This window comes from Pseudomonas sp. AFG_SD02_1510_Pfu_092 (assembly GCF_003331055.1).
In the GTDB taxonomy this organism is placed as follows: Bacteria; Pseudomonadota; Gammaproteobacteria; order Pseudomonadales; family Pseudomonadaceae; genus Aquipseudomonas.
The window spans coordinates 1-46504 of sequence record NZ_PUQD01000042.1 but is presented as its reverse complement, the minus strand read 5'-3'; the positions used below and the strand labels follow the sequence as shown (position 1 = coordinate 46504).

The following is a 46504-nucleotide window of genomic DNA, read 5'->3' as shown; positions in this document are numbered from 1 at the left end:
TGGGGGGCCAACCTGGGCGGGTTCCCGGGCTGGCCCGCGGGGGGGGGGGCGGTTGTCCGCTTATTTCTACTTGGGCTTCTTCGCGGCCCCCCCCCCCCCCCCGGGGTGCCCCCCCGGGGGGGCGGGGGGGTGCCCGCGAAAAATGCATCATTTATCTCAAGGGCGACGCTCGAAGTTCTTCGCCGCTGCCGCAGCCAGGTCCGGCGGCAGGAAGTCCTTGTCCGGGTTGTAATCCGGCTTCAGGTACTGCTTGAGGTCTTGCAGGTCCTGCGGGCTCAAGGTGCCGGCTGCCTGCTTCAGGCTCAGGTTGTCGAGGATGTAGTCATAGCGGCTGTTGTTGTAGTCGCGCACCGAGGTGTACAGCTGGCGCTGGGCATCGAGCACATCGACGATGTTGCGGGTACCCACCTGGTAACCGATTTCGGTGGCTTCCAGCGCACTCTGGTTGGAAATGATCGACTGCTTGCGCGCCTGCACCTGTTCCACGTCGGTGTTCACCGCGCGGTGCAGGTTGCGGGTGTTTTCCACCACCTGGCGGCGCAGGCTCTCGCGCTGCTGCTCGCTCTGGCTCAGGCGCTGGTAGGCCTCGCGCACCTGTGAGCTGGTCAGGCCGCCGCTGTAGATCGGGATGTTCAGTTGCAGGCCAATACTGGTCTGCTCGACGTCGCCGCCGTAACGCACGTTTGGCAGTGCCGCCGAGTTGGTGAAACCGAGGTTGTCGTTGTCGCCTTTCTCGTACTTGGCCACTGCATCGAGCGTCGGCGCATGCCCGGCCTTGCGCTGGCGCAGGGTTTCTTCGGCAGCGGTGACGGCGTGGTTGGTGGCCAGCAGGTTGAGGTTCTGGCGCCCGGCGGTCTCGACCCAGGCCTTGGCGTCGTTCGGCGTCGGCACCTGCACCGGCAGGGTGTGGACCACACCCTGAATCGACGAATATTCGCGGTTGGTCAGGGTCACCAGCGCCTCGAAGGCATCCTGTACCTGGCGTTCGGCAATGATCCGGTTGGCTCGGGCGGTGTCGTAGCTGGCTTGGGATTGCAGCACATCGGTCTTGTCCGACAGGCCGACATCGAAGCGTTCGTTGGACTGGTCCAGCTGGCGCTTGAAGGCCGCTTCCTCGGCCTTGGTCGCGGCCAGGTTGTCCTGGGCGCGGAGCACGGCGAAGTAGTTCTGCGCAGTTTGCAGGATCAGGTTCTGCTCGGTCGCCGACAGCTCCAGGGCCGCCTGTTCGTTGACCGCTTCGGCCGCCTGCAGCTGGAACCAACGGTCCGCACGGAAAATTGGCTGCGCCAGGGTCGCGCTCCAGGTATTGCCGCTGCGGTTGCTGGTGGCTGAAGGTTGGTCCAGCTTGGTGCGGGTGTTCAGCATCTCGGCACCGGCCGACAGGTTTGGCAACAGGCCGGCGCGGGCCTGCGGCACCACTTCACGGCGGGCGCCGTAATCGGCACGGGCCGCCGCCAGGTCGGCGTTGTTGTCGACCGCTTCCTGATAGACGCTGACCAGGTCGGTCTTCACCGTCGTGGGCACGTCCGCTGCCCAGACCACTCCGTTGGACGCACAAGACACGGCTATCGCCAGTGAGAGTTTGCGCAGCATAGAGGCAATCCTTGTACGAAATTGAATTACTGAACTGTTGAGTATCGAGCGACGGGCCAGTGTAGTGTCATGCGCACCCGGCAACAATCGTTCGGGGTGCCTTTCATCATCCGCGCATTTACCCGCTTGGCTTCACCGACCACTCCAGTCTAGACTGCGCATGTTCTTGTCGGGGTGCCTTGAAGCAAAGGCTGAGATCGCAAAGTTGCGGATCCCGTTGAACCTGATCAGGTTAGCGCCTGCGTAGGGAACAAGATTGCTCGCCTTCCCGGGGAGCCTCTTGTGCCAGGTCCGGGAATGTCGCAGCTGCATGCAGCTTCAGGCACCCCCATATCCGGCACTGCACTCGTTGAAGCGGGTGCATCCGCGCCTTTCAGGTTCACCCCGACATTCCACTGCGTAGGAAGCCGTCTGGAGAGCCTGTGATGACCAAACAAGAAAAAACGATCAACCTCAGCGAATCGGCACAAGTCGATCAGCAGTCCGTGCAACCGTTCCCGCGTTCGCGCAAGGTGTATGTCGAAGGCTCGCGCCCGGACATCCGCGTGCCCATGCGGGAAATCAGCCTGGACGACACCCCGACCGATTTCGGTGGCGAGACCAATGCCCCGGTGCTGGTCTACGACACTTCCGGCCCGTACACCGACCCCAACGTGGTCATCGACGTGCGCAAGGGCCTGGCCGATGTGCGTTCGGCGTGGATCGATGCTCGCGGTGATACCGAACGCCTCGAGGGCCTGAGCTCCAACTTTGGCCAGCAGCGCCTGAACGATGCCGAACTGGCCAAGCTGCGTTTCGCCCACGTGCGTAACCCGCGCCGTGCCAAGGCGGGCGCCAACGTCTCGCAGATGCACTATGCCCGCCAGGGCATCATCACTGCCGAGATGGAATACGTGGCCATCCGCGAAAACATGAAGCTGCAAGAAGCGCGCGCCGCTGGCCTGCTGAACGAGCAGCACGCCGGTCACAGCTTCGGCGCCAACATCCCGAAAGAAATCACCCCCGAGTTCGTGCGCCAGGAAATCGCCCGTGGTCGCGCGATCATCCCGGCCAACATCAACCACCCGGAACTGGAGCCGATGATCATCGGCCGCAACTTCCTGGTGAAAATCAACGGCAACATCGGCAACAGCGCCCTGGGTTCCTCGATCGAGGAAGAAGTGGCCAAGCTGACCTGGGGCATCCGCTGGGGTTCGGACACGGTCATGGACCTGTCCACCGGCAAGCACATCCACGAAACCCGCGAGTGGATCATCCGCAACTCGCCGGTGCCGATCGGTACCGTGCCGATCTACCAGGCCCTGGAAAAGGTCAACGGCGTGGCCGAGGACCTGACCTGGGAGCTGTTCCGCGACACCCTGATCGAACAGGCCGAGCAGGGTGTGGACTACTTCACCATCCACGCCGGGGTACTGCTGCGCTATGTACCGCTGACCGCCAAGCGCGTGACCGGCATCGTCAGCCGTGGTGGTTCGATCATGGCCAAGTGGTGCCTGGCGCATCACAAAGAGAACTTCCTCTACACCCACTTCGACGAAATCTGCGAAATCATGAAGGCCTACGACGTCAGCTTCTCGCTGGGCGACGGCCTGCGCCCCGGCTCGATTGCCGACGCCAACGATGCCGCGCAGTTCGGTGAGCTGGAAACCCTTGGCGAGCTGACCAAAATTGCCTGGAAGCACGATGTGCAGTGCATGATCGAAGGCCCCGGCCACGTGCCGATGCAGTTGATCAAGGAGAACATGGACAAGCAGCTGGAGTGCTGCGACGAGGCGCCGTTCTACACCCTCGGCCCGCTCACCACCGACATCGCTCCGGGCTACGACCACATCACTTCGGGCATTGGCGCGGCGATGATCGGCTGGTTCGGTTGCGCCATGCTCTGCTACGTCACGCCCAAGGAACACCTGGGCCTGCCGAACAAGGATGACGTCAAGACCGGCATCATCACCTACAAGATCGCCGCCCATGCGGCTGACCTTGCCAAGGGTCATCCAGGCGCGCAGATTCGCGATAACGCGCTGTCCAAGGCGCGCTTCGAGTTCCGTTGGGAAGACCAGTTCAACCTGGGCCTGGACCCGGACACGGCCCGCGCCTACCACGACGAAACCCTGCCGAAGGAGTCGGCCAAGGTCGCGCATTTCTGCTCGATGTGCGGGCCGAAGTTCTGCTCGATGAAGATTACCCAGGAAGTGCGTGAGTACGCCGCCAAGATCGAAACCGTGGATGTGACGGTCGAGCAAGGCATGCGCGAACAGGCCGAGCGGTTCCGCCAGGAAGGCAGCCAGCTGTACCACAAGGTCTAAGACCGCTGGGGCCGCTTTGCGGCCCTTTCGCGACGCAAGGCCGCTCCCACAGGGACCGCGCAAGGCTCGAGGCCAACGCGGTTTTTGTGGGAGCGGCCTTGTGTCGCGATACGAGGACGCAGTCCTCGCCAGGAACACCCACAACATTGCCGGCGAGCGCCAACCATGACATCACCCAGCCAATTCTCCCCCGACCACCCGGTCCCCATCGCCCAGCGCATCTTCGGCGCCCGCGACCTGTTCTCGCTGTGGTTCTCCCTCGGCATCGGCCTGATGGTGCTGCAGGTCGGCGCCATGCTCGCCCCTGGCCTGGGCCTGGCCGGTGCATTGCTGGCCATCGCCCTGGGCTCCGGTGTCGGTGTGTTGCTGCTCGGCGCGGCCGGGGTGATTGGCAGTGACACCGGCCTGTCTGCCATGGGCACCCTGAAACTCAGCCTGGGCCGCCATGGCGCGCGCTTGCCGGCGCTGCTCAACCTGTTGCAACTGGTGGGCTGGGGCGCGTTCGAGATCATCGTCATGCGCGATGCCGCCAGCCTGCTGGGTGCGCGGGCCTTCGGCGAAGCCAGCGCCTGGAACAGCCCGCTGCTCTGGACCCTGTGCTTCGGTGTCCTGGCCACCTTGCTCGCGGTCAGCGGGCCGCTGGCTTTCGTACGCAAGGTGCTGCGCACCTGGGGCATCTGGCTGCTGCTGGGCGCTTGCCTGTGGCTGACCTGGAACCTGTTCGCCAAGGTTGACCTGGCCGGGCTGTGGAACCGCGCCGGGGACGGGTCGATGTCGCTGGCGGTGGGCTTCGACATCGCCATCGCCATGCCGCTGTCCTGGTTGCCGCTGATCGCCGACTACTCGCGTTTCGCCCGCAATGGCAAGCATGTGTTCGGCGGTACGGTAGTGGGCTACTTCATCGGCAACACCTGGCTGATGGGCCTGGGCGTGGCCTATACCCTGGCTTTCGCCGCCAGTGGTGAGGCCAATGCCCTGCTGCTGGCGCTGGCCGGCGCCGGCATGGGCATCCCGTTACTGCTGATTCTGCTGGACGAGTCGGAAAAGGCCTTCGCCGACATCCATTCGGCGGCGGTTTCCACCGGGGTGCTGGTACGCCTGAAGGTCGAGCACCTGGCGCTGGCCATCGGCGTGCTGTGCACGCTGATCGCCCTGCTGGCGCCATTGGCACAGTACGAGAACTTCCTGCTGCTGATCGGTTCGGTGTTCGCCCCACTGTTCGGCGTGGTGCTGATGGACCACTACGTGATCCGTCGCCGCCGCCTGCCGGCACGGGTGAATGGCTTGCATTGGCAGGCACTGTTGGCCTGGGTGGTGGGCGTGACGGCGTACCATCTGATCGCCGCGCAGGCGCCGGAGCTGGGCGCGACCCTGCCGGCATTGCTGCTGGCAGGGCTGGTGCACGGGCTGTTCAGCTTCAGCCGCGGCCGGGAAACAGCTCAGGCTTGAGTACGCCATTCAGGCGTGGGTAGGGGATTTTCAATTCCACGTGGCCCATGGAATAGGGCGCGATGGAATAGACCTCGTACTTGACCACCACCGCGCCGTACGTCAGGGCGATGTGCGGCGAGCGCTTGAACGGCCAGGTCTTGACGAACTCGGCGTCCTTGTCCATGCCGACGCTGATCAGCCAGGCGCGGTGCGATTCCTCGACGGTTTTCCAGAAGGTGTCTTCCTGGCCGGGCACCAGCATGTCCTGCAGGGTCAGTACCTTGTCCAGCTTGCGCGAATAGTTGATGAAGCCGCGCCCCGGCATGCCATGGGCGCCGCCGCTGTCCAGGTAGCTGGACAGTTCGATGATCACCAGTCCGTCATGCTGCTCGCGTACCTTGGCCTGCAGGTAGCTGCTGTTGCGCTTGTCGGCGCTGGCCAGGTATTGCTGTTCGTAGGCCTGCAGGGTGGTCGGCGCGTTGCCGCGCTGGTTGTCTTCGGTCAGCTGCAGCAGGCGTTTTTCGACGATGCCGTCGAGCTTGGGCAGGGCCGGGAAGTGGATCATGTCGATGTTCACCAGCGGGCAGTCGCTTTCGCTGCAGCCGGGTTTGACATGCTCCCAGGCATCGCGCTTGACCTCGAGCGGCGCCCGGTAGTTGGGCGTGAACAGGCTTTGGCAGGCACCGAGGATCAGCGCCAGCAAAGCCACGGAAGTCAGTTTGACAAGTGTCATGATGATCCTTGCAGAACAGGGAAAAGTCGGCCTTTGACCGTCTGCGCGGCCTTCAGTTCGCCACTAAGCTAACAGAGAGCTGGCGCGCTGTCCCGAGTGCGCGAACGGTTACCGGAAAGGGGTGAAACCCGCTGGCGTGCAGAGTAGGATGGCGCGATGCTGTAAGCGAGGTAATGAGGATTTCCATGTCAGACACGTTGAACTCAGTGCCCAGGGCGGTCGAGATCGTCAAGCGGGCCAACTGCTTCCAGGGCTTCTACAAGCTCGACAAGGTGCAGCTGCGCCATGAGCTGTTCGCCGGCGGCATGGGCCGTGAAATCAGCCGCGAGCTGTTCGTGCGCCATGACGCGGTGTGCGTGCTGCCGTACGACCCGCAACGCGATGAAGTGGTGCTGATCGAGCAGTTTCGCGTGGGGGCGCTGGACAAGGTCGAAAACCCCTGGCTGATCGAGATGGTCGCCGGGCTGATCGACAAGGACGAGCAACCCGAAGAAGTCGCTCACCGCGAAGCCGAAGAAGAGGCTGGCCTTGCGTTCAGCGCTTTGTGGCCGATGACCCGCTATTTCCCCTCGCCCGGTGGCAGTGATGAATACGTTCACCTGTTCCTCGGCCGCTGCAGCAGCGAGGGCGCGGGCGGCCTGCATGGCCTGGAAGAAGAGGGCGAAGACATTCGCGTGCGCGTATGGTCGTTCGAGGATGCCTTGCAGGCGGTGCGCGACGGGCGTATCTGCAATGCGGCGACCATCATCGGCCTGCAATGGCTGGCGCTGAACCGTGACGAAGTACGAGGTATGTGGAAGTGAACCTGCTGCGCGAGCGTTATCGGGTCGACCTGGTGGGGCTGCAGGCAGCCTGCGAGGCGAACTACGCCCGGCTGATGCGCCTGTTGCCCGACATGCGCACCACCCAGAGCTCGCGCCGTATCGGTATGACCCAAGGCGACCAGATGCTCGGCGTGCTGGTACTCGATGTGGTGCTGGCCTGCCCGTACACCACCACCTTGCACGTACGCCAGGAGCACAGCCTGCCGTGGTTGCCGGTGCCGCACCTGGAAGTGCAGGTTTACCACGATGCACGCATGGCCGAAGTGGTCAGCGCCGAACATGCCCGGCGCCTGCGCAGCATCTACCCCTATCCCAACGCCGCCATGCACCAGCCGGACGAAAAGGCCCAGCTCAACCTGTTCCTGGGGGAATGGCTGAGCCACTGCCTGGCCTGCGGCCACGAACTGGCAAGCGTTCGCTGAAGTGTGACGCAGGTCGTTCGTGGGTGTTTGCTCGCAACCGTTGCCCAGCCATAATTCCTGCTGAATCCGTTCGAGGAGACGGCCGTTGCCGCAGCCAGACCAATCGCGCCCCGTGCATGTGGTGCAACTGACCGATGCCCACCTGTTCGCCGACCCGGCCGGCAGCATGCTGGGCCTCAATACCCGTGACAGCCTGCGCCATGTGCTGGCCCAGGTGCAGCGCGAGCAGCCGCATGTCGACCTGCTGCTGTGCACTGGCGACCTGTCGCAGGACGCCAGCGTGGCGTCCTATGAAGCCTTCCGTGACCTGACCGCGCCGTTCGCCGTGCCCACGCGCTGGTTGCCGGGCAACCATGACGAGGCGCAACGGATGGCGCAGGTTGCACCCGAGCTGGTACAGGCGGTGACCGATATTGGTGCGTGGCGCATCGTCATGCTCAACACTGCGGTACCCGGGGCGACCCACGGGTTGCTCGAAGACGACCAACTGGGCGTGTTGGTGACAGCCTTGCAAGAGGCCGGCGACCGGCACTGCCTGGTGTGTTTCCATCATCAGCCGGTGGATATCGGCTGCGCCTGGATTGCGCCGATCGGCTTGCGCAATGCGCAGGCGCTGTTCGATATCGTAGAAGGTTATCCACTGGTGCGGGCGTTGCTGTGGGGGCATGTGCACCAGGAATGGGATGAAGTGCGCGGTGGTCGGCGCCTGCTGGCCACGCCGTCCACCTGCATCCAGTTTGCGGCGGGTAGCGAGGATTTCAAGGTAAGCGAGGAACAGCCTGGGTACCGCTGGCTGCGCCTGCATGCCGACGGGCGGTTGGAGACTGGAGTGGAGCGGGCGCTGGACTTCGAAGTGAAGCTCGATTTCGATAGCCCGGGGTATTGAAGACCTTGGGGCTGCTGCGCAGCCCATCGCCGGCAAGCCAGCTCCCACAGGTTTCAGCGCAAGCCCGAGGCATACGCAGCCCATGTGGGAGCGGGCAAGCCCGCGAAGCAGACGATGTGGTGGATGGCACCGGCTGCGCCGGTGTTCGCGGCTAAAGCCGCTCCCACAGGTTTCAGCGCAAGCCCGAGGCATACGCAGCCCCATGTGGGAGCGGGTTCACCCGCGAAGCAGGCGACGCGAGGGATGGCAACGGCTGCGCCGGTGTTCGCGGCTAAAGCCGCTCCCACAGGTTTCAGCGCAAGCCCGAGGCATACGCAGCCCCATGTGGGAGCGGGTTCACCCGCGAAGCAGGCGACGCGAGGGATGGCAACGGCTGCGCCGGTGTTCGCGGCTAAAGCCGCTCCCACAGGTTTCAGCGTAAGCCCGAGGCATACGCAGCCCCATGTGGGAGCGGGTTCACCCGCGAAGCAGGCGACGCGAGGGATGGCACCGGCTGCGCCGGTGTTCGCGGCCACGGCCGCTCCCACAGGGATCGCGCCAGTTTTTGGAAATTGATCAAGACAGTTGCTCCCACACCGACCGCATTGATCTGAAGCCATGTGCACAGGCTTGAAGACGATGCGGTCGGTGTGGGAGCTGGCTTGTCGTGGCGACGAACCGCGTCGATGGGGCGCGTAGCGGCCCCGGCTCTCTTGAAGAAATTGTTGCGAAACCCGTGGCGCTGCGTCAAAACCCGGCGAACGCGCTACACTGCGCGTCCCTGCGCCCGCATCATCAGGCGCGAAGCCACAGATTACCGGGGGTAGCATGTCGGGTTCCATCCTCTATATCCATGGCTTCAACAGCTCGCCGCTTTCCACCAAGGCGCGCCAACTCGAAGCCGTGATGCAGCAACTGGGCTTGTCGGCCCGGCTGCGGGTGCCAGCCTTGCACCACCACCCACGCCAGGCCATCGCCCAGCTCGAAGCCGCCATCGCCGAACTTGGCGCGCCATTACTGGTGGGCAGTTCGCTCGGCGGCTACTATGCCACCCATCTGGCCGAGCGCCACGGCCTCAAGGCCCTGCTGGTGAACCCGGCGGTAACCCCGCACAAGCATTTCGACGGCTACCTGGGCATCCAGCACAATCACTACAGCGGTGAAGCCTGGGAGTTGACCCACGATCACGTGCAGGCCCTGGCCGAGCTGGAAGTGCCGGCGCCGGTGGACGCCAGCCGCTATCAAGTGTGGCTGCAGACCGCCGATGAAACCCTGGACTATCGCCACGCCGAGCGCTACTACCGGGCCTGTGCCCTGCGTATCCAGGCCGGTGGCGACCACAGTTTCCAGGGCTTCGCCGAGCGCCTGCCGGCACTGCTGGCATTCGCCGGTATTGCGCGCGGGCAGTATGCTGCGCTCGACTTTTCTGTATTTTGACTTTTTTGCACTCACCAGACTGACGACGAGACCCCATGGCCAATCCCAGCGCTAGCGCCTATAACGCAGACGCCATCGAAGTCCTCTCGGGCCTTGACCCGGTCCGCAAGCGGCCGGGCATGTACACCGATACCAGCCGCCCCAACCACCTGGCCCAGGAAGTCATCGACAACAGTGTCGACGAAGCCCTGGCCGGTCACGCCCGCTCTGTGCAAGTCATCCTGCATGCCGACCACTCGCTGGAAGTCAGCGACGATGGCCGCGGCATGCCGGTGGACATCCACCCGGAAGAGGGCGTGTCCGGGGTCGAGCTGATCCTCACCAAGCTGCACGCCGGCGGCAAGTTCTCCAACAAGAACTACCAGTTCTCCGGTGGCCTGCACGGTGTCGGCATCTCGGTGGTCAACGCCCTTTCGACCCAGGTGCGCGTGCGCGTCAAGCGTGACGGCAACGAATACCAGATGACCTTCGCCGATGGCTTCAAGGCCAGCGAGCTGGAAGTGGTCGGTTCGGTCGGCAAGCGCAATACCGGCACCAGCGTGTACTTCAGCCCCGACCCCAAGTATTTCGACTCGCCGAAGTTCTCCGTCAGCCGCCTCAAGCATGTGCTCAAGGCCAAGGCGGTACTGTGCCCGGGCTTGCTGGTCAGCTTCGAGGACAAGGCCAGCGGCGAGAAAGTCGAATGGCACTACGAAGATGGCCTGCGTTCCTACCTGGTCGATTCGGTCAACGAGTTCCAGCGCCTGCCCGACGAGCCGTTCTGCGGCAGCCTGGCCGGTAACAAAGAGGCCGTTGACTGGGCCTTGCTGTGGCTACCTGAAGGCGGCGACAGCATTCAGGAAAGCTACGTCAACCTGATCCCGACCGCCCAGGGCGGCACCCATGTCAACGGCCTGCGCCAGGGCCTGCTGGATGCCATGCGTGAGTTCTGCGAGTTTCGCAACCTGCTGCCGCGTGGGGTGAAGCTGGCGCCGGAAGACGTCTGGGAACGCATCACCTTCGTCCTGTCGATGAAGATGCAGGACCCGCAGTTCTCCGGGCAGACCAAAGAACGCCTGTCGTCGCGCGAGGCAGCGGCCTTCGTTTCTGGTGTGGTCAAGGACGCCTTCAGCCTGTGGCTCAACGCCCACCCCGAGCTGGGCATGCAGCTTGCCGAACTGGCCATCAGCAACGCCGGCCGCCGCCTCAAGGCCAGCAAGAAGGTCGAGCGCAAACGCATTACCCAAGGCCCGGCACTGCCCGGCAAGCTGGCCGATTGCGCCGGCCAGGACCCGATGCGTGCCGAGCTGTTCCTGGTCGAGGGTGACTCCGCCGGCGGTTCGGCCAAGCAGGCCCGCGACAAGGAATTCCAGGCCATCCTGCCGCTGCGCGGCAAGATCCTCAACACCTGGGAAGTGGACGGTGGCGAAGTCCTGGCCAGCCAGGAAGTGCACAACATTGCCGTGGCCATCGGTGTCGACCCCGGTGCCAGCGACCTTGCGCAGCTGCGCTACGGCAAGATCTGCATCCTCGCCGACGCCGACTCCGACGGCCTGCACATCGCCACGCTCCTGTGCGCGCTGTTCGTCCAGCACTTCCGCGCGCTGGTCGAGGCCGGGCATGTGTACGTGGCCATGCCGCCGCTGTACCGCATCGACCTGGGCAAGGAAATCTACTACGCCCTCGACGAGGCCGAGCGCGACGGTATTCTCGACCGCCTGGTAGCCGAGAAGAAACGCGGCAAGCCGCAGGTCACCCGCTTCAAGGGCCTGGGCGAGATGAACCCGCCACAGCTGCGCGAAACCACCATGGACCCGAACACCCGGCGCCTGGTGCAGCTGACCCTGGATGATGTGCAGGCCACCTGCGAGCTGATGGACAAGCTGCTGGCCAAGAAGCGCGCAGGCGACCGCAAGAGCTGGCTGGAAACCAAGGGCAACCTGGCCGAGGTCATGGTTTGATTCGGCGGCTTCTGGCTAGCTGCCTGCTGCTGGTTGCCCTGCCGAGCCAGGCGGGCAACTGGCCGGAACTGAAGCTGAGCGGCGAATACCCGATCGAGGGTATGCGTGGTGGCAACCTGTCTGGCCTGGTGGAATGTCGGGGCGGGCTGTGGGGTGTGTCCGACCGCGACGATGACCGCATCTACCGCCTCGACCAGCAGAACCCGGCCTGGCGCGCCCAGCCGCTTACCTTCACCCCGCCGCCGGTGCCGGAAAGCGGCTTGCCGTGGGGCCTGAAGTCGCGCAACTGGGCGGCGTCGTACGTTCGCGGTGGCGAGCTGGATTTCGAAGGCATCACCTGCGACCAGGCGGGCAACCTGTACCTGGTCAGCGAGGCCCACGCCGCCGTGCTGCAGCTGCCGCTGGAAGGCGAGCCGGACTGGTTGAAGATCGACCCGGCGCTGGTCCGCCAGGCCCGGGCCAGCGGCATGCTGCTGAACTTCAATGCCTTGTTCGAAGGGTTGGCGATCAACCCGGCGGGCGACCGCCTGTGGCTGGCGGCCGAACGCGAGCGCCGTGGCCTGGTCGCCATCGAACGCCAGCAGTCGGTGTGGACCTGCGGGCGCAGCTGCGTGCTGTTGAGCGAGGCCGGGGTCGAGATGCAGCCGCCGCAGATGCCCAACGCCCAGGCATTGTCGCGCGACTTCGCCGACCTGGCCTGGTTCGAGGGCAAGCTGTTCACCCTTGAACGCAACGCCTACCGGGTCTGCCGGCGTGACGCCGATAGCGGCAAGGTCGAGCGCTGCTGGTCGTTCGCTGCCGATGCGTTGCTCGAGTCGCGGCGTTACCCACAGCCGTACGGTCTGGCCGAGGCCCTGGTCATCGATGCCAAGGGTGCCTGGATCGGGGTGGACAACAACAACGGCGCGCGCGCCGATGGCGAGGTTCGCCCGATCGTCTGGCGCTTCGACGCGCCGCCAGGCGGCTGGAGCGCCAACCCATGAGCCAGGCACCGGGCAAGCGGGCCGGCAAGGTACTGATGATCGTCGCCTGGGCGGCGGCGTTGTTCCTTGCCACGCGCTTCTTCGGCCAATGGGAAGACCGCCAGCGCAACCCCAATGCCCAGGTGCAGTCGTCGCACGGCGAAGGCTTCATCGAGGTGCGCCTGCTGGGCAACGGCCAGGGCCATTTCGTGATGGATGGCGCGATCAACGGCCAGGTGGTGCATTTCATGCTCGACACCGGCGCCACCGATGTGGCCATCCCCGAGACGTTGGGCCGCGAACTGGGCCTGCAGCGCGGCAGCCCGGTGCAGCTGAGTACCGCCAACGGCCGTACCGAGGGCTACCGCACGCGGCTGGCCAGCCTGCAGCTGGGTGATATCCGCCTGCAGGACGTTCGCGCCATCGTGGTGCCGGGCCTGGACGGGCAAACCGTATTGCTGGGCATGAGTGCCCTGAAACAACTTGAATTTACCCAGCGCGGCGGCACCATGCTGCTGCGCCAGAACCTGAAATGACGAGGCCCGCATGAGCGACTCACTGGAACTCAGCCTGGACGGCGTCGAACGCCGCTCGCTGGCTGACTTCACCGAACAGGCCTACCTCAACTATTCCATGTACGTGATCATGGACCGCGCCCTGCCGCACATCGGCGATGGCCTGAAGCCGGTGCAACGACGCATCGTCTATGCCATGAGCGAGTTGGGGCTCGATGCCGATGCCAAGCACAAGAAATCGGCGCGTACCGTCGGTGACGTGCTCGGCAAGTTCCACCCCCACGGCGACTCGGCCTGCTACGAGGCCATGGTGCTGATGGCGCAGCCGTTCAGCTACCGCTACACCCTGGTCGACGGCCAGGGTAACTGGGGTGCGCCGGACGATCCGAAGTCGTTCGCCGCCATGCGTTATACCGAGGCGCGGCTGTCGCGCTATGCCGAAGTGCTGCTCAGCGAAGTCGGCCAGGGTACCGTGGACTGGGTGCCGAACTTCGACGGCACCTTGCAGGAACCGGCCGTGCTGCCGGCGCGCCTGCCCAACATCCTGCTCAACGGCACCACTGGTATCGCGGTCGGCATGGCCACCGACGTACCGCCGCACAACCTGCGTGAAGTGGCCAGCGCCTGCGTGCGCCTGCTCGACGAGCCCAAGGCCAGCATCGAGCAACTGTGCGAGCACATCCAGGGGCCGGACTACCCGACCGAGGCCGAGATCGTCACGCCGCGTGCCGAAATCCTCAAGATGTACGAAAGCGGCCGTGGCTCGATCCGCATGCGCGCCGTGTACCGCGTCGAGGATGGCGACATCGTCGTCACCGCACTACCGCACCAGGTCTCCGGGGCCAAGGTGCTGGAGCAGATCGCCGCGCAGATGCAGGCCAAGAAGCTGCCGATGGTCGCCGACCTGCGTGACGAATCGGACCACGAGAACCCGTGCCGCATCGTCATCATCCCGCGTTCCAACCGGGTGGACGCCGACGAACTGATGCAGCACCTGTTCGCCACCACCGACCTGGAAAGCAGCTACCGGGTCAACATCAACATCATCGGCCTGGATGGCCGCCCGCAGTTGAAGAACCTGCGGACGATCCTGGTGGAGTGGCTGGAATTCCGCACCAATACCGTTCGTCGCCGCCTGCAGCACCGCCTGGACAAGGTGGAGAAACGCCTGCACCTGTTGGAAGGTTTGCTGACCGCGTTCCTCAACCTGGATGAAGTAATCCACATCATCCGTACCGAGGAGCACCCCAAACAGGCGCTGATTGACCGCTTCGGCCTGAGCGAAATCCAGGCCGACTACATCCTCGAGACCCGCCTGCGTCAGTTGGCGCGCCTGGAAGAGATGAAGATCCGCGGCGAGCAGGACGAATTGCTCAAGGAGCAGGCCAAACTGCAGGCCCTGCTGGGCAGCGAAGCCAAGCTGCGCAAGCTGGTACGCAGCGAGCTGATCAAGGATGCCGAAACCTATGGCGACGACCGCCGCTCGCCGATCGTCGAGCGCGCCGAGGCCAAGGCCCTGTCGGAAAACGAGCTGATGCCGACCGAGCCGGTTACCGTGGTGCTCTCGGAAAAGGGCTGGGTGCGCTGCGCCAAGGGCCACGACATCGATGCCACCGGCCTGTCGTACAAAGCCGGCGACGGCTTCAAGGCGGCTGCCGCCGGGCGCTCCAACCAGTTTGCCGTGCTCATCGACTCGACCGGCCGCAGCTACTCGCTGGCCGCCCACAGCCTGCCGTCGGCCCGCGGCCAGGGCGAACCGCTGACCGGTCGCCTGACGCCGCCACCGGGGGCCACCTTCGAGTGCGTGCTGTTGCCGGACGATGACGCGCTGTACGTGGTGGCCTCCGACGCCGGCTACGGCTTCGTGGTCAAGGGCGAAGACCTGCAAGCCAAGAACAAGGCCGGCAAGGGCTTGCTCAGCCTGCCCAACGGCGCCAAGGTCATGACCCCGCGGCCCGTCGCCAACCGCGAGCAGGACTGGCTGGCGGCGGTGACCACCGAAGGCCGCCTGCTGGTGTTCAAGGTCAGTGACCTGCCCCAACTGGGCAAAGGCAAGGGCAACAAGATCATCGGTGTGCCGGGTGACCGCGTGGCCAGCCGTGAAGAATTTGTTACCGATCTTGCGGTGATTGCCGAGGGCGCGACACTTGTATTGCAAGCCGGCAAGCGTACCCTATCTCTGAAAGCGGACGACCTGGAGCACTACAAGGGTGAGCGCGGACGGCGCGGCAGCAAGCTGCCACGCGGGTTCCAGCGGGTCGATAGCTTGCAGGTAGAAGTGCCGGCATAACCGGTTGAAATGTCTGGAACGGCAATTTCAGCGCCGTTCCGGGCGGAAATGCTGGAGTCGGACGGTTATTTCACGGATGATATGGCCCTTGCGGTGCCGGCGTGGCCGTGTGCCCGTTTGAACCTACATGTATCACTGCGGTTGGCCTGTTGGCGACCGCCTGGATGGGATGATGAAATTTCTGCGCCTTCCATTTGCGCTGTTGATGACTGGCCTGCTGGGCCTTGGCGGGTGCACCATGCACCAGCCGGTTGCCCTGTACCAGCTCGACAGTGGTGATCCTGGCCAGCCTTCGCAGAGTGCGGGCATGGCCGTGGTGCTCGGCCCGGTGTCGGTAGCCGATTACCTGCAACGCGAGACCTTTCTGCAGCGTCAGGCCGATGGCAGCCTGAGTTCGGCGACCGACGGTCGTTGGGCCGGCAGCCTTTCGTCGGATATCGACCAGCTGCTGGTGCGCCAACTTGCCTGGCGTCTGGACAGCCAGCGCGTGGTGCTGGCGCCGGCGACCGCCGGTTTCAACCCGGACGTACAAGTGCTGCTGTCGATCACTCGCCTGGATTCGGGCAAGGACCAGCCGGCTATCCTGGATGCCCAGTGGCGCCTGCTCGACCGCCGTGGCCATGTCCGTGACAACCGTATCGTTCACCTCGAGCAGCAGCACGAGGGCAGCGAGGCGTCGCAGGTGCAGGCCCAAGGCCAGTTGCTGCAGAAGCTGGCCGAACAGCTGAGCACGGCGGTCAAGCCACTGGCCAACCAGCCAGCGATTGCCGAAGACACGCCTAAAAAGCCTGCTGCGCCGGTGCAGGTGAAGAAGACGCCAGAGAAATCCAAGATTCCGATGGCTGCTCCGATTCGTACCGATATGGAAGTCTATCGGTTCTGATCGAACTGCCAGACACAAAAAAGCCCGCATCGTTGCGGGCTTTTTTGTGTCTGCTGTTTTTTGTATTGCCTGGACTGGCCTCTTCGCGGGTAAACCCGCTCCCACAGGGATATCACATACCTTGAGGCCTGTGCAGAAACCTGTGGGAGCGGGTTTACCCGCGAAGAAGCCACCTCGGTATCAGGCCCGGCGTTCGTGCATCCGCGCCAGTTGCCGTTCCAGCATCGACGGGTAGGGCTCCATCAGGCGTTCCACGCAGCAGGCGCCTTCCGGGCTGGCGATCGGGCGAATACGGGCGCGCTGGCGGATCAGGGTGTCATCACTGATCTGCCGCTCCACCAGCAACAGGTTGCGACTGTGCTGCGACAGCGCCAGGGCATCCTGCGCCTTCTCGGCCATCAGCAGGTCCACCAGCTCCAGCCCTTGCAGGTCGTTGCCCAGGGCCAGGCCGAGTTGCAGCTGCAGGGTGATGCCACTGTCCGCCACTTCGATCTGCAGGGCATGGCCCAGGGCGCGCAACAGCTCGCCGCAGCAGATGGCGTTGGTCAGGTAGTCCTCGCCGCAGTCGCGGCTGTGGAACAGCACCAGGGTGCTGCCGTCGTTGAGCGTGTGGGTTTCGCCGTCGTAAAGCGAGGCGGCGTGCTCCAGGCAATCGCGGTAACGCTCGGTCAGCTCGGTCAGGCGCGTGCGCGGCAGGCGGCGCAACTGCTCCTGCGAACCCAGCTGGACCGCGAGCACGGCGCTGAACTGCGGCTCGTCGGACTCGACCACGGCGGCCGTGGGTGCGCTGTCGTCGTCCAGCAGGCCGGCGAAGGCATCATCGTCGTCCTCGTCCGAATGGGCGGCAAGCCTGGCGCGGGGTGCAGCCTTGGCCGCCGGGGCGGCGTGGGGCAGGTCGTCCAAGTGCTCGTCGTCCTCGACCTCCGGCTCCGGCTCCGGTGGCGGCGGCGGGGCCAGGCGCGCATGCAACTGGCGGGCGATGTCGCCGATCTCGTCCTGGCGGTCGGTGGCCGGGGTATAGGGTTGCGGGTCGCGCAGCCAGACCCGCAGCTGCAGCAGCGGCAGGGTGATGAAGCGGCCCTGGCGCAGGCTCAGGGTCAGCGCCAGCACCAACAATATGGCGGCGAGAATGCCCATGCTCTGCAGGCTGATCAGCATCGGCTGCTGGAACTGGCTCATGTCCAGGCTGATGCGCAGCTGCCCGGCGGTCACATCCTGGAAAGTGATCTTGGTCTGGTACAGGCCCTCGGCCTCGCCCAGCAGGCTGTTGCGGGGACGCTGGCCGGCCTCGGCGAGGATGCGGTTATCCACGCTGTAGATCGCGGCATGCGCGACCAGCGGGTTTTTCACCAGGTTGCCGAGCAGCACGTTGAGGCTGAGGATGTCATTGGCCACCAGCAGCTCGGTGGCCGAGGTGGCGGTCTGGGTGGTCAGGCTCTGGCCCAGGGCATCGGCCTGCTCGTGCATGGCCTGCTTGAACTGCAGGCCCATGACGCAGGCGTAGATCACCAGCGCCAGCGCCACCAGGAAGATGTTGGTGCAGGCGATGCGCAATGCCAGCGGCACGCGACGTTGACTCAGGGCGCGATAGATCATCAGGAAGAAGTTGTCTGGTTTGACGGGCGTGGGCCGGTTCACTGAGCTCGGCTCTTAATGGCATGAAAGTGTGGGGAGTATAGCGATCCGGGTTTTGTCGGCAAAGTATCGTTGGCGCCCGATGGTCACGGAAAATCGGTAGAATGCGCATTTTTCATCGAAGTCGGAGCCAGGTTGTGCGCGAAATCGTCCTGATCAACATCACCGGTGAGGACCGTCCCGGTCTCACTGCGGCTATCACCGGCGTCCTGCTGCAGGGCGGTGTGAGCATTCTCGACATCGGCCTGGCCGTCATGCACGGCACCTTGTCGTTCGGCATTCTGGTCGACATCCCGGACAACGAAGTGGCTACGGCGTTGCTGCAAAGCGTGCAGGCCAAGGCCCACGAACTGAACCTGCAGGCCCGCTACACGCCGATTTCCGAGGCGGACTACCAGCATTGGGCCGACGGCCAGGGCGAGGCGCGCCACATCGTCACCCTGCTCAGCCGCAAGATCACCCCCGCGCAGCTGCAGCGGGTGAGCGCGGTGATCAGCCAGTACGGCCTGACCATCGAGCGCATCGAGCGCTTGTCGGCCCGTGTGGCACTGGATGCCGAGACCGACAAGGGCAAGGCGGCCATCGAGATTTCCGTGCGCGGCGTGCCGAGCGATGCCCAGGCCCTGCGTGCCGACTTCTTCGCCCTGGCCGAAGAGCTGAGCGTCGACATCGCTTTCCAGAAGGACGACCTGTTCCGCCGCAACCGCCGTCTGGCGGTGTTCGACATGGACTCGACGCTGATCGAAGCCGAAGTCATCGACGAACTGGCCAAGGCCGCTGGCGTGGGCGAGCAGGTGGCGGCGATCACCGAGCGCGCCATGCGCGGCGAGCTGGACTTCCGCGCCAGCTTCAAGGAGCGCATGGCGCTGCTCAAGGGCCTGGATGTTGGCGTGCTGGATGAGATCGGTGCGTCACTGCGCCTGACCGAAGGGGCGGAAAACCTGTTCGCCGAACTCAAGCGCCTGGGTTACAAGACGGCGATCCTGTCGGGTGGCTTCACTTACTTTGCCCGTCAGGTGCAGGCGCGCCTGGGCATCGACTATGTCTTCGCCAACGAACTGGAAGTGGTCGACGGCAAGGTCACCGGCGTGGCCGTGGAGCCGATCGTCGATGCCCAGCGCAAGGCCGAGTTGCTGCAGAAGCTGGCCGGCGAGGAAGGTTTGCAGCTGGAGCAGACGATTGCCGTGGGTGACGGTGCCAACGACCTGCCGATGCTGTCGCTGGCCGGCCTGGGTGTGGCGTTCCGCGCCAAGCCGCTGGTGCGTCAGTCGGCCAAGCAGGCAATTTCCACCCTGGGGCTGGATGGGGTGTTGTACCTGCTGGGCCTGCGTGACCGCGACGCGCGCGGCTGATTCGAGAAGCGGGGGCTGCTTTGCAGCCCTTCGCGGGCTCGCCCGCTCCCACAGGGTAAACGGGACCTTCTCTGTGGGAGCGGGCGTGCCCGCGAAGGGCCGCAAAGCGGCCCAGGTTCTATCAGGCAATCAAGCCTGCACAGGCGCAGCCAGCTGCTGGCCCATGCGCACCGCAGAGCCGGCACCCAGCGTTTCGGCCCATTTCACCTGCTCTGGCCCGAACAGCACGATAGCAGTCGAACCCAGCTTGAAGCGGCCCAGTTCGGCACCTTTTTCCAGGTGGATCGGCGCGCGGCTGGCTTCGTCGTAACGGAAGGTCTTCAGCTCGCGCTTGGGCGGCGTCACCAGCCCGGCCCATACCGTTTCGATGGAAGCGACGATCATCGCACCAACCAGCACCACGGCCATCGGCCCGCGCTCGGTGTCGAACAGGCAGACGACACGCTCGTTGCGGGCGAACAGCTCGGGGACGTTCTCTGCGGTGGTCTGGTTGACCGAGAACAGGCGCCCCGGCACGTAGACCATTTCGCGCAGGGTACCGGCCAGCGGCATGTGCACGCGGTGGTAGTCCTTTGGCGACAGGTAGATGGTGGCGAACTCGCCGCCCATGAACGGTGCGGCCAGCGCCGGGTCACCGCCCAGCAGCTCCTGCGCGCTGAAGCCGTGGCCCTTGGCCTGGAAGATGCGGCCGTGTTCGATCGGGCCAAGCTGGCTGACTGCACCGTCGGCCGGGCACAGGATGGCGCTGGGGGTTTCGTCCAGCGGGCGGGCGCCTGGCTTCAGGGCGCGGGTGAAGAACGCATTGAAGTGCTCGTAGGCGCTGAGGTCTTCGACCAGGGCTTCGGCCATGTTCACCTGGTAGCGCTTGGCAAACCAGGCGGTGAAGGCGTTCTTGAACCAGCGCACGCGGCACTCGGCGATGCAGCCGGCCAGGCGCGACAGCAGATGGTGCGGCAGCAGGTACTGGCTGATGGTGAACAGACGGGATTTCATGCAGGTTCCTTAGACTTCTACAGGCGTGTCCGGGTGGTTGCCCCATTCGCTCCACGAGCCGGCGTAGGCCTTGACGCGTGGGTAGCCGAGGGCCTTGGCCACCAGGTAGGTGAAACCGGAGCGGCGATGGGTCTGGCAGTGGGTGATCACTTCCTTGTCGGGGGTGATGCCCAGTTTCTGCAGCACTTCGGCGATGTCCTGGCGGATGCGCAGGTGGTCGTTGAGGTCCATGCCGGCAGTCCATTCGAAGTTGATCGCGCCGGGGATATGGCCGCCCCTGGCTGCCAGCACTTTCTCGCCGTTGAATTCCTGTGGGCCGCGCGCGTCCCAGATCACCAGGTCATCGGCGCCCAGGCGGCTTTGCAGGTATTCGCGGGTGGCGGTGGGTTCGCTGTCGATGCGCAGACGCACCGGGGCGTTACCGCTGGCGGGCACTTCGGTGGAAAGCCTGTCGGCCGGCCAGGCCTGGATACCGCCATTCAGGTAGTGATAACGCTTGTGGCCGATGACATCCAGCAGCCAGATGAAGCGCCCGGCCCAGCCGCCGCCTTCATCGTCGTACACCACATACACGGCATCGTCGCGGTGGCCGAGTTCACTGAACAGTTTTTCCAGCTCGCCCTGTGCCGGCAGCAGGCCCGGTGCAGGGGGCTGGCCCAGCTGGGTACGCTTGCCTTCGACGAAGCGCGCGCCGGGGATATGCCCGCTGACATAGCGGTTGGCACTGCTCAGGTCGACCAGGATCAGCTGTGGCGAATCCAGGCGTGGCAGCAGGTCCGCGGCTTCGATCACCAGGGGCAGGCCGGAAAAGTCAGTCATCCACGGTCTCCAGTGTGGAAAGAGGGGCGATTGTAGCGCAAGGCTCAGGCCTTGCGGTTGGCAAACACCGCCAGCGCCCGCTCGGTGCATTGTGCGGTCTTGCCGAAAGCTTGCACGCTGACATCGGTCAGCGGTCGGCTGCCCTGGTCGGCCACCATCAGCATCAGCACCTGGTCGTTCACCGCCAGCGAGCGCAGCAGCACGTGTTCGCTGGGGAACAGGGCGCGCAGCGGGGCCGGCAGCAGGGCCGAGTACTGGCTGTGGTTTTCCGGGGCGATGCGCAGTTGCCCGGCCTTGCTCAGCAGCTTCTGCAGCAGCTTGTTCTGCGCTACCGGCAGGGCCAGGGCCCCAGCTTCCTTGGGCAAGCCGGCAAATTGCTGCACGCGCAGGTGGTCGCTGGCCTTGTCCAGGCCCAGCAGCAGGATGCGCTGCATGCCGCAGGCCAGCAGGGCTTCGCGGGCCTGGGTAGCCAGGTGCACGCTGTTGGTGAATGGGCTGGGCTGGGCCAGCAAGTGCTGGCACAGCGTGCGCCAGCGCGCCAGCTCGTCGCCGCTGGGCGCTGGCGGGGCCAGCATGTCCGGGTGTGGGCGGCGCTGGTGCCAGGGCCAGATCAGTGCTTCGGCCGGGTGGAACAGGGCATGCTGGGCGTGGCGACGGGCGCTGGCGGCGGCCTGCTGGTGAACCTGCTGCTGCACATCATCAAGCGAGGTTTGCAGGTACAGCGCGGTCAGCAGTTGCCAGCGCAGCAGGTGCGGGTTGTCCCAGCCCACCTGGGCCGCCAGGGCCAGGTTGTTGGCCAGCAGCACGGTGTTGGCCGGCTGGTTGAACCAGCGGCGCAGGCCGGGCTCGGCGTCCAGGCGGTGTTGCTGGCTGAGCAGGTCCTGGTCGCGGGCGATGTTCAGTATCTGCGCCAGTTGCTCGCGTTCTTCCAGCAGCAGGTGATAACCCTGAGTGACCCACTGTGGCAGGCGCCAGTACTCGGCCATGGTCTGGCACAGCGCAATGATGCGCACGCCAAACAGCTCTTGCTCGACATGGGCGGCGTCTTCGCCCTTGTGGATAACCCGCAGCTCCCAGGTGTCGAGCAGCTTGGGGTAGGCCAGCGCCAGCGGCCAGAGTGGCGACAGGAACAGCAAGCTGCCCCAGTGGATTTCCTGCCACAGCCGTGCCAGGCGGCTGGCGAACAGGCCACTGGCCTGCTGCGAGGCGTGCTGGCTGATCAGCTGGAACTGGCACAGGACCGGCGGGATTTCTTCCTCGGGCAACGCAGGCAGGCGCTTGAGCAGCTGTTCAGTGCGCTCCAGGCCCAGGCGGTTGAGGGCCACCTCCAGGCTTTCGGCCGGCTCGGCCAGGCTGGCATTGGTCGGGTGGTTGGCTTCGCGCATCACCGACAGCACCAGTGCCGGGCTGTCCTGCATCAGTTCGGCGATATCGCGCAAGGAGCGGCGGCTATCGTGGATGGCGGCCATGACCCGGTCGTAGCTGTGCTTCGGCACCGGGATGCGAACACTCTCGAGCAGCTTTACCCAGGCCTCTAACGTACGTGGAGCCTGAGCGGGCACCTTGGTTTCAATTGGCATTTTGACATCAGTCCGAACTGGCTTTTCGCATTGAGTGGCTATAGTCTGGCGCAGTTCTGCCGATAAGTAGAAGAAGAGTTTTAACGCTCCCGTCTCTTCCCCTGACCACGACAGCAAGTGCTTTGAACCTATGGCTAAAATTATCGGCATCATCGTCGTATTCGCGAGCGTGCTCGGCGGATACGTGCTCTCCCACGGCAAGATCGCGGCGCTGATCCAGCCGTTCGAAGTACTGATCATCGGCGGTGCGGCCTTTGGTGCATTCCTGCAGGCCAACCCTGGCTACATGACCATGCACGTCATCAAGAAGTCGATGAAGATGTTCGGCTCGCGCTTCACCCATGCCTTCTACCTGGAAGTGCTGGGCCTGGTGTACGAGATTCTCAACAAAAGCCGTCGTGAAGGCATGATGGCCATCGAGGCCGACATCGAGGACGCTGCCGCCAGCCCGATCTTCGCCAAATACCCGACGGTGCTGGCCGATGAGCGCATGACCGCGTTCGTCTGCGACTACCTGCGCATCATGTCTACCGGCAACATGGCCCCGCACGAGCTCGAGGGCCTGTTCGACATGGAACTGCTGAGCATGAAGGAAGAGCTGGAACATCCTTCCCATGCAGTGAACGGCATCGCCGACGGCATGCCTGGCTTCGGTATCGTTGCGGCGGTACTGGGCATCGTGGTGACCATGGCCTCGCTCGGCGACGGCGACCAGGCTTCCATCGGCCTGCACGTGGGCGCGGCGCTGGTGGGTACCTTCTTCGGTATTCTGGCCGCCTACGGCTTCTTTGGCCCATTGGCCAAGTGCCTGGAACACGATGCCAAGGAAGAGCTGAACCTGTACGAATCGATCAAGGCTTCGCTGGTGGCTTCAGCTTCCGGCATGCCGCCTTCGCTGGCGGTGGAGTTCGGGCGCAAGGTGCTGTACCCCAAGCACCGTCCAAGCTTTGCCGAACTGGAACAAGCGGTTCGCGGTCGCTGAGTCATGGAGAACAATCAGCCCATCATCGTCAAGCGCGTCAAGCGCTTTGGCGGCGGCCACCACGGCGGCGCCTGGAAAATTGCCTTCGCCGACTTCGCCACGGCGATGATGGCGTTCTTCCTGGTGCTGTGGCTGTTGTCCACGGCCACGCCGGAACAGAAGATCGCCATTGCCGGCTACTTCAAGGACCCGATCGGTTTCTCGGAAAGTGGCACACCGTACATTATCGACCTGGGTGGCTCGCCACAGCTGGCGCCGGAAAAGACCATCAACCCCGAGGCCAAGTCGGAGCCGACGCCTGACACCAGCATCCAGCTGGACAAGGACCAGGTCGAGACCATGGCCGAGCAGGTCGAGCGCGAGCGCCTGGAATTGTTGCTGCAAGAGCTGCAGAACAAGGTGGAAGAGAACCCGCAGCTGCAGAAGTTCAAGGACCAGATCCTGTTCGAGATCACCCAGGACGGCCTGCGCATCCAGATCATGGACGCCGAGAACCGGCCGATGTTCGACATCGGCAGCGCGCGCCTGCAGCCGTACTTCGAGGACATCCTGCTGGCCATGGCCGACACCATCAAGGCGGTGCCGAACAAGATCAGCATCAGTGGCCACACCGATGCCAAGCCGTATGCCGGCACTGGCGAGTTCGGCAACTGGGAACTGTCGGCCAACCGCGCCAACGCCGCGCGCCGCGCGCTGGTGGCCGGTGGCTACCCGGACGGCCAGGTGGCACGGGTGGTGGGCTACGCCTCGTCGTCGCTGTTCGACCGCAAAGACCCGTTCAACCCGGTCAACCGCCGTATCGACATCATCGTGCTGACCAAGAAGGCCCAGCGCGACATCGAAGGCGAACAGGGTGTTCCGGAAAAACCGGCGGACGTACCGGCTGCTCCGCCGGCGGCACCCGCCGCACCGGCTGCAACCGAACAGGCACCCATGCAGCCGCGTGAGCTGCGCCAGAAGCTGAACATCTTCGAGGAAGGCACTTTGAAGATGGATGAGGCTAAGGAACAGTAAGCCTTTTTTCGTCCTGCGCGGTGCCTTGTGGGAGCGGCCTTGTGTCGCGAAAGGGCCGCAACGCGGCCCCGGCATATTGGCTTAACGCTGAAGCCTGGGGCCGCTGCGCGCCCCTTTCGCGACACAAGGCCGCTCCCACAAGACCGCGCCGCGGCTGAAGCTGCTTAGAACCTGTGGCGCAAGCGGTCAGTAAGCGTCTTCCGGCAGGCTGGCGATGATCGAGCGGTAGCTGCTCATGCGCTGCGGCTTGATACGGCCTTCATCCAGCGCCTTGAGCAGCGCACAGCCCGGTTCGCGATCGTGCTTGCAGTCGCGGAAGCGGCAGGTGCCGAACAGGTCGCGGAACTCGATGAAGCCATCTTCCACATCACCGCGGCTGACATGCCCCAGGCCGAACTCGCGAATGCCGGGCGAGTCGATCAAATCGCCGCCGTTGGGGAAGTGGTACAGCCGCGCGGTAGTGGTGGTGTGGGTACCCTGGCCAGACCATTCCGACAAGTCGCCGACACGGGTGCCGGCGTCCGGCAGCAGGCTGTTGACCAGCGACGACTTGCCCACCCCCGACTGACCGACGAACACACTGATGTTGCCGTCGAGCATCTGCTGCAGGCGTTGCATGCCGTCGCCGTGGTGCGCCGAGACTTCCAGCAGCGGGTAGCCCAGCTCACGGTAGACCGCCAGCAGTGCGTGCAGGCCCGGGCCGTTGTCGTCGTCGATCAGGTCGGCCTTGTTCAGCAGCAGCAGCGGGCGAATGCCGGCATGTTCGGCTGCCACCAGGTAACGGTCGATCAGGTTGGGGTGCGGTTCCGGCGCGGGGGCGAAGACGATCACGATCAGGTCGACGTTGGCCGCCACCGGCTTCAGCTGGCCGTGGTTGTTCGGCCGGCACAGCTCGGTGCTGCGCGGCATCTGCGCGACGATCACGCCAATGCCCTGGTTGCCGGCGCGCCATACCACGCGGTCACCGGTAACCAGTGCCGGCAGGTTGGCGCGCAAGTGGCAGCGGAACACCTGGCCTGCGACTTCGCCGTCCTGGGCTTCCACTTCCACCTGCACGCCGAAGTGCGCGATCACCAGGCCCAGCTGCTCCGGCCCCAGGTCGCCACCCTCCAGTTCCTGCAGCACGTGCTGCTCACGTTTGGCCGCACGCGCAGCGCGCTCGTTCTGGATTTTTTCGATGCGCCAGTTCTGGCGGCGATTGAGCTGGCGTTTGGCCATGAAGGTTCCGTGCAAGGGGGTGTTGAAAACGGCAGGCAGTTTAGCACGCCAGGCGCCGGACCATTTCGCCTACCTGCGTGGCGTGAATGGGCGCGCCTTGGCCACTACGCTACTATGACGGCCTATATGAGGAGCCCCCGCATGCAAAACCCACAGAACCTGATCTGGATCGACCTGGAAATGACCGGCCTGGATCCGGACAGCGACGTCATCATCGAGATGGCCACCATCGTTACCGACAGCCAGCTGAACACCTTGGCCGAAGGGCCGGTGATCGCCATTCACCACAGTGACGAAGTGCTGGCGCGCATGGACGAGTGGAACACCCGCACCCATGGCGCTTCCGGCCTGACCCAGCGCGTGCGCGAAAGCAAGGTCGGCATGGCCGAAGCCGAGGCGCAGACCATTGCCTTCCTCGAGCAGTGGGTGCCGAAAGGCAAGTCGCCGATCTGCGGCAACAGCATTTGCCAGGACCGTCGCTTCCTCTACCGCCACATGCGCAACCTGGAAAACTACTTCCACTACCGCAACCTGGATGTCTCGACCCTGAAGGAACTGGCCGCGCGCTGGGCGCCAGACGTGCGTGACAGCTTCAAGAAGGGCAATACCCACCTGGCGCTGGACGACATCCGCGAATCGATCGCCGAACTGCGCCACTATCGCGAGCACTTCATCAAGGTGTGAGCCGAAAGGGCGCAGATATTGTATCTGCGCCCCCTTTTGGTGCCATGGGCAACTGGTTAGACTGCGCGCCTTTCTCGCCTGCCCCACGGAACCCCGTCGCCATGTTGTTGATGCTCTACCTCATCGCCATCACCGCCGAAGCCATGACCGGCGCGTTGTCCGCTGGCCGCCGCGGCATGGACTGGTTCGGCGTGGTGCTGATTGCCTGCGTCACCGCACTGGGCGGCGGTTCGGTGCGCGATGTGCTGCTCGGGCATTACCCGCTGACCTGGGTGAAGCACCCGGAGTACCTGGTGCTGACCAGTTGTGCGGCGCTGCTGACCATTTTCATTGCGCCGATGATGCGCCGCTTGCGCTCGCTGTTTCTGGTGCTCGATGCCCTGGGGCTGGTGGCCTTTACCTTGATTGGCTGCATGACGGCACTGGAGATGGGGCAGGGCATGCTGGTGGCGTCGATCAGTGGGGTGATCACCGGGGTGTTTGGCGGCATCCTGCGCGATATCTTCTGTAACGACATTCCACTGGTGTTCCGCCGCGAGCTGTACGCCAGCGTGTCGTTCGCGGCGGCCTGGTTCTACCTGGGCTGCGTGTATTTCAAGCTGCCGGCGGAGCAGGCGACGCTGCTGACCTTGTTTGGCGGGTTCCTGTTGCGCCTGCTGGCGATCCGCTTCCATTGGGAAATGCCCAAGTTCCACTACAACGACCAGCAGTAACGCAGTCGCGTGCGCAACCTGGCCCCTGTGGGAATTACCCAGCCCTTTGGGCTGCCCTGTCGCTTAGAGATCTGAATTCGCAAGCGGTCCGCTTACCTTGTGGGAGCGGCTTTAGCCGCGAAGAATCCAACGCGGTGCAGGGCACGGGCTTCGCCCGTGTTCGCGGGTGAACCCGCTCCCACAGGTATTGCGTAGCTACGAAACGCCGTGTTGTGCCAACGCCCACTGCACATGCTCACGCACCAGCTCCGAGGCATCCTCGCGCCGCGCTTTCAAGGCTTCGATCACCGGAATCGTCGACGGCGCATTGCCAAGCCCCACCGCCAGGTTGCGCAACCAGCGCTCGTACCCGGCCCGGCGCAACGGCCCGCCCTCGGTCTTGCGCAGGAAGGTGCGCTCATCCCACAGAAACATCTCCGCCAGTTCGGCATTCTCCAGCCCATGCCGGGGCTGGAAGTCCTGCTCCTGACTGGGCCTGGCAAAGCGGTTCCACGGGCAGACGATCTGGCAGTCATCGCAGCCGAACACCCGGTTGCCCATCTTTGCGCGCAACTCGACGGGTATCGGGCCCCGCAGCTCGATGGTCAGGTACGAAATGCAGCGCCGTGCATCCAGCAGGTAGGGCCCGACGAACGCCTGGGTCGGGCAGATGTCCAGGCAGGCCTGGCAACGCCCGCAATGTTCGCTGCTGGTGGCTTCGTCCACCGGCAATGGCAGGTCGACGAACAGCTCGGCGAGGAAGAAGTAGCTGCCCGCCTTGCGGTTCAGCAGCAGGGTGTTCTTGCCGATCCAGCCCAGCCCGGCCTGCTCGGCCAGGGCCTTTTCCAGCACCGGGGCGCTGTCGACGAAGGCGCGGTAGCCGAACGGGCCGATCGCCTCCTGAATGCGGTCTGCCAGAAACTGCACGCGCTTGCGTACCAGCTTGTGGTAGTCCCGACCCAGGGCATACCGCGAGACATAGGCCTTTTCCGGCTGGGCCAGGCGCTGCGCCATCTGCGTGTCGCCGGGCAGGTAGTCCATGCGCAGCGATACCACGCGCACCGTGCCGGGAATCAGCTGCTCGGGGTGCGCGCGCTTGCTGCCATGCGCGCCGAGGTACTCCATTTCGCCCTGGTAGCCGGCATCCAGCCAGCGCTGCAGGTGGTGTTCATGTTCGCCAAGGTCGACCCCGGCGATGCCAACGTGGGCAAAACCGAGTTCTTGGCCCCAGATCTTGATGGATTGGGCCAGTTGGGCGAGGTCAGGCGTACAGGCGGACATGGATGGGCAAGGCATTACGGGCTCAGGTGCGTATAATTCTGCCAGACATTGGAGCCTTTGACCCCATGCCACAGACCAAACACCCCAGCAACGCCCCGCAACTGCTCAGCAGCGTGACCGTCGCGCACCTGCCGGCACGGCATGCCCATGCCCATAAAGGTGACTTCGGCCACGTATTGGTGGTTGGCGGCGACCTCGGCACCGGTGGCGCGGTGTTGCTCAGCGCCGAAGCTGCGCTGCGCTGCGGCGCTGGCCTGGTCAGCGTGGCAACCCGCCCGGAGCACGTTGCCGCCGGCCTGACCCGCATGCCCGAGGCCATGTGCCTGGGGGTAGCGTCGGCCAACCAGCTGATGGGCGTGCTGGAGCGCGCCTCGGTGCTGGTGGTCGGCCCTGGCCTGGGGCAGGCGGCGTGGGGCCGCAGCCTGCTGTCGGCGGTGGCCAATGCGGCGCGCCCGCAAGTGTGGGATGCCGATGCCCTGAACCTGCTGGCGCGCACCCCGCTGGCCCTGCCCAGTGGCAGCATCCTCACCCCGCACCCGGGGGAGGCGGCGCGGTTACTGGGGATTTCCACCGAGGCGGTGCAGGCTGACCGCCCGGGCGCTGCGCGCAAGCTGGCGCGCCGTTACCACAGCGTGTGTGTGCTCAAGGGGGCCGGCACGCTGGTCGCCGACCCGGCCGGGCAGCTGATGCTGTGCGAGCGCGGCCACCCGGCGATGGCCGGTGCTGGCCTGGGCGATGTGCTGACCGGCGTGCTGGCGGCGTTGCTGGCCCAGGGCCTGGATGCCTGGCGCGCCGCAGGCCTGGGGGTATGGTTGCACGCCTGTGCCGGCGAGCGCCTGGGCGTTAAAGGTAGAGGCCTGGCCGCCAGCGATCTGGCACCGGTCATTCGTGAATTGTTGGAGGAGCATTCTGCGTGTCTGGCTTAAACCTGTTTCTGGCCGATGAAGACGCCACCGTCCGATTCGGCGCACGACTGGCCGAGGTGACCGGCGGTCGTGGTGTGATCTTTTTGGAAGGCGACCTGGGCGCCGGCAAAACCACGCTGTCGCGTGGCCTGATTCGTGGTCTGGGCCATACTGGTGCAGTGAAAAGCCCGACCTTCACCGTGGTCGAGCCTTACGAAATCGGTGAGGTGCGCGCCTTCCATTTCGACCTGTATCGCCTGGTCGATCCGGAAGAGCTGGAGTTCATGGGCATTCGTGACTATTTCGAGGGCGACCCGCTGTGCCTGTTCGAATGGCCACAAAAGGGTGCGGGCGTTTTGCCAAAGCCCGACCTGACCATTACCATAAGCCCCCAAGCGGGCGGACGCTCGCTGATCCTTTCGCCGCAGGGGGCTCGCGGCGAGGCCTGGTGCGTGGCACTGGCCGAACACTATAAACAGTAAGTGGGGTAGGTATGCGCATACGCGCACTGGTCGCCATCGTTGGGCTGCTGCTGACAACGGTGACCGTTGACGCTCTGGCCGTCACTCAAGTCAAGAGCATGCGCCTGTGGCGCGCACCGGACAACACGCGGCTGGTCTTCGACCTGTCTGGCCCCGTGCAGCACAGCGTCTTCACCCTGAGCGCACCGGATCGCCTGGTTATCGACATCAATGGCGCGACCCTGGCCGCGCCGTTGAACGTGGCCACTTCCAACACACCGATCAGCAGCGTGCGTTCGGCCCAGCGCACCCCGACCGACCTGCGGGTGGTGGTCGATCTTAAAAAGTCGGTCACCCCGAAAAGCTTCACCCTGGCGCCCAATGCCCAGTATGGCAACCGCCTGGTGGTCGACCTGTACGACCAGGAAGCCGACGCCATTGCCGCCACCGCGCCCACCCCGACACCTCCCCCGGTAGCCACGCCTGCAACCACGCCGGCGGTGCCGGTGAGCCCGGCCCAGCCTGCCATCAAGCTGCCGCCGGTACCCAGCGGCAAGCGTGACATCGTGGTTGCCATCGACGCCGGTCACGGCGGCGAAGACCCGGGCGCCTCTGGCTCGCGCGGCCAGCATGAAAAAGACATCGTGCTGCAGATCGCCAAGGAACTGCAGCGCCAGATCAACAGCGAAAAAGGCTTCCGCGCCGAGCTGACCCGTACCGGCGATTACTTCATCCCGCTGCGCAAGCGCACGGAAATCGCCCGCAAGAAGGGCGCCGACCTGTTCATCTCGATTCACGCCGATGCCGCGCCGTCCCGCGCTGCCTTCGGCGCCTCGGTGTTCGCCTTGTCCGACCGTGGTGCCACCTCCGAAACCGCGCGCTGGCTGGCCGACACGGAAAACCGCTCCGACCTGATCGGCGGTGCCGGTAACGTCAGCCTCGACGACAAGGACCGCATGCTCGCCGGTGTGTTGCTCGACCTGTCGATGACCGCTACCCTCAGCTCCAGCCTCAACGTGGGGCAGAAGGTGCTGGGCAACATGGGCCGTATCACCTCGCTGCACAAGCGGCGCGTGGAGCAGGCCGGTTTCATGGTGCTGAAGTCGCCGGATATTCCGTCGATCCTCGTTGAAACCGGGTTCATCTCGAACAACAACGAAGCCGCCAAGTTGGCCACCACCAGCCATCAGCAGGCCTTGGCCCGTTCGATCCATACCGGTGTGCGCCAGTATTTCCAGCAGAACCCGCCGCCTGGTACCTACATCGCCTGGTTGCGCGACACCGGCAAGATCGCCGCCGGCCCGCGTGAGCACACGGTGCGCCCTGGCGAGACCCTGGCGATGCTTGCCGTGCGCTACCAGGTCAGCGTCACCAGCCTGCGCAGCACCAACAGCCTCAAGACCGATGAGCTGAAGGTCGGCCAGCGCCTCGATATCCCTGCTACCACATTGGCCTCGCAATGACGGGTGGTTCGCGTATCCAGCTGCTCAGCCCGCGGCTGGCCAACCAGATTGCCGCCGGCGAAGTGGTCGAGCGGCCGGCTTCGGTCGCCAAGGAATTGCTGGAGAACAGCCTCGATTCCGGCGCCCGGCGCATCGATGTGGAAGTGGAGCAGGGCGGGGTCAAGCTGCTGCGGGTGCGTGACGATGGCAGCGGCATTTCCGCCGACGACTTGCCGCTGGCCCTGGCCCGTCACGCCACCAGCAAAATTCGCGAACTCGAAGACCTTGAAGGCGTGCTGAGCCTGGGCTTCCGTGGCGAGGCGCTGGCGTCGATCAGCTCGGTGGCGCGCCTGACCCTGACTTCGCGTACCGCCAGTGCTAGCGAAGCCTGGCAGGTAGAAACCGAAGGCCGTGACATGCTCCCGCGGGTGCAGCCGGCGGCGCACCCGGTAGGCACATCGGTGGAAGTGCGTGACCTGTTTTTCAATACCCCGGCGCGGCGTAAGTTCCTCAAGGCCGAGAAAACCGAATTCGATCACCTGCAGGAAGTGATTCGCCGGCTGGCGCTGGCGCGCTTCGATGTCGGCTTCCACTTGCGGCACAACGGCAAGAGCGTCCTCAGCCTGCACGAAGCGCATGACGATGTAGCCCGTGCGCGCCGCGTGGGTGCCATCTGCGGCCCGGGCTTCATGGAGCAGGCGCTGCCAATCGATGTCGAACGCAACGGCCTGCGCCTGTGGGGTTGGGTCGGTTTGCCGACGTTCTCGCGCAGCCAGGCAGACCTGCAATATTTCTTTGTCAACGGCCGGGCGGTGCGCGACAAGCTGGTCGCCCACGCCGTGCGCCAGGCCTACCGCGATGTGCTGTTCAATGGCAGGCACCCGACCTTCGTGCTGTTCCTCGAACTGGAGCCCAACGGCGTCGACGTCAACGTGCACCCGACCAAGCACGAAGTGCGTTTCCGCGAGGGGCGCTCGGTGCACGACTTCCTTTATGGCACCTTGCACCGTGCCCTGGCCGATGTGCGCCCGGAGGACCAGCTGGCCGCGCCTGCCGCAGTGCCTGAGGTGGTCCGCGCCACTGGTCAGCTGGTGGGTGAGTTCGGCCCGCAGGGCGAGATGCGCCTGGCTTCGCCAGTGCTCGAGCAGCCCCCGCAGCAGGCGTTTGCCAGTGGCGGCAGTGGCGCCGGCTACCAGTACCAGTACACGCCGCGCCCTTCGCAGCCGCTGCCGGCCGCCGAGGCGCAAGCGGTGTACCGCGAGTTCTACAAGCCGCTGGACAACGCGGCAGCACCGGCGACGGCGCTGCCGGAAAGCCAGGGTGACATTCCCCCGCTGGGCTACGCGCTGGCACAGCTCAAGGGCATCTACATCCTGGCCGAGAACGCCGTCGGCCTGGTACTGGTCGACATGCACGCCGCTCACGAGCGCATCATGTACGAGCGCCTGAAGCTGGCCATGGCCAGCGAAGGCCTCAGTGGTCAGCCGCTGCTGGTGCCGGAGACCCTGGCGCTGAGCCAGCGCGAAGCCGACTGCGCCGAAGAGCACGCGCAGTGGTTCCAGCGCCTGGGCTTCGAGTTGCAGCGCCTGGGCCCGGAGACCTTGGCGATCCGCCAGATCCCGGCCCTGCTCAAGCAGGCCGAGGCCAACCGCCTGGTGCAGGATGTGCTCGCCGACCTGATGGAATACGGCACCAGCGACCGTATTCAGGCGCACCTCAACGAGCTGCTCGGCACCATGGCCTGCCACGGCGCGGTGCGCGCCAACCGGCGCCTGGCGATCCCCGAGATGAATGCCCTGCTGCGCGACATGGAAAACACCGAGCGCAGTGGCCAGTGCAACCATGGCCGTCCCACCTGGACCCAGATGGGCCTGGACGACCTGGACAAACTCTTCCTGCGCGGTCGATGAAATGAGCGGCAAACCCCCTGCAATATTCCTCATGGGCCCGACGGCGGCCGGCAAGACCGACCTGGCCATCGAGCTGACCAAGGTCATGCCGTGCGAGCTGATCAGCGTCGATTCCGCGCTGGTCTACCGCGGCATGGACATCGGCTCGGCCAAACCGTCGAAAGAAATCCTCGCCGCGCACCCGCACCGGCTGATCGACATCCGTGACCCGGCCGAGAGCTATTCGGCCGCGCAGTTCCGTACCGATGCCCTGGCGGCCATGGCCGAGATCACCGCGCGCGGCAATATCCCGCTGCTGGTGGGCGGCACCATGCTCTATTACAAGGCATTGATCGACGGCCTGGCCGACATGCCGGCAGCCGATGCCGCGGTGCGTGCCGAGCTGGAAGCCCAGGCCGAAGCGCTGGGCCTGGCCGAGCTGCACCGCCAGCTGGCCGCAATCGACCCCGAGTCGGCGGCGCGTATCCACCCCAACGACCCGCAGCGGCTGATCCGGGCGCTGGAGGTGTACCGGGTGAGTGGCGAAAGCATGACGTCCCATCGTCAACGTCAATTCGCGGAAAGTCGCGGCGCAGACGCAGGCGCTGGCGGGCATTTGCCCTATACTGTCGCCAGTTTGGCGATTGCTCCTACAGATCGTCACATTTTGCATCAGCGAATTGCGTTACGATTTTCACAGATGCTGGAACAGGGCTTCGTCGACGAGGTCCGATCGCTGCGAGCCAGAAGTGACTTGCACGCCGGGCTGCCGTCTATACGGGCAGTGGGGTATCGGCAGGTCTGGGATTACCTGGACGGCAAGCTGACTGAGAATGAGATGCGCGAACGCGGTATCATTGCCACCAGACAGCTGGCCAAACGGCAGTTCACCTGGTTGCGCGGTTGGCCTGAAGTACACTGGCTTGACAGCCTGGCCTGCGACAATCTGTCCCGCAGCTTGAAATACCTTGGGGCCATCTCCATATTGAGCTGAGTCCCTGCTGATTGCCGTCTATTCTTGCGAAGGGGCGGCCTAATTTATCGATTTTCTTGATTTTCTATTATTTATCCTTACAGGAGTGCGGCATATGTCAAAAGGGCATTCGCTACAAGACCCTTACTTGAACACCTTGAGAAAAGAAAAGGTCCCGGTATCCATCTACCTGGTCAACGGCATCAAGCTGCAGGGTTCGATCGAGTCTTTCGACCAGTTCGTGGTACTGCTGAAGAATACCGTCAGCCAGATGGTCTACAAGCACGCCATTTCGACCGTGGTACCTGCCCGTCCGGTTCGCCTGCCAAGCCCATCCGATGCCGAGCACGGTGACAGCGAGCCAGGCAACGCCTGATAGGAGCCTGCATTGTTCTTTGAGCGCCACGGTGGTGGTGAGCGGGCGTTGCTCGTTCACTTGGAAGGTCAGAACCCTGAGGCGCGCGAAGACCCGCAGGAGTTTCAGGAGCTGGCATTGTCGGCCGGTGCCGACATCGTCTCGTTGGTCACGGTGACAAGGCATCAGCCTTCCGCCAAATACCTGATTGGCAGTGGCAAGGTCGAGGAGTTGCACGACCTGGTCCATGCCGAACAGGTAGACCTGGTGATTTTCAATCACACCCTCACGCCCAGCCAGGAGCGCAACCTCGAACGCGTGTTCGAGTGCCGTGTGCTCGATCGTACCGGGCTGATTCTCGACATCTTCGCCCAGCGGGCGCGTACCCATGAAGGCAAGCTGCAGGTCGAACTGGCCCAGCTCGAGCACATGAGCACGCGGCTGGTACGCGGCTGGACGCACCTCGAGCGGCAGAAGGGCGGTATCGGCTTGCGCGGCCCGGGTGAAACCCAGCTGGAAACCGACCGCCGCCTGCTGCGGGTGCGCATTCGCCAGATCAAGTCACGCCTGGAGAAGGTGCGCAGCCAGCGCGAGCAGGCGCGTCGCGGGCGCAAGCGTGCGGACATCCCTTCGGTGTCGCTGGTGGGTTATACCAACGCCGGCAAGTCGACACTGTTCAACGCCCTGACCGAATCCGAGGTGTATGCCGCGGATCAGCTGTTCGCCACTCTCGACCCGACCCTGCGCCGGCTCGAGCTGAACGACCTGGGGCCGATCGTGCTGGCCGACACCGTGGGCTTCATTCGCCACCTGCCGCACAAGCTGGTCGAGGCATTTCGGGCTACGCTCGAAGAGTCGAGCAACTCCGACCTGTTGCTGCATGTGATCGACGCCCATGAGCCAGAGCGCATGGAGCAGATCGAGCAGGTGCTGGCGGTGTTGGGCGAGATTGGTGCCGAAGGGTTGCCGATCCTCGAGGTGTATAACAAACTCGACCTGCTCGAAGATGTCGAGCCGCAGATCCAGCGCAATGCCGATGGCAAGCCGGAACGGGTCTGGGTATCGGCACGTGACGGGCGTGGCCTGGAGCTGGTTGGCCAGGCGATTGCCGAGTTGCTGGGGGATGATCTGTTTGTCGGTACCCTGTGTCTGGAGCAGCGTTTTGCCCGCTTGCGCGCGCAATTCTTTGCCCTGGGTGCCGTGCAGGGTGAAGAGCATGATGAAGAAGGGCGCAGCCTGCTGAGCGTGCGCCTGCCCAGGGTCGAACTGAATCGCCTGGTCAGCCGCGAAGGCATGGAGCCGCAAGTGTTTGTCGAGCAACACACTTTGCAATAAATGCCCGTCGAGGTCGCCGGGCAGCAGTGACAAGCATTCTGTAGCATTGGACGGCGCGCCGTGGGCGCGTCTTTGCTTTATCAGATGGAGAGCGCTATGGCTTGGAACGAGCCGGGTGGCAACTCGAACAATCAGGACCCCTGGGGCGGTCGTCGTAATGGCGGCGGCGGCGGTGGTGGGGACAAGAAAGGTCCGCCGGATCTGGACGAGGCCTTCCGCAAACTGCAGGACAGCCTCAATGGCATGTTCGGCGGTGGCAAGAAACGTGGCGGCGGTGACCGCAATGTCGGCAAGGGCGGTGGCCTTGGCCTGCTGGGCATCGGCCTGGCAGTGCTGGCCGCAATCTGGCTGTACAGCGCCGTGTACGTGGTCGACGAGCAGGAGCAGGCCGTGGTGCTGCGCTTCGGCAAGTACTATGAGACGGTCGGTCCCGGCCTGAACATCTACTTCCCGCCGATCGATCGCAAGTACATGGAAAACGTCACGCGCGAGCGTGCTTACACCAAGCAGGGCCAGATGCTGACCGAAGACGAGAACATCGTCGAGGTGCCGCTGACCGTCCAGTACAAGATCAGCAACCTGCAGGACTTCGTGCTCAACGTCGACCAGCCTGAGGTCAGCCTGCAACACGCGACCGACAGTGCCCTGCGCCACGTGGTGGGTTCCACCTCGATGGACCAGGTGCTGACCGAAGGCCGTGAGCAGATGGCCGTGGATATCCGTGAGCGTCTGCAGCGCTTCCTCGACACCTACCGTACCGGTATCACCGTTACCCAGGTCAACGTACAGAGCGCGGCAGCCCCGCGTGAAGTGCAGGAAGCCTTCGACGACGTGATCCGTGCCCGCGAAGACGAGCAGCGTGCCCGCAACCAGGCCGAGTCCTACGCCAATGGCGTGGTGCCGGAAGCCCGTGGTCAGGCCCAGCGCATCATCGAGGACGCCAACGGTTACCGTGACGAAGTCATTGCCCGCGCCAAGGGTGAGGCCGACCGCTTCACCAAGCTGGTCGCCGAGTACCGCAAGGCCCCTGACGTAACCCGTCAGCGCCTGTACCTGGAGACCATGCAGGAGGTCTACAGCAATTCGAGCAAGGTCATGGTGGCGACCAAGGATGGGCAGAACAACCTGCTCTACCTGCCGCTGGACAAGATGGTCGAAGGCAGCCGCAACCCGTCCGCGCCGACTACCAGCGTGTCGCCATCGGTCAACGATGCGGCCGCACGTGCCGCGCAGGACCTGCAACAGCAACAGCCGCCACTGCGTACTAGGGAGAGCCGCTGATGAGCAACAGATCGCTGATCGCCCTGATCGCCGCCGTGGTCCTGGCCATCGTCGCCTGGAACAGCTTCTACATCGTGTCCCAGACCGAACGTGCGGTACTGCTGCGTTTCGGTAAGGTGGTCCAGGCCGATGTCCAGCCTGGCATGCATGTGAAGATTCCGTACGTGAACCAGGTGCGCAAGTTCGACGCCCGGCTGATGACCCTCGACGCCCCGACCCAGCGGTTCCTGACCCTGGAAAAGAAAGCGGTGATGGTCGATGCCTACGCCAAGTGGCGCGTCAAGGACGCCGAACGCTTCTACACCGCCACTTCCGGCATGAAGCAGATCGCCGACGAGCGTCTGTCGCGTCGTCTGGAAAGCGGCCTGCGTGACCAGTTCGGTAAACGCACCCTGCACGAGGTGGTTTCCGGTGAACGTGACGCGCTGATGGCTGACATCACTGCATCGCTGAACCGCATGGCCGCAAAGGAACTGGGTATCGAAGTGGTCGACGTCCGCGTCAAGGCCATCGACCTGCCGAAGGAAGTCAACCGCAGCGTGTTCGACCGCATGAGCACCGAGCGTGAGCGTGAGGCCCGCGAGCACCGCGCCAAAGGTAACGAGCTGGCTGAAGGTATCCGTGCCGATGCCGACCGTCAGCGCCGTGTGCTGCTGGCCGAAGCCTACCGTGAAGCAGAAGAAACCCGCGGTGACGGCGACGCCCAGGCGGCCGCCATCTACGCCAAGGCCTACACCCAGGACGCTGATTTCTACGCGTTCCACCGTAGCCTGCAGGCGTACCGCGAGAGCTTCTCGAGCAAGAGCGACGTGCTGGTCCTGGACCCGAAGAACGAGTTCTTCCGCTACCTGGACAAGAGCAAGCCGTGATGCTCAGGCCCTGACTTTCATGCAGCAGCGCCCCGCCTGGCAGCTAAAACACCAGGCGGGGTGCATCCTGAATGAAAAGGGGTGTATGATGAGGCAGCCGGGAAATTTCCCGGCTTTTTTGCGTCTGCAAGGTTGATTGGCAAACCGCCAGTTGACGGTTTGGTCAGGTCGCAAGGCAATTCGAGGGTGTCGGGTACGGTGGCTGCGCTGGGATCAGTGCTGCCCGCTGCTGTGCGCGATACCGGCTTTACTGACGGCTGGCCTGCTGGCAAGCCGCCCGGACCAGAGGGGAAATGGCGTAATGGCAACGGTAGACCGCTGGCTGCTGCCAGATGGCATCGAGGAAGTACTGCCACCTGAGGCTGCGCGCATCGAAATCGCGCGTCGCCAGGTGTTGGACCTGTTCCAGAGTTGGGGCTACGAACTGGTCGTCACCCCGCATATCGAGTACCTGGAGTCGCTGCTCACCGGCGCCGGCCAGGACCTGGACCAGCGCACCTTCAAGGTGGTGGACCCGCAGTCCGGCCGCCTGATGGGCTTCCGCGCCGACTTCACCCCGCAGGTGGCGCGCATCGACGCCCACACCCTGCGCCGTGAAGGCCCGAGCCGCCTGTGCTACGCCGGCAGCGTGCTGCACGCGCAGCCGCGGGCATTGTCCACCTCGCGCAGCCCGATCCAGCTGGGTGCAGAGCTGTACGGCGATGCCAGCCCTACCAGCGATGTCGAAGTCATCAGCCTGATGCTCGCCACGCTGCAACTGACCGATGTGCCGGATGTGCACATGGACCTCGGCCATGTCGGTATCTACCGCGGCCTGGCCCGTGCTGCCGGCCTGTCCGGTGCAGTCGAGCAGCAGCTGTTCGACGCCCTGCAGCGCAAGGCCGTCGATGAAGTGCAGGCGCTGACCGCCGACCTGCCGAAGGACCTGGGCAACATGCTGCGCGCGCTGGTCGAGTTGTGCGGTGGCCGTGAAGTGCTGGCCGAAGCCCGTGTGCGCCTGGGGCGTGCCCCGGCCAGTGTACTGGCAGCGCTGGACGACCTGTTGGCGATCGCCGATCGCCTGGCGTCGCGCTTCCCCGAGCTGCCGCTGTACTTCGACCTCGGCGAGCTGCGCGGTTACAACTATCACACTGGCGTGGTGTTCGCCGTGTTCGTGCCGGGCGAAGGCCAGTCGATCGCCCAGGGCGGGCGCTACGACGACATCGGCGCCGACTTCGGCCGGGCCCGCCCGGCCACTGGTTTCTCCACGGATTTGAAGACCCTGGTCACACTGGGGCGAGCGGAGGTCGTATTGCCAACTGGCGGCATCTGGATGCCGGACAGTGGCGACGCGGCCCTCTGGCAGCAAGTCTGCCAGTTGCGCAACGAGGGCCAGCGTGTGGTCCAGGCCCTGCCTGGCCAGCCGTTGAGTGCTGCTCTCGAGGCGGATTGTGATCGGCAATTGATTCAGCAAGACGGGCGCTGGCAGGTTCTGCCGCTGGCCCACTGAGTTTCTGCGCCGGCAACAGGCCGGCAACCAAGTTTGCGTGAATGAGGACCAATGTAATGGGTAAGAATGTCGTCGTCCTGGGCACCCAGTGGGGTGATGAGGGCAAAGGCAAGATCGTCGATCTGCTGACCGAACATGCTGCCGCCGTAGTGCGCTACCAGGGTGGCCACAACGCGGGTCACACCCTGGTGATCAACGGTGAAAAGACCGTTCTGCACCTGATTCCATCCGGTATCCTGCGTGAAGGCGTACAGTGCCTGATCGGCAACGGCGTGGTCGTTGCCCCGGATGCCCTGATGCGTGAAATCACCAAGCTCGAAGAGAAGGGCGTACCGGTGCGCGAGCGCCTGCGCATCAGCCCGGCTGCACCGCTGATCCTGTCGTATCACGTTGCCCTGGACCAGGCCCGCGAAAAAGCCCGTGGCGAAGCCAAGATCGGTACCACCGGCCGTGGCATCGGCCCAGCCTACGAAGACAAGGTCGCACGCCGCGGCCTGCGCGTGGGCGACCTGTTCCACCGCGAGCGTTTCGCCGCCAAGCTGGGTGAGCTGCTGGACTACCACAACTTCCAGCTGGTGAACTACTACAAAGAGCCGGCCATCGACTTCCAGCAGACCCTGGACGAGTGCATGGCCTATGCCGAACAGCTCAAGCCGATGATGCTCGACGTCACCGCCGAGCTGCACAATCTGCGCCGTGCCGGCAAGGACATCATGTTCGAAGGCGCCCAGGGCTCGCTGCTGGACATCGACCACGGTACCTATCCGTACGTCACCAGTTCCAACACCACCGCTGGCGGTATCTCCACCGGTTCCGGCGTTGGCCCGATGTACCTCGACTACATCCTCGGTATCACCAAGGCCTACACCACTCGCGTCGGTTCCGGTCCGTTCCCGACCGAACTGTTCGACGAGACTGGCGCTACCCTGGCCAAGCGTGGTCACGAGTTCGGCTCCACCACGGGCCGTGCCCGCCGTTGCGGCTGGTTCGATGCCGTCATCCTGCGTCGCGCCATCGACGTCAACAGCATCTCGGGCATCTGCCTGACCAAGCTGGACGTACTGGACGGCCTGGAAACCATCAACATCTGCGTTGGCTACAAGAACGAGAACGGTGCTGTCATCGACGCGCCTTCCGATGCCGACAGCTACATCGGCCTGGAGCCGGTGTACGAAGAGATGCCAGGCTGGAGCGAATCGACCGTGGGCGTGAAAACCCTGGAAGACCTGCCGGCCAACGCCCGCGCGTACATCAAGCGCATCGAAGCGCTGATCGGTGCACCGATCGACATCATCTCCACCGGCCCGGACCGCAACGAGACCATCGTGCTGCGTCACCCGTTCGCCTGATCGCCTGCCGGCTGATCTGACGCCGTGGCCCTGAAAGGGGCTGCGGCGTTTTCATTTGTGGGGTATGCCAGTACAGGAAAGCCCATTGCTAGACCTTGGCGTATTTCCCTGCTGCCTCCGGCACAACCCTTGCTGTAAGAAGTTTCTGACGATGCCATCAAAGTAGTGGCGCCAGAAAACACGAGGGTTACACCGTGTCTGCCATCCTTTCACTGTTACGAAGCCGCCTTTTGCGGCCTGTGTTTGTTGCCCTTGGTATCGCGCTTTTGGTGCAGGTACTGGTCGCCGTTGCGCTCACCCGCAGCACGGTCACCGCCCTGGAAGCCGACCTGGGCGAGCGTCTGGGCAATGACAGCCGTCAACTTGCCGGCGAACTGGAGCAGGCCGGGCAGGATGTACGCTCGGGCCTTGACAGTTTGTCCAGCAGTACCCGCCAGCGCCTGAGTGCCGGTTTGTCCGCGCGCCTGCAGAGCGAGCAGCAGCAGTTGCGCAGCACCCTGGAAAAGAACCTCAAGGACTCCGCCAACGACATGGCCGAGCTGCTCGCCTCGGTCGCTCCGCGAGCGATCTGGGACAACGATGTACCAGTGCTCTCCGACTTCGCCCGCCGCGCCCAGCGCAACCCCAACGTGTTGTTCGTGGTCTACGACGATGCCCAGGGGCAGCACCTGACGCGCTACCTGAACCGGCAAAACCCGATCAACCAGGCGCTGATGGACAAGGGTCAGGGCGAGCGCGCGCTGGACAAGGTGATCGATGCCGCCCGGCGTGACCCGGCGGTGTACTTCGTCGAAGCCTCGATCAACCCCAACGGCGCAGAAATCGGCAAGGTGGTGATGGGTGTTTCAACGGCCGGCATCGACCAGGAACTCAAGGCCCTCGACCAGCGCTTCGCTGCCCTGATCGCCAGCGGTGAACAATTGGTGGGCGACAGCCTGGTGGCTGCCGCAGCCGACAGTGGCAAGACCCTGCGCGAACGCCTGGAGAAGGCACAAGGCAGCGCTGCCGCGATGCAGGCCAATACTGCGCAGACCGTGCGCGATGCGGCTGGCGAGCTGCGCTGGCGCATCGGCCTGGGCCTGGTGCTGGTCGGCCTCGGTGTATTGCTGGTGGTGGCGGTGGTGTTGGGCCGCCGGGTGCTGAGCAAGCTGCGCCTGCTGATTGCCGCGCTGGATGACCTGGCGGCAGGCGAGGGCGACCTGACCAAGCGCGTGCCGCTGGACAGCCGCGACGAGATCGGCGACATGGCGTCGGCGGTGAACCGCTTCGTCGACAAGCTGCAACCCATCGTGCGCGAGGCGGGCGAAGTGGCGCAGCGCACGGGCGTGGAGATTGGCGCGATGGCCCAGCGCAATGCCGGCGCCGATGCCGCCGCCGCGCTGCAGCGCGATGAAGTGGCGGCCAGCCTGCGCGATCTGTCGAGCATGGCTGACGAAGCCCAGGCCGAAAGCCATGCGATGCAGGCGGCGCTGCAGCAAGTGGTGGATATCCGTCAGGCAACCGACGAAAACAGCCGTACCTCGACCCAGCTGGCCGGTTTGATCGAAAACCTGGCCGGGCAGGTGGATGCCGGTTCGCAGGTGATCGAGCGCCTGGCCAAGCAGAGCGAGCAGATCGAGGTGGTGTTGACGGTGATTCACGGGATTGCCGAACAGACCAACCTGCTGGCACTGAATGCCGCCATCGAGGCGGCCCGGGCTGGGGAAACCGGGCGTGGTTTTGCCGTGGTGGCGGATGAGGTGCGGGCCCTGGCGAGCAAGACGCAAAGCTCCACCGGGGATATCCAGGCGCATATTGCCGCGCTGCAGAAAGGCGCCAAGGAAGCCGTGGCCACCATCGGCCAGGCTGGGCTCAAGGCCAGCGAAGGGCTGCTGGTGCTGCGTGACAACGAGCGTCGCCAGCAGTCGGTGCAGGCGGCGGTGGAGCAGGTGCATGCGGCCATCGGCCTGGCTACCCGCGCCGCCGAGCAGCAGGCGAGCGGGGCGCAGGCGGTACGTGGGCGGGTGGAAACCATCCATGCCCAGGCCGAACGCTCGGCGCAAGTGGTGATGCAGACCACGGCCAGCAGCAAGGTGCTGGATGACCTGGCCGCGCAACTGCGCGCGAGCCTGGGGCAGTTCAGGGCATAGGTATTCTCGGGGACACCGCAACCCCTGTGGGAGCGGGTTCACCCGCGAAGAAGACAGCGCGGTGGGTGGCACCGGCTGCGCCGGTGTTCGCGGGTGAACCCGCTCCCACAGGTACCGCGTGAACCCCGGCCTGCCCCGTCCCTATGTGGGAGCGGCCACGGCCGCTCCTACAGGTACCGCGTGAACCCGGCCTGCGCTGTCCCCATGTGGGAGCGGGCAAGCCCGCGAAGCAGGCGACGCGGTGCATGGCACCGGCTGCGCCGGTGTTCGCGGCCGCGGCCGCTCCCACAGGTGCCGCGTGAACCCCGGCCTGCGCCGTCCCCATGTGGGAGCGGGTTCACCCGCGAAGCAGGCGACGCGGTGCAGGGCACCGGCTGCGCCGGTGCTCGCGGCCACGACTGCTCCCACAGGTACCGCGCAAGCCGGGGGTAGGGCAGATCAGGCCTTGTTAAGGTACATCCGCGTTGTCAGCAGATAAACCGGCAACCCCGACACCACGATCAGCAACGCCGCATAAGGCGCCGCCGCAGCGAACTCGACGTTGGCCGTGTGCGCCCACACCTCGGTGGCGAGGGTGGTCATGCCGGTGGGGCTGAGCAGCAAGGTCGCCGTCAGCTCCTTCATGGCATCCAGGAACACCAGGGCGAACGCCGCGGCCATTGCCGGGAAGATGATCGGCAAGGTCACCCGGCAGAACGCGGCAAAGCTGCTCGCACCCAAGGTTCGCGCGGCTTCTTCAAGCGTCGGTGAAGCTTTGTTCAGCGCGGTGCGCACCGGCGATTGCGCCAGCGGCAGAAACAGCAGCGCATAGGCCAGCAGCAGCAAGGCCGTGGTCTGGTACAGCGCCGGCACATAGTGCAAGGCGAAGAACACCAGGGTCAGGGCAATCACCAGGCCGGGCAGGGCGTGCAGCAGGTACGGCAGGCGTTCGGCCCAGATCGCCAGGCGGCCCTTGTAGCGCACCACCAGGAAACTGATCGGCAAGGCCAGCAGCACGCAGAAGCCGGCGCCGCCAAGCGAGACCGACAACGAGGTGAACAGCGCCTTGGAGATGGCTGCCACCGGGAATGCCGCCGACGAACCCACGCTCAGCCAGTAGCCCAGCATGGCCAGCGGAATACCGCTGCCCAGCACCGCCAACAGCAGGCAGAACAGCTGCGCCAATACTGCCCAGCCACGCAGCCGTACCGGTTGCGCGCGCCGGGCCACACCTTGGCCGATGCGCACATGGCGAGCCTTGCCGCGTACCCGCAGCTCCAGCCACAGCATCACCAGGCACAGCGCGAGCAGTACGGCAGACAGCATGGCCGCGTTGGCATTGCTGAACTCCAGTTCGAACTGCTGGTAGATCGCCGTGGTGAAGGTCTGCAGGCCGAGAATCGACAGTGCGCCGAATTCCACCAGCATGTGCAGGGCGATCAGCAACGCGCCGCCGAGCATCGACGGCCACAGCAGCGGCAAGGTGACCTTGATGAACACGCCCCAACGGCTGCAACCCAAGGTGCGCGCCGACTCCTCCAGCGAGGTGTCGAGGTTGCGCAGGGTGGCGGCCACGGGCAGGAACACCAGCGGGTACTTGGACAGGGCCATGACCAGGATCGCTCCGCCCAGGCCTTCGAAGTCCGAGCTCAGCGATACCCAGGTGAAACTGCTGACGAACGACGGTACGGCGAACGGCAGGCACAGCACCACGCCCCATAGCCGGCGGCCGGCCAGGTTGCTGCGCTCCAGCAGCCAGGCCAGGGCCAGGCCGACCACCATGCAGGTCAGCGTCACCCCGACCATCAGCATCAGGGTGTTGCGCATCAGCCCCCAGACAAACGGCCGCCACAGCAGGTGCAGGGCTTCGCGCCAGCCGGCTTCCCAGGCTTTGATGGCGACATACAACAGCGGCAGCAGGCTCATCGCCACCAGGAACAGCACCGGCAGCACCACCCAGATGGACGGGCGCTTGCGGCGCGGTACGAAGCGTGCCGGCACCGGCTCGGACAGGGCGGCAGTCATCAGAGCAGGCCGACCTCGCGTTCAAGCTCGATGGCTTCCTCGGCATTGCCCAGGTCAGCCGGCGAGATCTTTGGCGGGCGCAGCTCTTCGAACGGTTTCAGGCCGCGATCGGAAACCATGCCCTTGTGCAGTGGGTATTCGGCGGTGGTCTGGGTGATCACCCGCTGGCCTTCTTCGCTGGCCATCCAGTTGAGCAGGGCCTGGGCTTCCTTCGGGTGCTTGCTGGCTTTTACCGCCCCAGCGCCGGAGATGGTCACCAGGTTGCCAGCGTCGCCGTCAGCCAGGTAGTACAGCCTGGAATCGAGCTTGCCGCGCTCGCGCTCGAGGGCGTACCAGTAGTAGTTGTTTACCAGTACGGCGGCGACTTCGCCTTTTTCCACGGCTTTCAGTGCGACCATGTTGTTGGTGTAGGTCTTGCCGAAGGCTTTCAGGCCGGTCAGCCATTCTTCGGTGGCTTCACGGCCGTGCATTTTCAGGATGGCCACAGCCTGTTCCTGGAAGGCCCCGCTGGTGGGTACATAACCGACGCGGCCGTCCCATTCAGGGCCGGCGAAATCCATGACCGTGGTCGGCAGGTCTTTTTCGTCGATTTTCTTCGGGTTGTACACCACCACGCGGGTGCGTGCGGTGACGCCCATCCAGGTGCCGTTTGCGCCCACGTATTCCTTGGGCAGCATGTTCAGCGTGGCGTCGTCGATCTTCGCCAGCAGGCCCAGCTCGCCGAGGTTGTTCAGCGGCGGGGACTCTTCGGTGTAGATGATGTCGGCGGGCGAGCGCTCGCCTTCCTCGATGATCTGGCTGGCCAGCTGGTTGCTGCTGCCCTTGCGGATATTGATGTGGATACCGGTCTTGGCCTCGTAGGCCTTGGCGATGGCTTCGCCGATTTCCTTGTGCTGACCGTTGTACATGGTCAGGGTGACCGGTGCGTCTGCCATGGCGGCCGGTGCGCCGATGACCAGGCTCAGCACGGCGGCGGCCAAGATACGCATCAGCGGTTGCGGGCGGATCGTCATGCGGGTACTTCCTCGCTTACGGCTACATATTTGGAAACAATGGTAAACGAAATCGTTTCTCAAGTGGCCGGGTGAGGAGAAATTCATGGTCAGACCAAGGTGCAAGAGCTTGAAGGTGGGTTGGCTGTGCTGGCCTCTTCGCGGCTAAAGCCGCTCCCACAGTGGGGCACAGGTATCGAGGAGAGTGAAAATACCTGTGGGAACAACTGTCTTGCTCAATTTTTGAAACATTGGCGTTAACTCTGTGGGAGCGGGCGCGCCCGCGAACACCGGCGCAGCCGGTGCCATCCACCGCGCCGCCTGTTTCGCGGGCATGCCCGCTCCCACAGGATTGGCGTGGCCTGTGGGCCGTGTGCAATACCTGTGCGAGCAACTGTCTTGCTCAATTTTGAAACATTGGCGCCAACTCTGTGGGAGCGGGCGCGCCCGCGAACACCGGCGCAGCCGGTGCCAGCCACTGCGTCGCCTGCTTCGCGGGCATGCCCGCTTGTATGGTTAGACTTGAAGGGGTGGTGGGACTAAATGCCCGATTCTGACTGTTCGCAGCAGTACAGACTGT

At 64.6% G+C, this 46504-nt stretch carries 38 protein-coding genes and 1 riboswitch; of the genes, 28 read left to right on the top strand and 10 right to left on the bottom strand.

Translation table 11 applies throughout. The features are described 5' to 3' along the window. Window positions 1-156 precede the first annotated feature (156 nt). Window positions 157-1593 (bottom strand): TolC family outer membrane protein, encoded by a 1437-nt coding sequence (locus C6A77_RS17490; RefSeq protein WP_114170592.1) that lies wholly within the window; start codon window positions 1591-1593, stop codon window positions 157-159. 160 nt (window positions 1594-1753) lie between these two features. Further along, window positions 1754-1860, top strand: a riboswitch (TPP riboswitch). Window positions 1861-2018: 158 nt separating this feature from the next. Between C6A77_RS17490 and thiC the strand changes: the two genes are divergently transcribed. Together thiC and cytX are read left to right on the top strand one after the other, a co-directional pair. Beyond that, window positions 2019-3899 carry a phosphomethylpyrimidine synthase ThiC gene (gene thiC / locus C6A77_RS17485; RefSeq protein ID WP_114170591.1) on the top strand — a complete coding sequence of 627 codons (1881 nt, stop codon included), beginning with the start codon at window positions 2019-2021 and terminating at the stop codon, window positions 3897-3899. A gap of 165 nt (window positions 3900-4064) precedes the next feature. Beyond that, window positions 4065-5348 carry a putative hydroxymethylpyrimidine transporter CytX gene (gene cytX / locus C6A77_RS17480; protein ID WP_114170590.1) on the top strand — a complete coding sequence of 428 codons (1284 nt, stop codon included), beginning with the start codon at window positions 4065-4067 and terminating at the stop codon, window positions 5346-5348. On the opposite strand, the gene C6A77_RS17475 is transcribed toward cytX, so the two are convergent. Next, window positions 5317-6063, bottom strand: a complete 747-nt coding sequence (locus tag C6A77_RS17475; RefSeq protein ID WP_114170589.1) for an RsiV family protein — start codon at window positions 6061-6063, stop codon at window positions 5317-5319. The genes cytX and C6A77_RS17475 overlap by 32 nt on opposite strands. Window positions 6064-6248: 185 nt before the next feature. Between C6A77_RS17475 and C6A77_RS17470 the strand changes: the two genes are divergently transcribed. From C6A77_RS17470 to C6A77_RS17420, 9 genes are all read left to right on the top strand, one after another. Then, the gene (locus C6A77_RS17470) at window positions 6249-6866 is read left to right on the top strand and encodes an NUDIX domain-containing protein (protein WP_114170588.1); all 618 of its coding nucleotides are present in this window, start codon (window positions 6249-6251) and stop codon (window positions 6864-6866) included. Then, window positions 6857-7309 carry a DUF1249 domain-containing protein gene (locus tag C6A77_RS17465; RefSeq protein ID WP_114170587.1) on the top strand — a complete coding sequence of 151 codons (453 nt, stop codon included), beginning with the start codon at window positions 6857-6859 and terminating at the stop codon, window positions 7307-7309. The genes C6A77_RS17470 and C6A77_RS17465 overlap by 10 nt, the downstream gene beginning before the upstream one ends. A gap of 85 nt (window positions 7310-7394) precedes the next feature. Then, window positions 7395-8195 (top strand): 3',5'-cyclic-AMP phosphodiesterase, encoded by an 801-nt coding sequence (gene cpdA / locus C6A77_RS17460; protein ID WP_114170586.1) that lies wholly within the window; start codon window positions 7395-7397, stop codon window positions 8193-8195. Between the two features lie 807 nt (window positions 8196-9002). Continuing rightward, window positions 9003-9611, top strand: a complete 609-nt coding sequence (locus C6A77_RS17445) for a YqiA/YcfP family alpha/beta fold hydrolase (RefSeq protein WP_114170585.1) — start codon at window positions 9003-9005, stop codon at window positions 9609-9611. Between the two features lie 35 nt (window positions 9612-9646). Next, window positions 9647-11551 carry a DNA topoisomerase IV subunit B gene (gene parE / locus C6A77_RS17440; RefSeq protein WP_114170584.1) on the top strand — a complete coding sequence of 635 codons (1905 nt, stop codon included), beginning with the start codon at window positions 9647-9649 and terminating at the stop codon, window positions 11549-11551. Then, window positions 11548-12534, top strand: a complete 987-nt coding sequence (locus C6A77_RS17435; RefSeq protein ID WP_114170583.1) for an esterase-like activity of phytase family protein — start codon at window positions 11548-11550, stop codon at window positions 12532-12534. Before parE ends, C6A77_RS17435 begins: the two co-directional genes overlap by 4 nt. Further along, window positions 12531-13049: a TIGR02281 family clan AA aspartic protease gene (locus C6A77_RS17430; RefSeq protein ID WP_114170582.1), complete on the top strand. Its 519-nt coding sequence runs from the start codon at window positions 12531-12533 to the stop codon at window positions 13047-13049. Before C6A77_RS17435 ends, C6A77_RS17430 begins: the two co-directional genes overlap by 4 nt. Before the next feature lie 10 nt (window positions 13050-13059). Further along, a complete protein-coding gene (gene parC / locus C6A77_RS17425; RefSeq protein WP_114170581.1) occupies window positions 13060-15318 on the top strand; it encodes a DNA topoisomerase IV subunit A in 2259 nt (752 codons plus the stop codon). Between the two features lie 172 nt (window positions 15319-15490). Continuing rightward, complete coding sequence (locus C6A77_RS17420) at window positions 15491-16201, top strand: ABC-type transport auxiliary lipoprotein family protein (protein ID WP_114170580.1); 711 nt, start codon at window positions 15491-15493, stop codon at window positions 16199-16201. Between the two features lie 180 nt (window positions 16202-16381). Here the strand turns inward: C6A77_RS17420 and C6A77_RS17410 are convergent, their stop codons facing one another. Continuing rightward, window positions 16382-17839, bottom strand: a complete 1458-nt coding sequence (locus C6A77_RS17410; protein ID WP_114170579.1) for an AhpA/YtjB family protein — start codon at window positions 17837-17839, stop codon at window positions 16382-16384. Window positions 17840-17973: 134 nt separating this feature from the next. Between C6A77_RS17410 and serB the strand changes: the two genes are divergently transcribed. Beyond that, window positions 17974-19188, top strand: a complete 1215-nt coding sequence (serB, locus tag C6A77_RS17405) for a phosphoserine phosphatase SerB (protein WP_161959677.1) — start codon at window positions 17974-17976, stop codon at window positions 19186-19188. A 129-nt stretch (window positions 19189-19317) separates the two neighbouring features. On the opposite strand, the gene asd is transcribed toward serB, so the two are convergent. From asd to C6A77_RS17390, 3 genes are read right to left on the bottom strand one after another with little or no spacing between them, the layout of a single operon-like run. Then, the gene (asd, locus tag C6A77_RS17400) at window positions 19318-20181 is read right to left on the bottom strand and encodes an archaetidylserine decarboxylase (protein ID WP_114170577.1); all 864 of its coding nucleotides are present in this window, start codon (window positions 20179-20181) and stop codon (window positions 19318-19320) included. 9 nt (window positions 20182-20190) lie between these two features. Continuing rightward, entirely contained in the window at window positions 20191-21000 is an 810-nt protein-coding gene (locus tag C6A77_RS17395; RefSeq protein ID WP_114170576.1) for a rhodanese-like domain-containing protein, read from the bottom strand. 44 nt (window positions 21001-21044) lie between these two features. Continuing rightward, window positions 21045-22580, bottom strand: coding sequence for an HDOD domain-containing protein (locus C6A77_RS17390; RefSeq protein ID WP_114170575.1), 1536 nt, complete (start codon window positions 22578-22580; stop codon window positions 21045-21047). A 130-nt stretch (window positions 22581-22710) separates the two neighbouring features. Between C6A77_RS17390 and motA the strand changes: the two genes are divergently transcribed. Together motA and motB are read left to right on the top strand one after the other, a co-directional pair. Beyond that, a complete protein-coding gene (motA, locus tag C6A77_RS17385; protein WP_114170574.1) occupies window positions 22711-23562 on the top strand; it encodes a flagellar motor stator protein MotA in 852 nt (283 codons plus the stop codon). Between the two features lie 3 nt (window positions 23563-23565). Further along, window positions 23566-24576 (top strand): flagellar motor protein MotB, encoded by a 1011-nt coding sequence (gene motB / locus C6A77_RS17380; RefSeq protein WP_114170573.1) that lies wholly within the window; start codon window positions 23566-23568, stop codon window positions 24574-24576. Between the two features lie 186 nt (window positions 24577-24762). Here motB and rsgA read toward each other — a convergent pair whose 3' ends face one another. Further along, on the bottom strand, window positions 24763-25794 hold the full coding sequence (gene rsgA, locus C6A77_RS17375; RefSeq protein WP_114170572.1) for a small ribosomal subunit biogenesis GTPase RsgA: 1032 nt from the start codon (window positions 25792-25794) through the stop codon (window positions 24763-24765). 141 nt (window positions 25795-25935) lie between these two features. Between rsgA and orn the strand changes: the two genes are divergently transcribed. Both orn and C6A77_RS17365 read left to right on the top strand, forming a co-directional pair. Then, window positions 25936-26478 (top strand): oligoribonuclease, encoded by a 543-nt coding sequence (gene orn / locus C6A77_RS17370; RefSeq protein ID WP_114170571.1) that lies wholly within the window; start codon window positions 25936-25938, stop codon window positions 26476-26478. A gap of 101 nt (window positions 26479-26579) precedes the next feature. Then, window positions 26580-27191: a trimeric intracellular cation channel family protein gene (locus tag C6A77_RS17365; protein WP_114170570.1), complete on the top strand. Its 612-nt coding sequence runs from the start codon at window positions 26580-26582 to the stop codon at window positions 27189-27191. Window positions 27192-27386: 195 nt separating this feature from the next. Here the strand turns inward: C6A77_RS17365 and queG are convergent, their stop codons facing one another. Further along, complete coding sequence (gene queG / locus C6A77_RS17360) at window positions 27387-28451, bottom strand: tRNA epoxyqueuosine(34) reductase QueG (RefSeq protein ID WP_114170569.1); 1065 nt, start codon at window positions 28449-28451, stop codon at window positions 27387-27389. A 65-nt stretch (window positions 28452-28516) separates the two neighbouring features. On the opposite strand from queG, the gene C6A77_RS17355 reads away from it, so the two are divergent. From C6A77_RS17355 to C6A77_RS17300, 12 genes are all read left to right on the top strand, one after another. Next, on the top strand, window positions 28517-29377 hold the full coding sequence (locus C6A77_RS17355) for an NAD(P)H-hydrate dehydratase (protein WP_114170568.1): 861 nt from the start codon (window positions 28517-28519) through the stop codon (window positions 29375-29377). Beyond that, window positions 29365-29838 (top strand): tRNA (adenosine(37)-N6)-threonylcarbamoyltransferase complex ATPase subunit type 1 TsaE, encoded by a 474-nt coding sequence (tsaE, locus tag C6A77_RS17350; protein ID WP_114170567.1) that lies wholly within the window; start codon window positions 29365-29367, stop codon window positions 29836-29838. Before C6A77_RS17355 ends, tsaE begins: the two co-directional genes overlap by 13 nt. Window positions 29839-29849: 11 nt before the next feature. Next, window positions 29850-31280 carry an N-acetylmuramoyl-L-alanine amidase gene (locus C6A77_RS17345; protein ID WP_114170566.1) on the top strand — a complete coding sequence of 477 codons (1431 nt, stop codon included), beginning with the start codon at window positions 29850-29852 and terminating at the stop codon, window positions 31278-31280. Continuing rightward, window positions 31277-33169: a DNA mismatch repair endonuclease MutL gene (gene mutL / locus C6A77_RS17340; protein WP_114170565.1), complete on the top strand. Its 1893-nt coding sequence runs from the start codon at window positions 31277-31279 to the stop codon at window positions 33167-33169. The genes C6A77_RS17345 and mutL overlap by 4 nt, the downstream gene beginning before the upstream one ends. Window position 33170: 1 nt before the next feature. Then, window positions 33171-34142, top strand: a complete 972-nt coding sequence (miaA, locus tag C6A77_RS17335; RefSeq protein WP_114170564.1) for a tRNA (adenosine(37)-N6)-dimethylallyltransferase MiaA — start codon at window positions 33171-33173, stop codon at window positions 34140-34142. A gap of 94 nt (window positions 34143-34236) precedes the next feature. Continuing rightward, the gene (hfq, locus tag C6A77_RS17330; protein WP_114170563.1) at window positions 34237-34497 is read left to right on the top strand and encodes an RNA chaperone Hfq; all 261 of its coding nucleotides are present in this window, start codon (window positions 34237-34239) and stop codon (window positions 34495-34497) included. Window positions 34498-34509: 12 nt separating this feature from the next. Then, window positions 34510-35811, top strand: coding sequence for a ribosome rescue GTPase HflX (gene hflX / locus C6A77_RS17325; RefSeq protein ID WP_114170562.1), 1302 nt, complete (start codon window positions 34510-34512; stop codon window positions 35809-35811). Between the two features lie 96 nt (window positions 35812-35907). After that, window positions 35908-37092 carry an FtsH protease activity modulator HflK gene (hflK, locus tag C6A77_RS17320; protein ID WP_114170561.1) on the top strand — a complete coding sequence of 395 codons (1185 nt, stop codon included), beginning with the start codon at window positions 35908-35910 and terminating at the stop codon, window positions 37090-37092. After that, window positions 37092-37961 (top strand): protease modulator HflC, encoded by an 870-nt coding sequence (hflC, locus tag C6A77_RS17315; protein WP_114170560.1) that lies wholly within the window; start codon window positions 37092-37094, stop codon window positions 37959-37961. Before hflK ends, hflC begins: the two co-directional genes overlap by 1 nt. Window positions 37962-38262: 301 nt before the next feature. Further along, window positions 38263-39450: an ATP phosphoribosyltransferase regulatory subunit gene (locus C6A77_RS17310; RefSeq protein ID WP_114170559.1), complete on the top strand. Its 1188-nt coding sequence runs from the start codon at window positions 38263-38265 to the stop codon at window positions 39448-39450. Between the two features lie 56 nt (window positions 39451-39506). Then, a complete protein-coding gene (locus tag C6A77_RS17305) occupies window positions 39507-40799 on the top strand; it encodes an adenylosuccinate synthase (protein WP_114170558.1) in 1293 nt (430 codons plus the stop codon). 194 nt (window positions 40800-40993) lie between these two features. Next, the gene (locus C6A77_RS17300) at window positions 40994-42928 is read left to right on the top strand and encodes a methyl-accepting chemotaxis protein (protein WP_114170557.1); all 1935 of its coding nucleotides are present in this window, start codon (window positions 40994-40996) and stop codon (window positions 42926-42928) included. A 438-nt stretch (window positions 42929-43366) separates the two neighbouring features. Here C6A77_RS17300 and C6A77_RS17290 read toward each other — a convergent pair whose 3' ends face one another. Together C6A77_RS17290 and C6A77_RS17285 are read right to left on the bottom strand one after the other, a co-directional pair. After that, window positions 43367-44932, bottom strand: a complete 1566-nt coding sequence (locus tag C6A77_RS17290; protein ID WP_114170555.1) for an iron ABC transporter permease — start codon at window positions 44930-44932, stop codon at window positions 43367-43369. Then, the gene (locus C6A77_RS17285) at window positions 44932-45945 is read right to left on the bottom strand and encodes an extracellular solute-binding protein (RefSeq protein WP_114170554.1); all 1014 of its coding nucleotides are present in this window, start codon (window positions 45943-45945) and stop codon (window positions 44932-44934) included. Before C6A77_RS17285 ends, C6A77_RS17290 begins: the two co-directional genes overlap by 1 nt. Window positions 45946-46504 lie beyond the last annotated feature (559 nt).

Coding starts and splice junctions, on each gene's coding strand:
- C6A77_RS17490 (WP_114170592.1), bottom strand. CDS start 1,593: ATGCTGCGCAAACTCTCACTGGCGATAGCCGTGTCTTGTGCGTCCAAC.
- thiC (WP_114170591.1), top strand. CDS start 2,019: ATGACCAAACAAGAAAAAACGATCAACCTCAGCGAATCGGCACAAGTC.
- cytX (WP_114170590.1), top strand. CDS start 4,065: ATGACATCACCCAGCCAATTCTCCCCCGACCACCCGGTCCCCATCGCC.
- C6A77_RS17475 (WP_114170589.1), bottom strand. CDS start 6,063: ATGACACTTGTCAAACTGACTTCCGTGGCTTTGCTGGCGCTGATCCTC.
- C6A77_RS17470 (WP_114170588.1), top strand. CDS start 6,249: ATGTCAGACACGTTGAACTCAGTGCCCAGGGCGGTCGAGATCGTCAAG.
- C6A77_RS17445 (WP_114170585.1), top strand. CDS start 9,003: ATGTCGGGTTCCATCCTCTATATCCATGGCTTCAACAGCTCGCCGCTT.
- parE (WP_114170584.1), top strand. CDS start 9,647: ATGGCCAATCCCAGCGCTAGCGCCTATAACGCAGACGCCATCGAAGTC.
- C6A77_RS17430 (WP_114170582.1), top strand. CDS start 12,531: ATGAGCCAGGCACCGGGCAAGCGGGCCGGCAAGGTACTGATGATCGTC.
- parC (WP_114170581.1), top strand. CDS start 13,060: ATGAGCGACTCACTGGAACTCAGCCTGGACGGCGTCGAACGCCGCTCG.
- C6A77_RS17420 (WP_114170580.1), top strand. CDS start 15,491: ATGAAATTTCTGCGCCTTCCATTTGCGCTGTTGATGACTGGCCTGCTG.
- asd (WP_114170577.1), bottom strand. CDS start 20,181: ATGAAATCCCGTCTGTTCACCATCAGCCAGTACCTGCTGCCGCACCAT.
- C6A77_RS17395 (WP_114170576.1), bottom strand. CDS start 21,000: ATGACTGACTTTTCCGGCCTGCCCCTGGTGATCGAAGCCGCGGACCTG.
- C6A77_RS17390 (WP_114170575.1), bottom strand. CDS start 22,580: ATGCCAATTGAAACCAAGGTGCCCGCTCAGGCTCCACGTACGTTAGAG.
- motA (WP_114170574.1), top strand. CDS start 22,711: ATGGCTAAAATTATCGGCATCATCGTCGTATTCGCGAGCGTGCTCGGC.
- motB (WP_114170573.1), top strand. CDS start 23,566: ATGGAGAACAATCAGCCCATCATCGTCAAGCGCGTCAAGCGCTTTGGC.
- rsgA (WP_114170572.1), bottom strand. CDS start 25,794: ATGGCCAAACGCCAGCTCAATCGCCGCCAGAACTGGCGCATCGAAAAA.
- orn (WP_114170571.1), top strand. CDS start 25,936: ATGCAAAACCCACAGAACCTGATCTGGATCGACCTGGAAATGACCGGC.
- C6A77_RS17365 (WP_114170570.1), top strand. CDS start 26,580: ATGTTGTTGATGCTCTACCTCATCGCCATCACCGCCGAAGCCATGACC.
- queG (WP_114170569.1), bottom strand. CDS start 28,451: ATGTCCGCCTGTACGCCTGACCTCGCCCAACTGGCCCAATCCATCAAG.
- C6A77_RS17355 (WP_114170568.1), top strand. CDS start 28,517: ATGCCACAGACCAAACACCCCAGCAACGCCCCGCAACTGCTCAGCAGC.
- C6A77_RS17345 (WP_114170566.1), top strand. CDS start 29,850: ATGCGCATACGCGCACTGGTCGCCATCGTTGGGCTGCTGCTGACAACG.
- mutL (WP_114170565.1), top strand. CDS start 31,277: ATGACGGGTGGTTCGCGTATCCAGCTGCTCAGCCCGCGGCTGGCCAAC.
- miaA (WP_114170564.1), top strand. CDS start 33,171: ATGAGCGGCAAACCCCCTGCAATATTCCTCATGGGCCCGACGGCGGCC.
- hfq (WP_114170563.1), top strand. CDS start 34,237: ATGTCAAAAGGGCATTCGCTACAAGACCCTTACTTGAACACCTTGAGA.
- hflK (WP_114170561.1), top strand. CDS start 35,908: ATGGCTTGGAACGAGCCGGGTGGCAACTCGAACAATCAGGACCCCTGG.
- hflC (WP_114170560.1), top strand. CDS start 37,092: ATGAGCAACAGATCGCTGATCGCCCTGATCGCCGCCGTGGTCCTGGCC.
- C6A77_RS17310 (WP_114170559.1), top strand. CDS start 38,263: ATGGCAACGGTAGACCGCTGGCTGCTGCCAGATGGCATCGAGGAAGTA.
- C6A77_RS17305 (WP_114170558.1), top strand. CDS start 39,507: ATGGGTAAGAATGTCGTCGTCCTGGGCACCCAGTGGGGTGATGAGGGC.
- C6A77_RS17290 (WP_114170555.1), bottom strand. CDS start 44,932: ATGACTGCCGCCCTGTCCGAGCCGGTGCCGGCACGCTTCGTACCGCGC.
- C6A77_RS17285 (WP_114170554.1), bottom strand. CDS start 45,945: ATGACGATCCGCCCGCAACCGCTGATGCGTATCTTGGCCGCCGCCGTG.